This is a genomic window from Proteiniphilum sp., from assembly GCF_034331125.1.
Classification (GTDB): Bacteria; Bacteroidota; Bacteroidia; order Bacteroidales; family Dysgonomonadaceae; genus Proteiniphilum; species Proteiniphilum saccharofermentans.
On record NZ_JAXQGC010000006.1, the window covers coordinates 156762 to 209321 of the forward strand.

The window sequence follows — 52560 nt, forward strand, 5'->3', positions numbered from 1 at the left end:
CGGTAGGGGACGGATAGCGTCCGTTATCCAGGCCGAATACATTCTGGCTGGCGGTACTTGCCCCGATTTCGGGATCATAGCCACTGTAGCCGGTAATCGTCCATAGATTTTGAATATTGGCATATACACGCAAATTCTGCAATCCCCAATTCTTTATGGTTTCGGTCGGGAATGTATAGCCCAAAGCGATATTCTTAAAGCGGATATACGACCCGTCCTCGATGTAACGGTCACTGATGCGGTCATTATCGTTGGGATCCTGGATGGAAGCCCGCGGAATAGATGTTTCAGGATTTGCCACCTTTACATTAGCCACATCGTCATACCAGTTAGTACCTTCAGCATAAACCTTATCGGGATCAACAGGCACGAGTATGGCACGATCGGCAATCGAGTTCAACTGGTTGGTCCATGCGGAGTTCATGCGCGTAAGTTTCATCCCGAGATAGTTGAACACTTTATTCCCATACGAACCGTTGATAAAGACGGAAAGGTCAAAATTCTTATAGCGGAACGTATTTGTCCATCCGAATGTAAACTTAGGCATGGGGGAACCGATATTGGTTTTGTCATGCTCGTCGATCACACCGTCGGGAACCCCTTCCGGACCGCTCAGGTCTTTGTACTTAATATCGCCTACCCACACTGTGTTGGAGCGATTGAACACGCCGTCCGCCGGATATTTTGCAGGCTTCGGAGAATTCTGTAGATCTTCCAGATCTTTGTAAACACCATCGGTCACGTAACCGTAAAAGTTGTAAAGCGACTCACCTACCGTAGACACACTGACAACATCCGTCCATTGACCGTACCCGACAATTTGCGCGTTGCTTGTACCGGCAAGCCCTTTGAGTTTATTCTTATTGAATGAGATCTGGAAATCCGAATCCCATTCAAAGCGGCCCACGATGGGACGGGTATTCAAAGAGATCTCCAACCCTTTATTCTCGATGTTGCCATAATTACCCCAGGGTGCAGCCAACGCCGAAGAAGCATTGCCCGACGTGCCCATATAGGAAGGCAGTTGCAAGGGCATCAACATGTCACTGGACTCTTTTTTGTACCAGTCGACTATCAAATTTATACGATCGCGGATGAAACCCAGGTCGAGACCGACATTCCATTGTTCCTGCGATTCCCATTTAACACCCGTATTGGGTATATTGGAAGGGCGATACCCCATCCCCAGGCCGGATGGCATACGGGTAATACTGGTACCCCACAGATAACCGCCGATATTGGAATTACCGGTCTGTCCCCATCCGACGCGTAATTTACCGTTACTGACCGCTCCTGTCAGGGGTTCAAAGAACGTTTCATTGGAGAAACGCCAGGAGGCGGCAAACGAGTGGAATCCGGCCCAACGGTTTTCGGGGCCGAAGTTGGATGAACCGTCGCGGCGGTAGGTATAGGTTCCCAGATAGCGATCGGCATAATTATAGTTCAAACGGGTAAAGACTGAAACCATGGCCGAACTCCCGAACCCTGCATTAATGGTTGGCGTTCCGGTCCCCAGGGCCGGATTGTGGACTTCATCGGAAGGAAGGCCGGTATTAAACACACTGGTAAAGTCATAGCGAGCCTCCCAGGCTTCCTGCCCGATCATCGCCGTAAAAGAATGATCCTCTATATTTCCGGCATAAGTAAGGTAGTTTTTTAACTGCCAGTATGTACTCCTGTTATTCTGAATACGACTTTCATTACTTGCACGTTTCCATGCACCCAGATCGACCATCGGTTTATAGCGCTCGGCTTTGGATGCACTGATGTCATACCCCAGCTCTGTATGCCAGGTAAGATTTTTGACGGGCGTCACATCGAAAAAGATGTTTCCTGACAGTTTCTGTCGTCCCAACAGGATTTCATCCATCATCGCCAACGCTATCGGGTTCGGATTTGTATAACCCTCCTGTACAATGGTTGCATAGCTTCCATCGATATTATAGATAGGCATATCGGGGATGGTCTGAAGGGAATAATTAATGATTCCCTCGTCACTGTCAGCCAGCTTCAGGTCTTCATCCGTCGCGGAATAGGTAGCGCTTAATCCCATTTTCAACCATTTTTTCAACTGGGCATCCAGATTGGCACGGAACGAGTAACGACTGAAATTCGATCCTATCAGTGTCCCATCCTGATCCATATACGAACCTGAAACGTAATACTGCACCCTTTCGGTTCCCCCCTGTACAGATATCTGATGCTGATGCTGCAGGGCTGTGCGGAAGATGGCATCCTGCCAGTTCGTTCCTACTCCCAACAGGGAAGGATCCGCATAATCGTTGTCCTCCTCAAGCTGTCCTGTCGAAACCAGATCGTTGTAGTAAGTCGCGAACTCACGCAAATTCATCATGTCCAACCGCCTTGTCTGGCGCTGTACCGCGGTCATACCGTCATACGTAAATCTGGCTTCTCCCGCCTTACCGCGTTTGGTAGTAACCAACACCACACCATTAGCCCCCTGCGCCCCGTAGATGGCCGTTGCCGAAGCATCTTTCAGGATTTCCATGGATACAATATCTGCGGGATTAATGGTGGATAGCGGAGAAATGGTAGAAACCGACCCGTTACCCAACGCGTCGCCCAGGCCAAAGTCGGCGCCGCTCTGGCCACCGCCCTGCACGATAACACCATCAACAACGTACAAAGGCTCAGCCCCGGCATTGATGGTCGCCTGCCCGCGTACACGAATGGAAGAAGATGACCCCGGAGCACCGGAAGTCATAACGGCCGTTACCCCGGAGGCGCGCCCCTGTAATGCCTGATCAAGGTTGGTAATGACCGATCCTTTGATGGCATCCTCCCCAACCGATACCGAAGCACCGGAAAGGTCGCTCTTTCGCATTGTTCCGTAGCCGACCACCACAACCTCGTCTAACAGTTCACTATCCTCCTCCATCTCGAGGTTCAATGAAGTTTGGGTTCCCACAGGAACTTCCATCGTTTTATATCCTATGCTCGAAACAACCAGGACGGATCCGGAAGATGCGACTGTAAGAGAAAAATTCCCATCAATATCGGTTACAGTACCGTTTGATGTCCCCTTTTCCATAATATTAGCACCAATCATCGCCATTTTATCCTTACTATCGACAATAGTTCCGGTAATCCTGCGCTGTTGTGCCATCAATGATATGCTCGTTATCAGAGCCAGACATAACATAAAAATGTTTTTCATACAATGTGGACTATTATAAAAATTAAAAAAAGCTACATTTATGTTACAAAAGTAGATATGCGGACATGTAATTTCAAGTATTATCTTATCCCATAATGATACTTTTCTTACTGCATCATAAAACTCCAATAGACTTACATATAGGAAAAGAAAAAAAGTAATGAACTGCGAAAGAAAGTATCAGATGATCATTTTCGTTTTCCGGTAACTTTCACGGAATTCTTTAGGGGAGCAGCCTTTTCTTTTTTTAAAAATACGATTAAAATTCGATAAATTGTTAAATCCGCAATCGTAACAGATCTCTGCAACGGAATTGGTGGTGCCGACCAGCATCCTTGCGGCATGGCCCAAGCGGATATCGATGATATAATCGGACACTGTTTTTCCGGATCTTAGTTTAAAAAATCGACTTAAAGCTACAGGAGTCATGCCGATAATACCTGCAAGGTCTTCGAGCCGTATCTCCTCTTTATAATGGTTATTGATATATTCATGTATCTTTCGTACGCGCCGGCTATCGGAATTATCATCGATATGGGCAAACGAAGTACTGGCCAATGTACGGTAATTATCGCATAAGGACAGTTCATACAGGATGGTCAACAACTTTATTACGGCATGAAATCCCGATTTTTCGGCGGAAAGCGTATCGAGCATGGGATAGATCTTCATAATGGTTTCCATCGGAAAGTTAACCCCTTTCTGAGCGCTGTTGAGCATCTTGCGGATACTGTCGAACTGGTTCTTATGGATGAAATTGCCGAAAAAAAGATCTTTGGAGAATTGAATGGTTATCTCCCGGATATGCTTGGAAGTACATTGGTGCTGTTCCCAGACATGCTCGAGATCCTCACCGGCGATAAGTGTAAGGTCGTACTTGCCGATAATTTCGACAGAATCTCCCACAATACGCCTTACTCCCTCGGCATTTTCAATATAATTGATCTCGAACTCACTATGGGAATGCAAAGGATAGGTGAACTCCGATTTCCTCCGGTCAGCAATATAAAAGCAATCCTTATCCGATAAAGGAGTGATTTCATGTATGATATATCTGCTATCCGGAGTGGCCATCGACACCTAACCATTAAGATCCCATAATAATTTTATAAAGATAATACTAATCGAACATTCTTTTGAATTTATCGAACACTTTTCTCCGTTCCGTCTTAGATGGGATAAAGTTTTCCGACTTATCCATTTCCTGCAGCCACTTCCGTTCCTTGTCGCTCAGGTTCTCCGGTACATAAACGTTTACATTGACCAGCTCGTCACCTTTGCCGAATCCATTTACTGAAGGAAGTCCCTTATTACGTAAACGTAATACTTTACCCGGTTGCGTACCCGGTTCGATTTTTACTTTTGCGACTCCGTCGATAGTGGGCACCTCCACCGTACCTCCAAGGGCAGCCATGGGAAAACTGAGAAACAGATTATATATCACATCATTTTCGTCACGGATAAGATCGGGATCCTGTTCTTCTTCCACAACAATCAGCAGGTCGCCATTAATTCCACCCCGGCGTGCAGCATTCCCTTTTCCTGACATGGACAGTTGCATTCCTTCGGCAACACCTGCAGGTATCCTGATTGAGAGTATCTCTTCATCACGCACAATTCCTTCACCATTGCAATAAGAACATTTTTTTGTAATAGTCGTACCTTCACCGTTACAGGTAGGACAGGTGGAAGAAGTCTGCATCTGTCCCAGAATGGTATTTGTCACCCGTGTCACCACTCCCGAACCATTACAGGTACTACACGTAGAGGTAGAATTGCCGTTTTCAGACCCGTTACCATTACAATGGGAACAGGAGACATATTTCTTTACCTTGATCTTCTTCTCCACGCCATTAAGGATCTCTTTCAGATTCAATTTCACCTTAACACGAAGATCCGACCCTCTGTTCACCCTTCTTCCCCGCTGGGAACCGCCGAAGCCGCCAAAACCTCCGAAGCCGCCAAAATGGCCGCCAAAGATATCTCCGAATTGGGAGAAAATATCTTCCATCGACATACCTCCACCGCCGAAGCCGCCCGAAGCAGCGCCACCTACACCGGCATGTCCGAACTGGTCATACCTGACACGCTTCTGCTCATCGCTCAACACCTCATATGCTTCTGCAGCCTCTTTAAATTTTTCTTCCGCCTCTTTATCACCCGGATTTTTATCGGGGTGATACTGAATGGCTTTTTTACGGTAGGCTTTCTTTATCTCGTCGGCAGTAGCAGTCTTGGATACTCCCAATACTTCATAATAATCTCTTTTTGCCGCCATCTTATTCTCCCACAATTACTTTCGGAAATCGGATAATCTTATCGTTCAGCCGGTATCCTTTCTGGATACAATCCACCACTATTCCCTTCTGTGACGCTTCCGGCGCCGGAATAGTAGTTATCGCCTCAAAACTGTCGGCATCGAAAGGCTGTCCGATGGCTTCGATCTCATTCACTCCGTGTTGCTTCAGGAAAGCGACAAATTTCATATAGATAAGATCCATCCCTTCCAACATGGCTTCTCTGTCTTCCGTCTTATGTAATGATTCAAGTGCACGATCAAAATCGTCCACCAGAGTTATAATATCAAGCAAGACGCGCTCCCCGCCGCTTTTGATCAGGTCAGCCTTCTCCTTCAGCGTACGTTTCCGGAAATTGTCGAATTCGGCATTCAGACGAAGATAGCTGTCGTTCAGTTCATCATATTTATGCTGAAGATCATTCTCGTCCGTTTCCGGTTGTTCTACCGTATCTTCTGCCGCATTTACCTCTTCGGCTTCATCTGACATTTTGTCTCCGCCTTCACCGTTGACAGACTCGCCCCGGTCGTAGAACTCCTTTTCGTTGAACTCTTCGGGATCTTTATTCGATTGATTGTTATTACCCATATAGTTGTTTTATTTGATTTCGTTCATATAATTAAAAGTGACAACTTAAGTACCCGGACACTTAGGCACCCAGGTACCCAGACACTTTCTCACCTTTCCACTTCTAACACTGCAAATAGTTTGCCAAAAATAAAAAAATGAAGTATTTACCGATCTCAAAGAAAAAGTTCACACCATTCATCAAATACTTCCACGTCATGCGAATCGTGATTGGCAAGGCTCTGCCTGATCTTTTTCAACGGCTTCTCCTTCCCCAACTGTGATTTCGAAAAAAACTTATCGGCAAAGCAAATAATTTTCTCCTCCAGGCTCTGCGGGCGCATATCCCTGTAAGGAACCGGTAATTTCCGGTTGATAATGGTCTCCAGACTTAATCCGGTACCAGTATGCCTTTCACACACCAATCCGTGTTTGGGATAACCTTCTTCTGTAAGCAATTCACGTCCCAGATAACCGTGGCAAATATAGGGATAACCGCCTTCACAGGCAATATGTGGCGCTTTTGTCAGGAAAATACCGATATCATGAAGCATACCCGCCTCCTCAATAAACCGGACATCTACTGCCAATTCCGGATGCTTTTGGACAATCGAAAGGGACTTATTTGTCACATCCGTCACATGGGACATATAAATATCATAGAGTTTTGTTCCCTTTTTATAATATTTGTCGATAATTGTCTGTATATCCATAAATAAGCCAACAAATTTCCGATTCAATTCTTTTTTGAAAAATCGGAATCGGAATATGCATACTTCTATTACAAAAGTAATATAAAAAATAGATGAGATGATAAGAGATCATAACATTTATCCGGGTTCCTCCCGGTAAAAGGGAGAAAAACCCGGATAAAACAGATATATTCCCGACAAATAGCCGGGAGTATGATAAGCCTACAAATTCCCGAACCGGAAACCAACGTTGATGGTACGCGGCTGGGAAGGGCCGTAGATATACGCGGCATCGCGGTAAACACCTCTGTCGTAATCATTCTGTATCTGGTTGAAGATATTCTTCACGCCGGCAAAGAACTCCAACGTCGTTTCTTTACCCAAGTGGAAATCATAGGAGAGTAACAGATCCGCCACGAGAAAACTGCGGGTTCTCTCTAACCTCTCGCCTTCGATGATGTAACCATTGTTGATAGCAGTCTCGACTCTCTCCCGTTCAGCGCCCTCAAAATCATCGGCAGAAAGGCCGAAATGGGGCACATCCATTGGGCCGGTATAGTTGAGTGAGAAGGATGCATTGAGGTGATGTGTCGGTTTCCAGATAAAAGTCGCGTAACCATACTGGTTGGGAGTTCTCATAAAATTTCGTGAGACACTTTCGTCCTCTTCACCCCAGGCTTGTGCTGTTTTATAGCGGCTGGCCTGGAAAGTAAATCCGAGTTGCGTTTCTATCTGGGTGGAAAAAAGCGACTTCAATTCGAGATTGATCCCGGAAACATAAGCACCATCTTCGGCATTCACCCGCTCGTAGTAAAAACCACGCGACTCATCATCCTCGTCAATCAGCGCATACTCATTGGCGAACGGGTCATTCAACAGTGTATAAAACCCTTCTGCCAGAAAATCGTGATAGGTCCCTCCCCAATCGAATACCGAGTTGAAAGAGGCAGTAAAAGCATTGGAGGTCTCTTGTTTCAGATCGGGAGAATTACGGGTTTCCACCCGTGTGGCATTTACCAGGTCGATATGAAGGTCTTCATTGAATATCTGTGGGGCACGATAACCTCTGGCGTACCCTACCCGGAAACGCAAATCGGGTGTCAGCTTATAGAGCAAGCCCACACGAGGTACCCAAACTCCACCCTTGGGGTCATCGCTTACGCTTTCCGTATCTTTGATCCGATAGTAGTCATAACGAAGACCCAGAGAAAGGTTTACCTTGTCCGATTTCCAATCCTGCTGCACGAAAGTTCCCAACGTATTCACGGTCTGGTCGGCGAGTTTGGTGTTCTCCTCTCCTTCTGCACCCAGCTTCACGTCATGCAGATTGTCGTTGGTATTATCAATCCCGAAGACAGTAGTAGAGGGTGCAAACAAAAACCAGTCGCTATTAAGGTTGTACTGAGCCCCTACCGAAGAAGTCAGCCCTTTCGTATCTCCATAAGCGTTAGGATCCTGCTCTGCTCCATAATAGGAGGCACGGGCAACATGGTGTATATATAGCCTCCCGTTTTCCGGTCGTCGCTGATTACAGATGCGTTGACGTTCAACTGCGCGTCTGCCTTCGTATTAGAGCCTTCACGCCCACCCACGTTGATCGCTCCGAGTCGGCTTTCAACACTGAATGAGTTCCTGGCCGGTTCCCTCGTGATGATGTTGACCGTTCCGGCAATAGCATTCCCCCCGAAGAGGGCCGATCCGCCGCCGCGCACCACTTCCATCCGCTCCACCATATTGGTAGGGATCAGTTCCAGCCCATATACACCGGACAGCCCGCTGAATACCGGGCGGCTGTTCAATAGTATCTGGGTGTAGAGACCCTCCAACCCGTTCATCCTCAGCTGGGTGAAACCGCAATTCTGACAGTTGGTCTCCGTACGAAGCCCCGGTGTAAAAGAGAGTCCCTCGGCTATATTCACCGACTGGGTACGCACCATTAACTCCGGAGAGATAGACGAGACAACAACCGGCGCCTCGGCACGGTTGGTCTGGTTACGGTCGGCGGTAACCACAACAGTTTCCAATTGCAAGCGATCCTCCTCAATCACAAATTTGATCTCCTCGGTAGTGTTGGCTTTGGTAGTTACTTTCCTGGTTACGCTCTTGTAGCCGATTCCGCTGACGCGTACGGTCAATTCCCCTATCGGCAGGTCTATTAACTGGAAGTGTCCGGTAGCATCGGTCGAAGTACCGATGGTCGTTCCATCTATCGATACAGTCACATAGGGAACATGTTCCCCCCCGCACTGTACATCACCTACGATATTGGCATCTGTGCCTGCATGTGCTTGCGCCTTTCCCGCAACCACAGTAATAAAAAGGATTATTGTAATTAATATAATTTTTTTCATATGATTATTTTATTGTTTTATTTCGGTATATGGAACCTTTGATGTTCAAAATAATCATTCCCTTCGGGTGTTTAATGAATATTTCCGTTAAGCTAAATGAACAGAAGACAAACAAGTTTGTCTTCTGCCATAGCGAGGAAATATCTACTTCAGTGAATATTTTAAACATGTCGGTTTCATATGATTATTAAAACTTATTGTATGTTGTCTTTTAAAATAAAGTGTAAACCTGTCCGCATTATGCCATAGAGAGAACTAATAATCGAGTAGCAAGTGACTCAAATAGTCCCAACTATGGAAATAGCAGAATAAATTAAGAAAGTCTGAAAGAAATAGTCTAATTTTAATGAACCACGTCGACTGATAACCGAAAATCAACATAGTTAAATATAAAGAACCAAAGATAAGGGATGTTTGAGTTTCATCGCAAATGATAAACACAAAGCCATATCATGTGTGTAGTGCAAAACAAGCCTTTCCCGTAGCTTAGAAAACACAAGCCTGACACGGCCAATAACCGTTTCTGATGAAAAAAAGAAAATTTACAAAGGCTGTAAATCCATCCCAAATAGAGTGGGTGGGGAACGTCCTCTTGATTTTGCAAAGTATTTAAGATGTAGTGACGGGTAAATAGAAGAGAAAACCCTTTTGTAGCCAATTCTGAGGACAGTAGCGGACAGCGTAATTAAAACAAAGAACAGAAACTGAAGTTGAGCCAAAACAAACAGTTCCGCTGCCGTATGATGGTGTGTTTTAATAGGGGCAGGATCCTGGCTCTTTTTATACGGGTGAGCATGTAAGATGACTTGTCCGTCGGGCAACCGGTGGGCATGCAAAAAAACAGCATTATTCAGGATAAACAGACCGAGCACCACAATTAACAACCGGGCGATCTGTTTGGATATGCTATTTCTGAATGTCAATTTCATCTTGTTTCACCACTCATGAATCACAAAAGTACAAATTTAGGCTAATCTAACAAATTTTTCCGTCCGAGAAGAACATTTCTTTTTTGTTTCGTTATAGCGAGTGGGCATTACAACGGCACGACGTATTTCTTCATTGCCGAATCCTGGAAGGATTTGGGTACTGCCGATTTCACTTCGTCGGTAATGATACCGATCATTCGTTCGCGCAGGAACTCCTGGCGGGTGATCAGGCTGATCTCACGTACCGGAGTGGAATTTTTGAAAGGACGTACATTCTTTTTCTGCCTCTCACTCATATTGGCAAGTGCCATCTCCGGAATAACCGTAAGCCCTTCATTCTGATCCACAATATTGATTAATGTATCAATACTGCCGGCTTCATAGGAAAAGATGGAATTGTTGGAGCCACGTTTTTTCTTCAGATTGCACAAATGCAATATCTGGGTTCTGAAACAGTGTACTTCATCCAATAACCAGAGTGCGGAGGAATTCAGGTCGCTTTCATCGAGTGCCGTTTTGGCAAACAACGCTTTCTCCAACGGAGAAACATAAGCGAAAAACCGCTCATAATAGATCGGATATTCCTTGATGGAAGGTTCTTTCAGGGGTGTAGCCAGAATACCTCCATCCAGTGAATCGTTTGAAAGTCCTTTCAGTATCTGGTCAGTGGTCAATTCGGAAACAACGATACGTACATCGTGTCGGTTTTCGCGGTGAACCTGCATCAGCTTCGGCAACAGGTAGGGCGACACGGTAGGAATAATACCCAAACGGAAGACACCCTTCACAATTCCCCTTTCCTCCTGGATAATCTCCTTGATCTGACTTACCTGGGCTACCGCAATACGAGCCTGGTTAATAATCCGTGCACCTATATCGGTCGGCTGTACCGGAAGTTGGGAGCGATCGAATATTTTCACTCCCAATTCCTCCTCCAGTTTCTGGATCATCATGCTCAATGTAGGCTGAGTCACAAAAGAGGCTTCAGCAGCTTTGGAAAAATGGCGGTAATTATCTACCGCGATGATATATTCTAATTGTTGGATGTTCATCTTCTTATATTACTTGTAACTGGAGAAATATTTCATGAATTGTACCCGTTCGTAGAGGGCGGAATCCTTGATGTTGGCATAGTTCAACTTACCCTTAAAATCATCTATGCGTTCATAGTTGCTCTGGAGCATCCACTCTTCCATACACATAAGAGTATCTTCTATCACGTCGAGACCCTGCTCGTAAAGCAGGCTGCAGAGTTGAATAGCTCCTGCTCCCGCCAGAATTCCCTTGACAGAATCTTCCCATGAGTGCACTCCATAGGAACAGGCTATGTCGAAATCCGGCACCCGACCCGAAACAATGGCTGTCCAGCGAAGAGTATCACTGAAGTCGGAAGGATTGCTGAATACCGGCCCGGAGGTGATTTCCAGATTTTTAATATCAATATCGAGTTGATAAAAACGGTTAAAGAGTACTACTCCGCCCGCACCCAACGCTTTCAGTTTCCCTACGAGTCCTGGCAGATTGCTGATATTCTTGGCCATCTTTATTACAACAGGAATACGGATAATCTTCCTCAATTCTCTTACAATATTCACATAAGAGTCCTCCAGATAAGTATCTCCCAATTCTCCTGCGTTCAATACAAACAGGTTAAGTTCAATCGCATCGGCTCCGGCATCCTGAATGGTCTTGGCAAATTCAACCCAACGGCTTAATTTATAGCAGTTGATGCTGGCTACGATGGGAATGTCACACTCTTTTTTGGCTGAACGGATCAGATCAAGGTACTTCTCCATATGATTCATCTCAATATATGTATTGATATAATCAGCCGCTTCAGGATAATCAGCGATCTGGGAAAGTTTTTCGGAGTGATTCTCGATCTGCTCCTCGAATAGTGATTTCAACACAATAGCCCCTATACCGGCATTTTCCAACTCTTTAATTTTTTTTACTGAATTAGTAAGACCGCTACTCGCTGCTACTAACGGATTCTTTAACCGTAACCCTGCAAAGGTTGTTTCTAAATTGACCATGAATATACTATGTTTTTCAAAAAAATTATAATCAACAAAAATAGGCATTTTATCGATAAAATCAATAACTTATATCGGAAATATATTGGAATTTGGTTGTGGAGGGATTTAGCGGTCACCAAAGATCAGGGTTCCTATCCGTATCATGGTGCTTCCTTCTTCAATAGCGACCGGATAATCGCCTGTCATTCCCATGGAGATTTCTTTGAAAGCGGTGTCGTGTCGGAAAAAACCGGTTTTAAATTCGTCGAACAATAATTTCAATTGCCGGAACTCGTCGCGCACTTGATCCACATCATCGGTAAAAGTAGCCATACCCATTACTCCGGCAATCCGTACATGAGGGCATGCTTTCCATTTACCCTCTTCAAGGAATTGGCGGCATTCTCCGGGCGAGAAACCGGCCTTGGTCTCCTCTTCGGCAATATGGATTTGCAATAGGCAGGAAATAATCCTTCTGTTGGCCGCTCCCTGCTTTTCGATCTCCAGCATCAACCGCTCATTGTCGAGGCTATGGATAAGGGAGATAAAAGGTGCGATCTGCTTCACTTTGTTCCGTTGCAGATTACCGATAAAATGCCACTCTATATCTCCGGGGAGTTGCTCTTTCTTGGCTACCAACTCCTGCACCCTACTCTCTCCAAAGACCCGAAGCCCGGCATCATAGGCTTCCCTAACCGTCTCAGCAGGATGGAATTTGGAAACCGCAACCAGTGTCACATCTGGTGGGACGGTTTCCCGTAAATCATCGATATGGGATCGTATAGACACTACTCTTGATTTTGATTTTTCTCTTCGCCATAAGGGAAAACATCCATGATAGCCGTCTCGGTTACCGAGGCAATGGCATAATCGATCATGGTCTTTTTCATTTCCCCCTCCACAATTTCCACAGCTTCTTTCAACGTGGAAGCCTGCACCAGCATATTGACGGCTGTTTTCTTTTCCGAGCCGCTCTTTTCATCGAGCGTTATAAAATAAAGTTTTGCCTTATAGTAACGGTCGCCCGTTTCATTGAAGAACGATTCAGTATATTTCACCCGTTTAATATCGGACACCGAAAACTCACCCGAAATAAAAGGTTTGATTTCTTCTATAATCCTTGCTTCCGCTTCGGTGAACGACAACGCGTCTACCAGATAGGGTTCAGTTACTGTTTTCTGCATGCCGGTCTCCAGCATCTTGTCATATCTTATCTTGCACTCAAACCAATTGTACATATATTTTTTATTTATCAGTTGCATCCTTTCGCAACGCAGTGCAAAGTTATGATTTTCCACCATTGATTTCAACCCTCACGGATACTAATTATCTCAAAAAAAATGATACTTTTGCAGATTATCGGTTAAAAAATGATTGGAACCCTCGTAAATACAGCAGCAGTAGCGGGTGGAGGCATGATCGGCCTGCTATTGAAAAAACGGATGCCGGAACGTGTCACCACCATCTATTTCCAGGCGATCGGACTCTTCACTCTGGCCATTGGTGCATCCATGGCCATTGAGATGGAAAAGATATTGATTGTAGTCAGCAGCCTTGCCATCGGCTCCCTGCTGGGAGAATGGGCCGATCTCGAAAAAGGTACCGAAAGGATGAGCGATTATCTGAAACACCGTTTTCGCATTGGCAGTGAAAAATTCTCGGAAGGACTGGTTACTGCATTTCTTCTTTTCTGCGTGGGATCCCTTACCATCATCGGCACAATCCAGGAAGGGACAGGCGGTTCACCCGACCTGCTTTTCACCAAGTCATTGATGGATTTTTTCTCGGCCATTCTTCTGGCTTCCGCTTTTGGCACGGGTGTCGTAATATCTGCTATTCCGCTTTTTATCTTCCAGGCTTCCCTCACCTTGCTGGCCAAATATGCCGCAACTCTCTTTACCGACGACATTATCCTCGGCCTTACCTCCACCGGTGGCATAATGTTGATCGGACTGGGGATAAATATACTGGGGATAAAAAAACTCCGTATTATGAATATGCTACCATCACTGATCATCGTCGTACTCCTGATCTGGATATTTGGTTAATCAGTATAAGTAAAAGAAATCCCAAACGCACAGCCTCCCTTTGAAGAGATTGGAGAGATTGATGAGATTGAAGGGATTGAAGGGATTGAAGGGATATATTAATGAAGAAAAAAGATGAAAAGTTAGGCCTATGGCTGCTGGTATTCGTGGCACTCGGGTCCATGATCGGGTCAGGGATCTTCAATTCACCGAAAGACCTCATCCAGGTAGCCAATCCACAGGGAACCATGCTCACCTGGGTCATCGGGGGGATCGGAGCTTTGATGCTGGCACTGGTATTCGTCTATCTGGCGGGGCGAAAACCCGAACTCAAGAGCGGAGTCTATGCCTATGCCCGCGATGGGTTTGGTGATTATATGGGTTTCAATTCCGCCTGGGGGTACTGGTCGGTAGGCTGGTTAGGAAACATCAGCTATCTGGCCCTCTTCTTTAAAACATTAAACGATTTGTTGGGCAAACAGGCCCTTTCTCCCATACAATCCTTCTTCATCGGATCGGCTATCCTCTGGTTTTATTATGCTATCCTGAGGGCAGGAGTAAAGGAAGGCGCCATCCTCAACTTCATCGTAACAGTTGCCAAGTTGATCCCTATTATATTAATCATTCTGCTGGCTCCGGCTCTCTTCGATTGGGAACTCTTTCATATCACAGACTGGCAATGGGAACTCGCTGCTAACGGAGCTGCGACAACCCCCATACAACAGGTGGGAAACGCAATGGCCATCGTTCTTTGGTGCTTTGTGGGAGTAGAAGCAGCCTCAGTACTGTCGGGGAGAGCCAGGAAGCAGAAAGCCGTGCGTACTGCCACCATTCTCTCTACCCTGATTGTGCTGGCCATATATATGCTTATTACGCTGATAGCAATGGCAAGTATTCCTGCAGGGGAACTGGCTTCTTCGGAGACACCCCTTGCCCTGGTGCTGGAACGTACCATTATAGGTGTTGCAGGCGGGATCATTATCAAGTTAGGAATTATGGTGTCGGTATTGGGAGCCAGCCTTTCGTGGATACTGCTCTCGGTAGAGACGATGTATGCCGCTGCCAGAGACAGTGTAATGCCCCGCCGCCTTGCCAAAGTGAACAGTAGAGGTACACCGGTGAACGCACTGCTACTGACACAATGCTTCACACAAGTCTTTCTGCTTGCCATCCTGTCGCCCAGATTGAACGAGACTTACCTTGCCGCCATCACCATTGCCACCACACTGGTACTGATACCCTACCTCCTCTCGTCTCTTTATGCGGTAAAGACCGCACTGCGTTACAGGAAAGAGGAGAAAACAGCAAGGAATGTGATCATTGCCCTGCTCGGCACACTGTATTCCACTTATGTGATCTATGCGGTAGGGATCAAATACCTGTTTCTTTCAGTACTTTTTTACGGTATCGGCTCCCTTTTATTTATCAAGGCTAAAAAAGAAAAAAAAGAACAGCCCAAACAGTGGGAATGGGCGGTCATTATCCTGTTACTTACCGGTACACTGCTGATTGTCGTACAAATCCTGACCGGGAAGATCGATCTTTAATGGGACTAAAAAAGGAGACCGCCTTGGGCAACCTCCTCTCTGTACATTTAATTGATTACGGAATTACCTGTTAAAGGTATAACGCAACGTAGCCCCGAAGCGGGTGGGATATCCACGCTGCACAAAGATATTCGTTTCATCGGTCGTCACATCATCCTGTTCAAATAGGAACGAGTTGTACTTTGTATTGAAAAGATTTTCCACCCAGCATTCCAATCCAAAGGCGCCTTTTTCTACAGCTATACTGGCATTGGTTATTCCGTAAAAAGGCTGGTAGAGATCTTCCGTGTCGGCATCATTCTTATTCGATTCCGTCCAGTAGATCTTTCCTACTCCCTGGTATTGTGCATTTCCAATCACACGGTCGATAAATGATCCGTAAGGTAGATGGTGTATATAGCTGGCTCCCAGACTCAATGTATGCTGAGGCGCAAAAGGCACATGGTTTCCCGAATAGTCTATCTGATCATCCCCCTCTTCCCCAATCTCATACTTTACAAAACGGGCATCGGCAAATCCGTACTCGGCAAAGAGAGAGAGATTATCCATCGGCACATATTTCAGGCTTAACTCAAAACCTTTACTTTCCGATTTACCCGCATTGGCAATAGTGCGTCCCGATGTACCTTGTTTGGCCAACTGGGTAATCTGCAAGTTATTGACATGGGTATAAAAAAGGGCATAGGTCAGTGAAAATCTCCTGTCCAGCATCTCATAACGGCCGCCCAACTCGTAGGTCCAACTGGTTTCGGGATCGTAGGAGAGTTGACCTTCTATGGGCGCCATGGGAGGCATTTCAGGAAGTTGAACGTTGCCAGGCACATACGGTTTAATGTTTCTAATCAATGATTCCATAAGAGCACCCTGTAACACATCCGAGAAGACCTGTTCATTATACCCACCTGTCTTATACCCTTTTGAAGCGGAAAGATAAACTTGTGAAGTAGGAGACATCTGGTATTTCAGTGCAAACTTAGGCAGTATTTTCCAAAAATCTTTACGGAAAGAACCTTCCAATAAAGTATCTCCCTCCACAAATATGGGTGGAATAGGCATAGGAGTCTGAAACACCATATTAATATCTCCCCCGTCACTCTCTGTGAAGTAATCGAGACCGGTATGTTCGTAATCGAACCGGATACCGGCTGTAGCAGAGAATCCCTCCACACCAAAAAGATTATTGAAGGTGGACTGGTGAAACAAAGCTGCGCCTCTCGATGGTTTTGTATATATACCGGGCAGATCAATCCGGTCATTGGCATACTCTAGACGAAGAGGTGCCCCAATACTCTCCATAAGCCTGTCCAAAGGCTGCTGCAACACCGCCACCATATCTTCTTTAAGTGCTACCGGCGTATCTATCTCCCGATTATCGACAAAACCGAAAGCACCCACCACCCAACGGTAGTTTCCCCGTCTGTCCGATTTCACGGTCACCTCCTGGCTTACGGAGTGCTGCTTCTGTTTCTGGTTGATAGAGAACACGGACTTAGGAGAGTAATCCTGGTCCATTTTCATATCATCTTTCAGATATTGAAAACCGGTAGTAGAATGGATTGTGAAACCGTTCCCGGTATAATCCAACGACAATCCGTTGGTAAACAGGTGGCGGTCATACGACGACGGCTCATTAAAACTGGACGCAGTAGAATCCTCATGCATATAGGGAAAAGCGCCACCGGACACATAGTCATAATTTCCAAAAAGCATCGCTTTGAATGAGGGAGAAGCCTGCCACTCCAGTTTGAACCTGCCTCCTGCATTTTCAGAAGCATCGACTTTCTTTCCGGTATAGCTGTCCATGAAATAACCATCGTCACGTTTGTAATAACCTGCAAGAGAAAGTCCAAAACGGTCGGAAAGCTTCCTGTAATCTGATCCTTTCGCAGAGAATTGTCCATAATTCCCTCCGCTCACCATTAGTTTAGTACCCTGGAAGGATAGAGGGGAAAGAGTATACATATTTACGATACCGCCAATGGCATTTCGTCCGTACAGGGTTCCCTGTGCCCCACGAAGCACCTCAATCCGTTGGATATCCTGAAACTCGAAATCGAATGCTGAAGGGTTAAAGCTGGGGACATTGTCCACGTAAAGGCTTACAGTCTGTGACCCGAGACGGGCACCCACACCCCGGATATAAATCGGAGTGGAGACTTTCGACCCGTAAGAAGGGATAAAAAAGTTAGGAATAAAAGCGCTCAATCGCGGCAACGATTCAATCCGGGCATCCTGCAACTGTTTTGGGGATACTACCGATATGGCTGTAGGCAGACTCTTCAATGCATTGGTCTCTTTCACGGAACTACTTATAACCACCTCATTCAGGTAATACACTTTTAACGTATCATCGGGGCTGGTCTCCTTAGCTGGTTCGTTATCTCCGGCAACCACACAAAAAGTGCTGCAGAAAACAAATATCACTAAAAACAAATTTCTCATTCTATGGATCGTTTTAACAGATTACATTTTATCTTCTAAGCCAAAATACAAAAGTTCATTAAAATTAGCCGTTTTCTCGCTATGGCAAAGTTCAAACAAGTTTGACTGTGCCCATTTAGCTTAACGAAAACGTTCGGATGCAAAGAAACAGCAAAATGGGACATCTGTCAATCACCACAATTAGTGATTTTTTTCTCTAAAAAAACAATTGTAAAAAAATATTGCTTTTGGTGCAACGTTTTTCCCTTTTTTTCATCTATATTATTATAATAACTCTAATTTTGTGTGAGTCTCAATGGATAACCTATGAAGAAATTTGTCTTAAGAACCTATGGGAAAATTATCGCTTGGGTCTTGACTGCATTAGGCCTATACACCTCCTGCGATATAATAGAGCCTCGTGTGGAGTACGGCAGTCCCTCCGCAGATTTCGTAGTCAAGGGAAATGTCAGTGATATGCAGAACCTGCAACCAATTGAGGATATGGCAGTCATCCGAAAATCCCGGACAGCACCTCACTGGAATGACACCGTAAGAACCGATGCCAATGGAAATTACGAACTGGAATTCACGGAAGTTGCTTTCGGCGCGGAAGATATATGGGTTTATACTTCGGATATTGACAAAGGAGAATACCGATCCGACACAATACGGATAAAAGCATCTGAACTGAGGCAAATTGGCAAGAGAAGAAAAAACTGGTACAACGGCAAGTTCGAAGGAAAAGCTGATTTTAAACTTGTCAGACATCCTGGTCCAATGCCCATGTATGGGGTAATTCCCGCAAAATACAAAGAAATAGAAGGAGAATAAGAAAATCAAACAAGGTTTTATGGATCCGAAGAAGAAACTCATACTTTCTCTCTACCAACAACACAAGGCTACACAGACCAAACTACACAAACTATCCTATCTCTTCTGGGAATGCACTTTGCGATGCAATTTCCACTGTGTACATTGCGGAAGCGATTGTACAAGACAAACAGCCGTGCCCGATATGCCAAAGGAGGATTTTCTGAAAGTTCTTGCGGATATCCGTCCGTACGTAAACCCACACAAAACCATGATCGTGCTCACAGGCGGTGAACCGTTGCTACGCAGAGATCTCGAAGAGTGCGGCCAGGCGATGTACAATATGGGTTATCCGTGGGGATTCGTAACCAATGGTTGGGGGTTGGACGAAAAAAGATTACAGTCCCTCCTTGATGCAGGATTACGCTCCGTGACGGTCAGCCTGGATGGCTACACGGAAGCGTCACACGACTGGTTCAGAGGAAAAAAGGGTTCCTGGTTGCGAGCCGTCAATGCTATTTCCAGAGTAGCTTCAACACCAGGTCTGGTATACGATGTGGTAACCTGTGTCAATAAAAAAAATATAGCTGATCTGTCTAAGCTTCGCGATTTACTCATTTCCATAGATGTAACACACTGGCGGTTATTTACCGTTTTCCCGAAAGGCCGCGCTAAAGACAATCCGCTTTTAAAACTCTCCACAGTGGAATTCCGGCAGATGATGGATTTCATTCGTGATACCCGACGTGAAGGAAAAATTAATGCCTCTTACGGTTGCGAAGGATATCTGAAGGACTATGAAATGGAGGTACGCGACACCCCTTTCCATTGTCAGGCAGGGATCAATATTGCGTCAGTGCTTGCCAACGGCGATATCAGTGCCTGTCCGAGCCTTAGGGGTGATTACGTGCAAGGCAATATCTATCAGGATGATTTCTGGACGGTCTGGAACAGCCGTTACCAGATTATGCGGGATCGTTCATGGACTAAAACCGGGAAATGTGCATCCTGTAAGTCTTATAAATATTGTCAAGGGAATGGTCTCCACCTACGTGACGAGAAGACGGGCGAACTATTGCATTGCCATCTCGAAATGATGGGAAAAGAGACACAAGCCGAACCAAAATTCGAAAATGTATTAACTGCAGCATTCCGCTTTTTAACGTAATAGCAGTTCTTTAAAATATTATTAGTCCTTATAGGCAACTGTGACCATGAAGATTAAACTCATTCTCTTTTTATTTATTTGCATGGGGACACTCTCCTATGCCCAGCAGACACAAAATTCCCCATCCAATAACCGGGAGAAAAAATGGCTCATTGATGTAACGGCAGGAACAAATATCGACCTGATCCACTCCAGTTCCAATCCTGAATCTAAACTACTTGGATCCAGGCCGGACGTAGTACCGGTATTCGGATCCCGGGTGACCTGGCTTTTTTCGAACCAGACAGGTGTGTACGCGAAACTACGTTTCAATCTATACAAAAGTAAAAGATCTGAATACAATCAGCAGGGTATTATAGAAGAAGTACTGGAAACTATCTTCCTCGACCATATCTTTTTTCCCGTTTCAAGATTGTATCCGTCTTTGGATGCGGGGATTATCTATCGTTTTGAACAAGACAGATGGAAAATCCATCCGGGAATAGGATTTGGAGTCATGAGTTATTTACCTGATAGTGAATCATCAAGAACCCGGAAAGAAAACAATTCTGAATTGAGTGTATCCTATAAGCAACACGCCCTACCTATCTTTCTGAATATGGGCCTATCCACTCGTTATTCAATTTCCCGAATAAGTTCTCTGATATTGGATATAAACTTTCAACAGCCCCTCCAAAAATCCTATGCAGAATTAATTACCCATACAGACGGAGTGGAGACCGACAGAAAATCATACCGGACATCCACCGCAGGAAGAAACCTAAATATTAGTATCGGCTACGGAATAACATTCTGAAAAGGATATCCGTTTTCCACCCTTGATCGAACCTCAAACACTGTTTCCTTGTTATTACAATAAAACAGGCAACAGATGAAACGAGCATTATTAATTGTTGACGTTCAGAACGATTTCTGTCCGGGAGGTACCTTGGCAGTAAAAGATGGTGACAAAGTGGTTCCGGTGATCAACGGAATTATGGACAATTTCGATCTGGTGATCTCGTCGCAGGACTGGCATCCGGAGGAAACGGTGCATTTCAGGAAATGGCCGGTACATTGTGTCGCCGGAACACAAGGTGCAGAATTCCATCCCGGCCTGGAGGCTGATAAAATAGATTTGGAGCTGTTAAAAGGCACGGATAACAAAGATGATGGCTATTCCGCTTTTGAAGCAACCAATGCATCGCTTACCGATTTCCTCCAGGAAAACAACATTCAACACCTTTACGTATGCGGTCTCGCCACTGATTATTGTGTCAAGGCCTCTGCCATTGATGCGGTAACGCAGGGTTTTCATACCTATGTGATCACTGATGCCATAGCGGCAGTCAACGTACAACCCGGTGACGATGAAAAATCCTTACAGGAAATGTACCAGAAAGGTTGCATCCTGATAGAATCGGCAGAAATTCAATGAGATTATCGTATCTTTGCTCCCGATGGGAAAAGATATATCATTACGCACCGTAAAAGTTGTCCGTTACATCCTGCCTTTACGTGAAGGCGGATCACTTCCGGCATTAGCAGAAGCCGACGACGGATTCAAATATGTACTGAAATTCCGTGGCGCGGGGCATGGCACTAAAATGCTGGTCTCGGAATTGCTGGGCGGAAAAATTGCCTCTGTCCTGGGTTTGCAAATTCCCGAATTGGTTTTTGCCACACTCGATGATGATTTCGGACGAAGTGAAGGTGATGAGGAAATACAGGATTTGCTGAAAGGAAGTGAAGGACTCAACCTGGGGTTACATTATCTCTCGGGAGCCATTGCCTACGACCCAACCGTGAAAATCGACCCTTTCCTGGCATCAAAGATTGTCTGGCTCGATGCTTTTATAACCAATATCGACCGCACATTTAACAATACGAACCTGCTGTGGTGGCATCGCGAGTTATGGGTGATCGACAACGGCGCATCGTTTTACTTCCATCACTCGTGGAACGACTTCGAGAGGCATGCCCTCAACCCGTTCCCCCATATCAAGGATCATGTATTGCTACCCCAGGCATCAATGCTCGACGAAGCAGACCAATTTGCGCGTGAGGTTCTTTCAGACGATTTACTGGGAGAAATCACTAAACTTATTCCTGGCGAGTGGCTGGTATGGAACCACACGCAAGAGACACCCGAAGAGATCAGAGGAGTTTATCTGAATCTTTTGAAAACACGATTACACCATTCTCAAAACTTTCTAAACACTGCCAAAGATGCAAGGGGATAAACTGTATCATTATGCTGTTATTCGACTGGTACCGAGGATTGAGCGGGAAGAGTTCTTCAATGTGGGACTTATCCTTTTCTGCAAGCAGGAAAGATATATACGGTTTGAGTATCATCTCTGTCCTGACAAATTCAGGCTGATGCACTCGGAAGCGGATTATGATGATGTGATAGAAAACCTTGAAACACATAAACAGATTGCGGAAGGCAATCCCCAATGCGGCCCCATAGCGCAATTAGACATTCCCGAACGTTTCCGCTGGCTGACGGCCGTCCGCAGTTCCATTATCCAGTCGTCACGTCCCCATCCCGGGAAAACCGGCGATCTGGATAAAACATTTGAGCGTTTGTTTGAAGAGTTGGTGAAGTGAAAATAAATATATTCATGAATTAAGATAGATTATCATTAGTGTCCACTAAAAATGATAAAATATAAAAATAACACATGCACAGAGTAATCTCCAATGTATCTAATTTGCCAATTGAGAAAACAATGAAACCAATATACCCATAAACGATAGTAAATATCGAACACGAAGGGTTTTGTTTTATTGTCTCCCATACCGGCCCGTTACCCCTTAAAAATAAAATAGACCGCGAGTACCAGAAAGACGAATCCAAGAAAGTGGTTCCATTTCAATTGGGTACCGAAAGCGAGGAATGAAAAAATGACGAAGACGACCAAAGTAATTACTTCCTGTATGACTTTCAGTTGCAGGAGAGAGAAACTGCCTCCGTTTCCTTCAAACCCGATACGGTTTGCCGGAACCTGAAAGCAGTATTCGAAAAAGGCAACCAGCCAACTGAAAACGATCACTCCGATAAGCGGTAATTTACTGAACCATGCATTTTCTGCCAATTTTAAATGTCCGTACCATGCAAAAGTCATAAAGACATTTGAACAGATCAAAAGTCCGATAGTGAGAAGATAATTCATTCCAATAACCTGAAAAAGAAGTGAAAAAATCGCGCAAATGTACGAACAAGATTTTTATCTTCCAAAGGTCAACTCTTTTACCGGTTTTACACCGATACCGGGCTGGTCGTTAGGTATAATCTTTCCATTTTCAAGTTTTGCACCATCGAAACAATCATTCCCTATCAGGAGTGCACCATCGAGATCGGCAAAGTCCATTCCTGAATAGAGCTGGGCCGCGGCCGATATAGCACAAGAGGTTTCGGTCATACACCCTATCATTACCTTCATTCCCAATGAGGAAGCCAACTCCCGCATTTTCCACGCTTCATGCATACCGGTACACTTCATCAGCTTAATATTAATCCCGGAAAAGACTCCTTTTATACGCTCCACATCAGCAAGACGTTGTATCGACTCATCGGCAAAAATTGGAAGGGGGCTTTCTTCGGTGAGGCGGGCAATATTATCCAGATCCTGTTTCGGCATAGGTTGCTCTACCATCACTACCCCTTTCTCCTTCAGCCAGAAGATCATATCGAGTGCCTGTTGGCGGTCTTTCCACCCCTGATTGGCATCCACGGCCAACGGCAGATCGGTTTCTGAACGTATGGCTTCAATCATTCTCTTATCGTCAGGGCAACCTACCTTTACCTTCAGGATGTTGAATCGTCCAAGTGCCTCGCGTGTCTTTTCGCGCACCACTTCATCGCTGTCGATACCGATAGTAAAGGTAGTATCCGGCACATTGTATTTGTCCAATTTCCGTATCTTGTACCACGGCATACCTGCGATCTTCCCCACCAGATCATGCAGGGCAATATCAACAGCCGCCTTTGCCGCCGTGTTTTTCCCGGCAATGCTGTCAACATAAGCCATTATCCCTTCAATATGATCAGGCCCCGTAAAACCTGACAGATCCACTTTCCTGAGGAATTCGATCACCGAAGCCTGTGTTTCTCCAAGATAAGGAGGCAGGGACGCTTCGCCGTAACCTTCCAGCCCATCGTAATCTATTTTAATCAGAACCACTGGTGTGGTCGTACGTGAAAACTCGGAGATAGTGAAAGTATGGTTCAACTGCAGGTCGTAAGGAGTCCAGGATAGTTTCATTGTGCTGTTTGGTTGTCTGTTTCTTTTGGGAGAGCAAGCAGGCAGAATTGACGTTGCAGCCAGAGATGCGGCAGCCATGGCTGATATCTTTAGAAAGTGACGACGATCCTCTTTCATACTCTCATTGCTTATAAAATTCATTTTCGAAGATAGTCTCGATTCCTGATGTACCTACCATGCCGACAATACGTTTGGTTCGAAGATAACGGTTCCTGTTATACCCATCATACAACGGATCAGCCGGATCAAGACTACTGACATGGATATAATCGGAAGCGTGGATAAAACGGTTATTACCGATGTATATCCCTACATGTACCACCTTTTCTTCCGGATTGTCATCAGTGGCTTTTGAACCGAAAAAGAGCAGGTCTCCCGGCAAGGCATTACTGAAATCACCCTGATCATCTGTCAGTTTACCGCTATGAACCTGCTGGGAAGCATCACGGGCCAAAATGACACCGTGCATAAAATAAACGGTTTTGGTAAACCCGCTGCAATCCAATCCCCTGGAAGAAGTGCCTCCCCAAAGGTAAGGTATTCCCATAAACCGGTATGCGGTATTCACAATACTTTCACCGGTCAACTTAATACCCTTCAACCATTCTGTAGTTTCGACAGCATCCGATTTACTGACATATCCTTCACGACCGTCGGGATATTCCACATGATAGAATTCGCCATTAGCGCCTTTTATCATTAACATATTGCCCGTGACCAGATCAGAAACAGGCAAGGAATCTCTTTCCGGCTTCTCCAGTGAATGGGCAAAAACAGATGTAACAATAATCTTTGGTTTTTGCAGGTATTGCTGTAACTCCGGCTTTGTCATTGCTTTTACCGATCCGTTCATCCAACCAATATATTTATCCGGAGTCTGTATACGCCACCATCCACCGCGTTTCTCCAGTATCATTACCGGCATTCCCAACAATCCCTGGGATACCAATTCAGAACCGTAACGGGGTTCAGCACGAAGAGTCCCTGCCGAATTATAAATCACGCCCCATACTGTATCGCCCAGCTCCCGGTCAGGTAAAAGGCGAATACTGTCTCTCACAATTCCTGATATTGCTTTCGCCTGTAAAATCAGATCATCATAAGCCAACCTACTGTTCGTTTCACCTTTAAGGATAAGCTGGCCCCCTTGCTCCACAGCCTCCACATTGAATACCCCTACACGGCTGTCAGGTGCATATTTCTCCTTTAACAACTTAATCACAAAGTCCATATCACTATTCTGAGACATAACAGATAACGTTGAAAAGAACAAGACAAATAAAAAAAATATTTTTTGCATTTCAATTACCGCTATGAAAATTATGCGAAATATACGACTTTTTATTGAACTGAAAATAATATAATGAAAAATTCATATAAGACACAGAATATCATTATCTTTGCTTTTATCACACTAGAAACCGCATATTATGAGAAGAGGAAAGCAGCATCCCATTACGGTGTTCATTATTGCCCTTTTCTGTATAGGGCTGATCACCTGCGCATCGAACAGTACTAGAAACCAGCAAAAGAAATCAGATATCCACATGACAGATCTTCCCCGGCGACACGACGAAGCAAAAAAACTAGCCAAAGAATTAAAGAAAAAAGGCATTTCCGACAAGCGTGTTTTAACGGCTATCGGCAATATCCCGAGACATTCCTTTATCGACGCGCAACTCTCCGCATACGCTTATGAGGATCGCCCACTACCGATCGAAAGCGGACAAACCATCTCTCAACCTTTCACAGTAGCCTGGCAGACCCAGCTATTGCAATTGAAACCGGGTGAAAAAGTACTGGAGATAGGAACCGGCAGCGGATACCAAGCGGCGGTACTATGCGAAATGGAGGCAGAGGTTTACAGCATAGAGAGGTACTACAACCTGTATGAAAGCGCCAAAGAGACCCTGAACAAATTGGGATATTATCCGAATCTCTTTTTTGGTGATGGCTTCGAAGGACTGCCCGAACATGCTCCTTTCGACAAGATACTGATCACCGCTGCACCGGAGAAGATCCCTGAAAAGCTATTACAGCAACTACGCATAGGTGGATGGATGGTTGCACCTGTGGGAGGAAGGGCAGGACAAAAAATGACCGTTATCCGGAGGATAAGTGAGAATGAATTCAAGGAATCGGAGCACGGGGATTTTATCTTTGTTCCCATGCAGGAAGGAACAGTAAAATAGAGATACCCCAAGGGATCCGATAAAAAAAGCTGCCGCTGTATTTCTACAACGACAGCAGGAAATTGAGCAAACAGGGAAGTTTCATTTACCGATCGGTAAACGGCTCAACCGCCTTATACTTTTCACATCGGTATAGTCGTACTGGTATATCCCGTCTTCTGCAATCATCATCAGCACATTATTGAAGGGGATCACATCAAACCCGTCAATATCTTTGAAATGCGCAAGTATATTGTCCTTATACATAATGGCGCTCGGATTTTCAGCGTTGAATACCCGCAGACCGTCATCACAGACGAAAAGTGTACCATTATCGATCCCCAGCCCTTTCGGGTTTTTCATGTTGTAGGTGACAATGTGTTGGGGTTTCTTTACATCGCTCACATCCACAACGATCAGTTCATTGGCGTCTTGACCGCAAAAGGTACCGGAACGAACGGTTACATAGGCGATGTCGTTTTCCACCACCACCGGATCACAACCGAACACATGGGTAATCATGGACTGACGCTCGGGTTTTAACGGATCTTCCAACGAATAAATGATCATCCCCGTGGGGGTTCCCATGAACATACAGTTCTTGTAGCTGAAAATGGTTTCTACACTGAAGCCCACATATATATCTTCACCGGTTTTTACGGGTGTCTCTCCTGATAAATCGAAGATCCCGAGCATATTGTTCATTACAGTATAAAGATTGTCCTGATAAATAGCAAAGCGCGACATGGAGCCGACTACCCCTACGCTTCCTCCGTCAGCCTTGGCGGAAAAGTTGTACATCGCATCTTCTGTCACACCGCCCCAACTCCACCAACGGGGTTTGTAATTACGAACCAGCTCTTTTTTCTCCACGGTTTTCCATCCCACAACGACCTTGTTGCCCCGATCCGCAAATTTATCATAATCGATACCGAATCCATTTTCCGTTAATGGTAATGCCTCTGGAAAAACCTCTTCTTTCCGCCCTTTGAACACCGGTTTAGCGGGATCATTGATATCGAACCAAACCAAATCGACATATGAATCGGCATATAGCATATTATTACGCACATGCATATCTGCATTTCCCAATAATTCGATAAAAGCAATATTGCGCGGATCCGACGGATTGCGATTGTCGATGATATGGATTCCTTTCTCCGGTTGGGAAATATAGAGGTATTCGTCATAAAAAACAATTTTCCCCTGTTTTTCAATAGGCTTAGGCCCTTCCACATCGACCGCGCTCCTGAATTCAGAAGCCGACATAAACACAGGCTCATTCACAGTGTAGGTAACATATTCATCTACATAATCCTTGCACCCCGGTAAAACGAATAATCCGGTAATCAATAATAAGAAAGTCAGTTTTTTCATGATCAAACTATTTTTTAAATTAAAAATGAAAACTAAAAACCAGGAAATTATTCACTCTTAATTATTCATTATTCATTATTCACTCTTAACTATTCATTATTCACTTAAACTGTAGTCTTATCCCCATATTTAATCCGAATATCAACGGATTTTCCGTGCGGGCGCTCATTGGTTGGTTATTCCTGAAATAGTAGACAATCCGAGGCTCACCGAACAGACTTAGGTTCCCCTGCAACTGATAGCTGAATCCGGCTCCGCCCTGTGCAGAAAACTGTAACCCTTTGATCCTGCTATAGAGATTAGTGTGATATACCACGCCGCCATTTTGCTCGATCTCCTGTTTGTAAATTGAGCGAAGTCCCTTCTCGACGCTCCCGCCACCCAGCAAATACACGTTCCATACATCATTTTGCCACACGGTATATCTCAGGTTTACCGGTATACCTAAATAGTGTTGCCGTAATGTACCCCGGTAAATGAAATTATCATTGCGCCTGTAACGAGAAGAAAGGTAAGTGTAGGACAATCCGGTTTCCAGGGTCATGTCCTCAGCAATTGGAAAATCAGCCGTCAGGCTGAATGAGACGGGAAGACGATGAATGACCTCGGTATAATCATCCGGACCAAGTAAATTGGACTCTCCTCCGGAACCCACTCCACTTCCGTCATGAAGGCCACCCCCCGGAAAATAACCATCATAGATTTTTTCATCAGTATCATAAATACCTAATGAAAAATCCAAAGGGGCACCACCGCTCCCCAAAGCCGCCATCAACGACCGAAGTCCGCGTTGCTCCTGACGGGGGGAAGAATTGCCTCTCTCAGCCAATAGCCCTCCCACCGGAAGTTCTTCCACCTCATACCTTATAACTTCTTCCTGATTGGGCATCTTCTCCGGCACTGGGATCCCACCTGATATTTCATTTTCTGACAACTCAGCAACTTCAATCGGATCCAGAACATCAACCAACTCTACAATTTCTTCTGCCGGTTTTACATCCTCAGTTGGCATAGCACTCTGCGACGGTTTTGGAGATCCTGTCTGATCCGTAGTTGCTGCTACCTGTATCCTGCTTTCCGGCTTTAGAACTTTTTCCTTTCTTATTTGTTCGAGGGATTGCGAGTCCTCTGTAAGTAAAAGTTCGTTCTCAAAAGGGTTCAATAAAAACAATACCGAGAGCAATACCACAGCTACGCCTGCTACCCCCCACGACCAATAGGTGAAAACAGGCTTCCTGCATGGCCGGAGTCTGTCCGTTAACGAATCCCACACCTCTGGGTCTACAGGTATCCGATGCTCGCGCAGCTTATTGCCGACTTTCCTCGCAAAGTCATCCGGTTTATCTATATATTTATCATCTGACCGCATTTTTGCTACCTGTTTATCTGTGATCCATTAATTCTGTGACCTTCTTTTGCAATAACTGCCTCGCCCTGAAAAAGAAAGACCGTGACGTACTTTCGGGTATATTCAGCAATGCGGCAATTTCCCGATGGCTAAAACCCTCCACTGCAAAGAGATTAAAAACCGTTCGGTGGGTATCGGGAAGTTCGTCGATACAACGGATTAAATCGTCAGCTGTGATATCTGCCATATCGGGAATACTTCCGGATACTTCTATCTCTATACCTGTTAACAGTTCTTTCTGCTTCAGGCGATTCTTCTTCCGCATATAATCGAGTGAGGTATTCACAAAAATTTTCCTTATCCATCCCCCAAAAGAACCTTTTCCCGAATATTGTCCTATTTCAACAAAAATTTTCAGGAAGCCTTCCTGTAACACGTCTTTGGCATCTTCCATATCGGAGACATAGCGCCTGCATAGAGCCATCATGGCAGGAGCGTACTGGTCGTACACTTCTTTCCTCGCCCACAATTTTCCCTGCTTGCAAGCAAGTATTAATCGTTGTTCCGACATAAAATTTCCCTGTTTATTATAATGACGTTCGTTGAAAGCAAAACGTTGCAGAGATACAACAAATTTTTGGTTATTTTTTTAAATCTGGGTGTAATTCGAAAAGTGTATGCATTTAAGGAGAAGAAAAGGTCAATATGCCAATGGGGAATTCAATAATTATTAATCAGCAGATTTATCAATCTACCAATCAGTAAATCAACAAATCTGCTAATCAACATGTATGCTAATAACTACACCCGGAGAGGTCACTCACTCCCCTTACTGTAATTGGGCGCTTCACGCGTGATCATCACTCCGTGGGGATGACTTTCAACATATCCGGCAGAAGAAATACGGGTGAATTTTGCCTCATGCAGTTTCTTAATATTCGCCGCTCCGCAATACCCCATACCGGAACGAAGTCCACCCACCATCTGATAGACCACCTCCTGCAGCGTTCCTTTAAACGGTACACGGGCTTCGATCCCTTCCGGAACAAGCTTCTTGATATCATCCTCCACATCCTGGAAATAACGGTCTTTCGATCCTTGTTGCATGGCAGAGAGTGAACCCATTCCACGATACGATTTGAATTTACGGCCGTTGAAGATAATTGTCTCGCCCGGCGACTCTTCCGTGCCGGCAAGCAATGAACCCATCATCACCGATGAGCCTCCTGCCGCCAACGCTTTTACAATATCTCCCGAATAGCGCAATCCACCGTCAGCGATCACAGGAACACCCGTACCTTTCAGTGCGGTAGCCACTTCATAGATAGCCGACAACTGGGGTACCCCTACTCCGGCAATTACACGGGTGGTACATATCGATCCGGGGCCTATTCCCACCTTTACGGCATCGGCACCGGCATCGACCAAAAACCTGGCGGCATCTCCGGTAGCAATATTACCCACCACCACATCGATTTCGGGGAAGGTCTTCTTTACCAGTCTAAGCATATCTGCCACCCCTTTAGAATGGCCATGCGCAGTATCGATCACGATCGCATCCACACCCGCCTCAATAAGGGCTGTCGCCCTTTCGACAGAGTCGTGCGTCACACCAATCCCGGCTGCCACACGTAACCGTCCCTGCTCATCTTTGCAGGCAAACGGCTTATCCTTCGCTTTTGTGATATCTTTATAGGTGATCAGACCAACCAGCTTATTATTGGAGTCAACCACGGGCAGTTTTTCGATTTTATATTGCTGAAGAATCTCCGCGGCATCCTCGAGGTTAGTCGTCTGGCGGGTAGTGACCAAATTCTCCTTTGTCATCACTTCACTGATCTGCTTCTCCATCGACTTCTCAAAACGGAGATCCCGGTTAGTAACGATACCCACTAGTTTATTATCCCTGTCCACTACAGGAATCCCGCCGATCTTGAACTCTGCCATCATGGCCAGTGCATCGGATACTTTCCTATCAGGAGTGATACTGATCGGATTCAGGATCATGCCGTTTTCGGCGCGTTTCACAGCACGGATCTGTTTGGCCTGCTCCGCAATGCTCATATTCTTATGGATCACACCGATCCCTCCTTCGCGGGCAATCGCGATGGCCATTGTGGTTTCGGTCACTGTATCCATAGCAGCCGACACCATAGGAATATTAAGTGATATATTTCTGGAAAACTGCGTAGAGAGATCTACATTTTTGGGGAGTACCTCCGAATAAGCGGGGACTAACAGAAGGTCGTCGAAAGTCAACCCTTCCATGATGATTTTATCTGCAATAAATGACATAAGTTTTCACTTTAAATTTTTATTGCATACAAAAGTAGGTATTTTTTCGCGAACTAATCTGATCTCTGATGTTAATTTTAATGATAGACTTTCCTAATGTTGTTTTATCCTGCTATGGCAAGATATTTAGATTTTTAAATACTTTGGTAATATGCTCCAGAGAGTAATCTATCTGCTCTTTGGTATGTGTCGCCATCAACGAATAGCGAATGAGCGTATCGCCCGGGGAAACTGCCGGAGATACGACCGGATTGACAAAGATACCTTCCTCAAACAGAAGCTTGGTAACGAGGAAAGTCTTGTCATTGTCACGCACATAGAGAGGCATAATGGGTGTTGCGGTCGGGCCCAGTTCAAAACCTCTTTCTTTGAACTGGTTGATGGCATAATGGGTAAGTTCCCACAAATTCTTCACCCGTTCGGGTTCCGCCTTCAATATATCCAGGGCGGCTGATGCAGCAGCAGTGGCAGCAGGGGTAATACTTGCACTGAATATATTTGTCCGGGCATTGTGACGCAGGTAATTGATAACAGGGTAATCGCCCGCCACAAACCCCCCGATTGACGCCAGAGATTTACTGAAAGTACCCATCACCAGATCCACATCATTAAGCAGGCCAAAATGATCGCACACTCCACGTCCACTGTATTTTCGACCGAGAACACCCAGGCTATGGGCTTCATCAACCATAATATTGGCATTATATTTCTTTGCCAATTTCACAATCTCGGGCAGATTGGCCAGATCTCCCTCCATGCTGAATACACCATCTACAACAATTAATTTCACCTTTCCCTGATGGCAGCGTTTTAATTGTTTCTCCAAATGCGCCACATCGTTATGACGAAATTTAAACTTTGTAGAATAGGAAGTACGAAGTCCCTCTATAATGGAAGCATGATCCCTTTCATCCCAGATAATAAAATCATCCCTTCCCGTGAGACATCCCAGTACCCCCTCATTGACGGTGAAGCCGGTAGAAAATACAATGGCCTCATCCTTATTCATGAAATTAGCAAGTTTCCGTTCCAACTCCAGGTGAATATCGAGTGTACCGTTCAGGAAGCGGGAACCGGCCATCCCGGTACCATATTTTTTTGTTGCAGCAATAGCCGCCTCTTTCACTTTCGGATGATTGGTCAACCCCAAATATGCATTGGAACCGAACATCAACACTTTTTTTCCGTTGATGACTACCTCGGTATCCTGGTCACTCTCAATAGCCCGGAAATAGGGGTAGATACCCGCCGCCTTTGCACGTTGCGGAGCATCATATTTCATCATTTTTTCCCTTAAAAGATTCATCTGAAAAAAATTTAAAGAATAAGCCCCCACTTAAAAAAGTACCGGAAGCATCTTTTTAACCATGAACGCAATCAATTTGCAAAGATAGTAATTAATTTAAATTTCCGAAGTAGGGTTAATTTTTGAAATATGGGGAATTTTGTTGAAACTATGTACTTATAAACATTTTAACCCGAAAAGCGTTTTAACTTCAATAGACATTAAACATGATAAACAGACAGAATTATGGTAAGTAAAGAATTAGAAATTGCAATTAATAAACAGATCAATGCCGAACTTTGGTCGGCTTATCTCTATCTTTCCATGTCGGTACATTTTGCGCACAAAGGTCTTCCCGGCTTCGCGAACTGGTTCAAAGTACAGTTTAAGGAAGAACAGGATCATGCCCACAAGTTGATGAATTATCTTATTTCCAAAGGGAACAGGGTAGAGCTGCAACCCATTGACAAAGTAGACACATCGTGGGATTCGTTACTGCATGCATTTGAAGTAACATTAGAACACGAGAGGGTTGTTACCTCCCTTATCAACAATCTGGTAGCCATGTCACGCAAAGAGAATGACTTTGCTTCAGAGAATATGCTGCAATGGTTCGTAAGCGAACAGGTAGAAGAGGAAGAAACCGCACAGAGTCTGATTGACGGGTTAAGGCTGATCGGCGATAATGGTTTTGGTATTTATACGATGGACAAGGAGTTGTCCAAGAGGAGTTATACTCCACTCGACACAACTACGGACAGCGAATAATTTTTACACCGTTAATAATAATCAGAAAGATTTATAAAAAGATATTGCTTATTTTCTTCCCGGTAATCCTTTTTATATTTACTTTTACCGCCTGAAGTGTAAAATATCAATATGGATAATAAATACAGGAAACTGATCAAGTGTGTGTTGTTGGATACTGTTGGCATGGCCTCTTTGGCCATCCCTGTTATCGGCCCGTTTCTGGACGTCGTCTGGGCTCCCATAGCCGCCTCCATCAGTTATAAGATGTTCGGGGAGAGAAAAGGGAAGTATACCTCACTGATCACCTTCCTTGAAGAATTGTTACCGGCTACCGACGTGATACCCTCTTTCACGATTTTCTGGTTCCTGTTCGATTTCCTGGGCATAGGGAAAGAAAAAAGTCATTTAGGGAAAACTCCCGATGCCGGTTTCGCAAAAGTACGGCAATAAATATAAGTTTCACTAAATAGCAAATAATTCCATACCCACAAAGAAAAAATAAAATAATCAAATGCATTATAAAAAGGTCTTCATCGCTGTAACAGCGATATTTTTATTGCTTTCCTGTTCTTCCGGAGCTTCAAACAAGACAGAGAGTTCCCTCTTGTGGAAAATATCAGGAAATGGATTACAGAAACCATCCTATATTTTCGGGACACATCACCTTGTCCCTATCTCCTTTCTGGATAGTATACCCGGAATTGAGGCTGCTTTCGAAGAAACAGAGCAGACCGTAGGTGAACTCGACATGAGTAATATGTCTGAAATGCAGATGAAGATCATGGGTGAAGGCATGCTGCCACCGGATATTGCCTACGCGACTTTACTTTCTCCTGAAGATACAGCGGTGCTGGACAGTATGCTCCGTGCCGTAGTGGGAGTTGGTCTCGACCAATTGGGACAACTAAAACCGGCCATGCTCTCAAACCTGATCTCCATCTCACTCTACCAACGATATTATCCTTCTGTAGCTTCGGCGCAAAACATCGATTATTACTTCCAGGAAGAAGCACTGAAACGGTCACGTCCGGTAGTAGGACTTGAGACTGCAGAAGATCAGATCTATGTATTATTGAATTCGCAATCATTGGAACGCCAGGCTGAGATGTTGATCTGCATGGTGAAACATCCGGAAATGCTGAAAGAGCAGATGGATGAAATGCAGGCGGCCTATCATGCTCAGGATATTGAAGTCTTGCGCCAATTGTACGAAAAAGAAATACCTGACGATCCCTGCCCTTCTACGGAAGAGGAGAAAAATGTGCTGAACGGCGACCGTAATAGGAAATGGCTGGACCAACTCCCATCCATCATGGAAGATAAATCCTCATTTATTGCCGTTGGCTGCCTGCACCTGCCGGGTGATGACGGGCTGATCGAAGGATTACGGGAGTTAGGATATAACGTTGAAGCAGTAAAATAGTAAGAGTTTATTGTTTTATAAAAAGTCGGTATTTTCCGGATATCAGAACAAGTATTATAAAATAGTAAAGCCCGGCATTGTACCGGGCTCTACTATTTCAGGATCAATACAATATTGAATCCTCATTATTTACAACTTCTTTAACCCTTTGGTTTGCACTTTGTCGGTTACCGGAAACAGGCTGATGGCAAAACCGCCTCCCGGGACGGAAGCCTGGGTCAATTTGGATGTATGGGTTACCACTACCTTCCGAATGGTATATGCCTGAGGATTGGTTTTATAGTGGGCATTCTTTGCATCGGCGTAGATCGTAGCCACATACTGTTTACCGGGATCCAGAAAATCGAATGAGATTTTAGAAATAAACGCATTATTCCCCGTAGTATTGCCGACAAACCAGTTATCGGTGCCTTTGGCTTTGCGGGCAACGGTAATATACTCTCCCGGTTCGGCTTCGAGATATATGCTTTCATCCCAATCCAATGCCACATCCTTGATGAACCGGAATGCATCGGGGAACCGTTCGTAATTCTCCGGCAGGTCGGCCGCCATTTGCAGTGGACTGCTCATGGTGACATACAGCGCCAGCTGGTTGGCAATCGTCGAGTTGCAATGCGACTGGTTGTTGGGATTCAATTTAGAGATATCCATCTCAAAAATACCCGGGGTATAATCCATCGGACCGCCGATAATCCGTGTGAAAGGAAGTACCGTTACATGATTCGGCTTACTGCCGCCGAAAGCCTGATACTCCGTTCCGCGTGCCGACTCGTTGGCGATCAGGTTAGGCCATGTACGTGAAAGACCGGTGGGACGTACCGCTTCATGCGCATTGACCATGACCTTATATTCCGCCGCTTTTTCAATCGCATACTGGTAATGGTTGTTGATCCATTGGCTGTAATGGTTTTCCCCGCGGGGGATGATATCGCCCACATAACCGCTTTTTACGGCCGGATAATCGTACTTGTTCATCAATTGGTACGCCTTATCTAGATGGCGTTCATAATTCCGCACCGAGGAAGATGTCTCGTGATGCATGATCATCTGTACACCTTTACTTTTGGCATAGCGGTGTATCTCATCGATATCAAAATCGGGATAGGGTGTTTGAAAATCAAACACAAAATCTTTCGAATTGCCGAACCAATCCTCCCATCCGATATTCCAGCCTTCCACCAGTACGCCGTCGATGCCATGTTCTGCGGCGAAGTCAATATATCTTTTCACATTTTCCGTAGTAGCACCATGGCGACCATGTGGTTTCACCTTGGAGTAATCCGTCACACCGATATGGACACTTGGCAGATCATAGGTGTATGACCATTCGCTCTTTCCGGTAATCATTTCCCACCATACGCCGACATATTTCATTGGTTTGATCCATGAAGTATCCTCAATTTTAGACGGTTCATTGAGATTCAACGTGATATCGGATGCAAGGATATCGCGGGCGTCATCGCTTACGATAATGGTACGCCAGGGAATTGTACAAGGGGATTGCAGATATCCTTTTGCTCCGTTGGCATCGGGCGTAATCCACGACTGGAAAATAAAGTTCCGGTCATCCAGGTTCAGGTGCATGGCGCCATAATTGATCAATGCCGCTTCATGCAGGTTGATATAGATACCATCGGCTGTTTTCAGTTGCAATGCGGTCTGCACACCTGTATCCGAAAATCCGGTCTGGGACAGGTTCTCTTGCCTTCCTCCTTTATTGATGCCTCTGATCTCTGATAATTTGGAAATAGTATAGTCATACTCCTGTGTATCGTAATCGCCGGGGATCCAGTAAGCCGTATGGTCTCCCGTCATTGCGAACTGGGTCAATTCTTCTTTCACGACAAAATAGACCAGATTCTTTTGTTGGGGAAATTCATAACGAAAACCCAACCCGTCGTCAAACAAACGAAACCGGATAATCATATTACGGTCGGTAGCTTTCTGAGTGAGCGTTACCGCCATCTCATTATAGTGGTTTCGGATCTCTTTGGTTTCGCCCCATACCGGCTCCCATGTCTCGTCGAAAGTACTATTCTGTACATCGGACACACTGAATCCGTCATACAGTGATGTTTGAGGATCTTTCTCCCTGTTTATTTCAGCGCCGAATTCCACCTTATCGCTCCCGATCAATTCGAGTCCCAATTTACTTGGGTTTATCACCGTTTTCCCTTTATATCTCAGGGTATAAACCGGCGTTCCCTGCTGATCGACTGAAAAATTCATCTCCAGATCACCATTCGGCGATCTCAAATCCTGTGCAGTCATGATTCCCGCGATCAGGCAGAAGTGCAATAGAATATATATTTTCTTCATACAATTTAAAATTTAGACGCAAGAGCCAAGAATCAAGACACAAGACATTTTAACCATGTTCTTGTGTGAGCGTTTGTCTCTTATAGTTCTTTGATTCGATTGATTCTTTATTCGCAAGTTTATCAACGAGAAGTAAGCAGCTAAATATGAAACATGTGAATGGTTTGTGGGGAACCCATTCGATGAAACAGGCGTAATCTGATAAGTTGTTTGAGCGCAGCAAGTTATTTATCAGATAGTCTGTGAATCGTGAATGGGTCGCAAACCATTCTTCGTGAAAGATTTAGCTGCGATCGCAACACCTGCGAAAGTTTAGTTAGTTAATAGTACAGTTACTTGTTTTCTTTGATCGGGAACTTTCACCAGACACACATTTGACTGATCGTTCCACGACCATTCGATCGAATTAATATCGGTTTCCGCTTTCCCGGCAATGGATGCTTCATCCGTTTTTTTGGCCGTTTTGCCATTTACTGTGACCGAAGCCGGCATTTCATCGAGATGATAGGTCAGGATCATGTTCCTTTTGTCCGATTGCCTGAATCCGTTGTCTGAGGGTTCCACCACCGTACGGTATCCATCGGAAAGCGTGGTACAGGTGAACCGGGTTCTGGAAGCGATGTCTTTGAGATAATCGAGATTCTCTCCATCGTCTTCATAAAGCTCGAACTCGGCTACTTCATCTTCATAATTGGGGAAAATATGGATAAATAACGGATAGTCTTTCTTTTCGTGGATATATTGCATCACAGGCATCATTGGGATAATAGACCCTTTCTTTACGAACAGGGGAATTACGTTCAAAGGTGCACGATAGGCAATTTGCTGTCCGCCAAGGTAAACGGTTTTCTTATCATTAAAGTCAATCCATTCTCCTTCGGGCAGATAGAGCCGTTTTACACGTTCTCCCTTTCTCAGCACAGGTGCCACCAACAGTTCTTCACCAAAGAGAAACTGGTCTTCAACCTTTACCGCTTGTTCATCGTAGGGATATTCCATAAATAGTCCCCTCATAATAGGTAATCCGGTATCATGCGCCTTACGGGCATAGGAGTACAGATAAGGGAAAAGCCGGTATTTCAGCTCGATAGCTGCCTTACTGTTCTTCTCGGCCACCTCACCGAACATCCATGGTTCTACGGCATTATCTCCTTCATGATGCGCACGGCTCAATGGATTAAAAATACCGAATTGCATCCACCGGGTATACAATTCTGCCATTGCCGGATAATCGGTGATATCACCGCAATAACCGGAGATATCGGTTGTCCAGAACGGGATTCCTCCCAATCCGGCAGAAATACCCACGGCCACCTGGTTTTGTAATTGTCCCCATCCTTCGAGAACGTCGTTAGCATTCCCGCTATCGCCGCTCCAGCCGAAAGTATAGCGCTGAAGTCCGGCATAGGCCGCACGGGTCATCTGGAATACCCGTTTGCCGGGATTCCTTTTTTCGAACTGTTCTTTCACTACTTTATCCCAGGTCAGGCCGTATACATTATGGATTTCGTCGTGCATCCCGATATGGTGCCGCATATGGAGACGGTCGAGGTCTTCCTCGTTGCTCCATGCCGGCTCACCCATATCTGTCCAAAATCCATGTGCTCCGTCGTCCAGCGGTTTCTGTTGGTACTCACCCCACCAGTCGGCCACTTCGGGAATGGTAAAATCGACCACCCCGCAGTTGCCGCCCCATGGCCAGGGCATATCATACGATTTACCGGTACGGGCATCCTTTACGAAATAACCGAGCCTGTCGGCTTCTTCCCACTGCTTCTTATTGGCTTGAGAGATCACCGGATCCTGTGAAAGGATCACTTTGAAACCCTGTTGACTTAGTATAGAGAGCATTTGCTTCGGGTTGGTGTAATTCCCTTCACGCCATTCAAAATCCTGCAAATATTGCGTCCAGCCGATATCCTGATAAATGATATCGATCGGTATCTCCCGTTTACGGAATTCGGCAGCCACTTCCAGCGCCTGTGCCTCCCTGGTGTAAAGGCCGCGGCTTTGTGCAAAGCCAAGTGCCCACTTCGGCGGCATGATCGGCTGTCCTGTCAGCGTGATATACTGGCCCAGGATATCCTTATAATCTTTCCCGAAGATAAAGTAATAGACAAATGCTCCATCAGGCGCCTCGAACGAATAATATTCTTCGGATTCCGTACCGAATTTGAATTCGGTCTTATAGGTATTATCCAGAAAAATACCGTACTGGTAACTGCTCATAAAGAACGGGATGCTCTTGTAAAGCGGATCTTCGGTCGTACTGTAACAAGGACGGTCGCTGTTCCACATTTTATATTCCCGTCCGCGGCGGTTGAGTGGCCCGGCCTTTTCACCCAGACCGAAAAACTGCTCATCACGGCGCAGCATTTTATAGGCTTTTTTCGTGTTTGAATCCGAGACGTGGCCGATCTCCTTAAAATCACTGAACAGCAATTTTTGCCATTTGTCGAAGATTTGTAGCTGCATCGGATTTTTATTCAGCCGGATGCGAAGTTTGGATGTATAGATCTCGTAGCATGATGGTTCATCGTTCACGTTTATCTCCCCTATATCTTCGAGGTCTTCATTGACAACAGCAAACGATTCGTTGTTACGAATGAATGTCCCGGCAGGGTCAAACCACACTTTTACGACAGAACTGCTAAGAACCTCCAGCAAAAGCTTCGATCCGTCATCCGCATTAAATACGATCCTGTTCCCCTCTTTCGTATAGGAGGCCGTCTCTTTCGCTTTGCCGCTTTGTTGCGCGGACAGGGCGAAAGGGGCAAAAAGGATCAGTAATAAGATAAATTGTAAATACTTCATCAACTTGTTTTATTGGATTATTAACTAAACTTTCGCATGTGTCTATTAAAGTGTATACATACAAAAGTTGAATGTCTAATACTCGAGGACGATCATGTCCCAATATTTCAATGACGGAAGCGTGAGCGTGATTTCGTTGCCTACTTGCGTGAAGTCAAGCGTACTGGATACTCCTCCGTTCAGATCGGGGGAAGCGAACCAGGCATTTTTCACCTGATTGTCCACGGTGATTATAATCTCTGCATCGGTGATGGTCGCAGGTTCTTTCTGGGTGCCGTTGGTATCTCTCCAATCCATGGAATTGGCATCGGAAAAATTAATAAGATGGACTACATCCTTTCCGCCAATTTTTTTGCCGGAAACTGCTACTGCTCCCTGCGATGCCGGCCAGTTCTCTACCCGGATATTTTCGTCGGCTGATTTCACTTCAAATGAAGCAAATGTACCACCGTCACGCAAAAGGTTCTGGTAAGCCGTAAGAAAATCGTAATAACGAATCAAGTCCTGCCTCAAGTCGCTCTTCATCTGCAGGTTCGAATTCGGGAAGTATTCGTTTGCCAGGTAATGTTCACCCAATTCAAGATGTGCGCCTCCGAAAGAGAATATCACCGCGTTCGCCAGCAACACACCCGGTGCATTTACATATCCGGAACTGTTCGACCGGGCATAGTTGATATAAGCGGCAAGTACCGTTTGTTTCCGGTTATCCGAGTAGGCGTTGTTGTCAAGGATCACCTGCGCCAGCTGTTCGAAAGTCTTGCTTTCATCCCACACTTCGGTATAGAGGAAATCAACATCGGCCCGGGCAATATGGTTTTGCCCGTATTGGCTGACCGCGTTCATCACCAACCGTTTGCCGGGATCGGCCTGTTTCATGGCAGCAATGAAGGGAGCATACGTTTCATTCAGTCTCACCTCGTTGCCGTCATAATCATATACCGTTCCCCTGTTACCCAATTGATCTATATGATAGCCATCAAAAGCGAATACACTGTACACATCTTTGTGGCGTGCGGCTAGATAAGCCTGCCATTCAGGGTTGGCGGGATTGGTCAGGTAAATGCTGCTGCGGAAAGGTGGATCGAGGTGGTGGTTGTCCTTTTCAGAACGATTGGTATCCCTGAAAATATACCACTCTTCTTTTACCCCATCCGATGCGGCATTGCTCAAGGCGCCAAACGCCAGATTATAAAACATCGCTTTCATTCCCCTGCCATGTGCGGCATCGATATATCCTTTCACTGTGGAGAGATAATTGGGCCGCCCGATAAGGTCGGGCCACGACACCAGCGGATTCTCCGCAGTGCCGGCCAATGGCCGGTGATGATCATACATCCAGTCGTAGAATTGGATCCCGTTGATACGGTAACGGCTCAATGTCTCAATATTCCTTGTAATCTGATCTGTGGATATATTTCCGTAAGAAGAGAGAAAACCGTAACGGGGAAATTTCGTCCAGTCGGAAGAGACATCCACAGCTATGCTCTGATAGATCTTTTCACCGTCTCCCTCAGTTTCGTAAATATCGACCAGATATCCTCTGAAATCTTCGGACGGTGCTGTCCACGACCATGATGTTCCCGACAGATTTTCCTCCTTTATCACTTCTCCCAGATGCGAATAACGTACTTTCAGGTTACCGGAAGGTCTTTCTTTCAGGGTGAAATGGACAGTTTCCCCGGGTTTATATACCGCTTTATCGGTAGTGACACCGATATTCAGATAAGTATCACCGTAGGTGATCGGGTTGTTTTTCGTGTCGTAATAATCCTCGCATGAAGCGAATATCAGTGAACAAGCAACAAATATATAAGTAATTTTTTTGATCATAATCTTTTTTAGGGATCCGCCATACCGGATTCAAAGTATGGCAGATCCTTCGGTTTGTTTATTGTTTCTTAATAGTAACTGTTTCTTTTAACTGATCGAGTTCGATCTGATATGTTCCGGCTTCCGTTATCCTCCATTTGTAATCGACTCCGGCTCCCGGATAATTATACAGCATTTGTTCTTCCTGCCCGGTCGGCGTTTTATCCGCTTCGCTTGCAATGAACCATGCACCGTTCCAGTCGTCTTGTTTATCGCAGGTAAACTTCAACTCTCCTCCCTTCAAGGCTCCGGTCCATGTGAACTTGTACGGATCAGCGGTGGCCGTCATTGCGGTGGCATTACCGATATCCCAGCCGTTGGGCGTTGCATCACCCACAAGGTATATCATTGTGAACGGCGTGAACGGAACGATATCGATCTTCATATCACGTGTATCCAGCTTGATTTTATATACGCCTCCCGTAATATTCCATTTATAATCAGGATCGCCGGCCCATTTATCCACATCGAGGTCTGTACCTTCAGGTGTCTGGTCGACAGCGGGACGGAAAAAGATCGCATCCCAGTTTCCTGCCGCGGTACCGATCTTGAATTCACCGCCAGCCGAAAGGTCGGCATTGTAATGAAACACGAACGGGTCGAGCGGGCTCACGGTCATCGGTTCAAAATTCCATCCGGTAGGATTTCCCACAAACCACAGTTCACTGTATTCCGGCCCTTCTCCCCTCACGATGCTGGCGGCCAATGTGATCAGGTTCACCGTTACAGTGTAGGTTCCGGGCTCAGTTATTTCGAACTGCTCATCATAAGGGTCATCGTCGCTTTCACGCAAGTAAAGCTTGCTATCGCTCTCCCCTTTGTTATACGAGGGAACAAAGTCGCCCAAGGTGGTGATGAATTTGAATTTACCCGACGAAAGCGACCCGGTCCATGTAAAGCCTTTGGCCACATTGTTGACAGGACGCATTTCAGTGGCATCGTCGGCACTCCATCCGTTGGGTGTGGCGTCACCTATCAGATAGAGTGTTTTGGTGATGGGTTTGTGCGTCTTCACTGAGATACGCTGCACGTTAGAAGTCTCGGGTTCGACACCCTCTGCTGCAGTTGTTGCGATAACACGGGCTTCCAGAACGGTTTCCTCATTTACGGCAATCCCGAAATCGTTAAGCAGGATATCATTCAGTTCTTCATTTCTGTATGTTTTTTCGTATACTTCCCTTCCCAGGTCGAGGGATATGCCGTCGGCAAAGTTATTGCCCTGCACATCCATTTGAAACGTGTAGCTGATGGCTGCATGGGTTCCCTGATTGGACCCGGTCGTCCACGTTAATTTCAAGGCTTCCGTTGCCGGATTGGTGGCATCGAGTTCGATTTCAGTATTTGACGCGGTGACTTCCAACGGAGTATCCCCTTTATCCAGTTCCATATAATTATCGTCGGTGCACCGGATAAGAAGTGCGGACAGCAACGATAGGATGAATAATAATCGATATGTTTTCATAATTCAGCTCGTTTTCGATATTAGTACCCTTGATTCTGCGTTAAATTAGGATTGGCATCCCTTTCCCTTTGTGGGATAGGAAACAGAAGGTGCTTCCGCGCCGCATTGATTTTCCCGATAGAGTGCAGGAAATCCAGCGCGTATTGGCCGTTATCCCAGCGGATCAAGTCGAACCAGCGGTGTCCTTCGAATGCCAACTCGATACGGCGTTCATGCCTTATCTTCTCCCTCATCTGTTCAGCCGACAGATTTTCCACATCGCTCCGGTCGGTCAGGCCGGCCCTCCTGCGTACCTGATACAAAGGCTCTTCGGCTTCTTCGGTCCTTCCCAACTCATTCAATGCTTCGGCTTTCATCAGCAACACATCGGCAAAACGCAACACCACGATATTTGCCGAATTCGTATTGTAATCGGGAGAAACGGACAGTGGCACAAGGAATTTACGGACATTGTATCCGGTATTCGACATGGTGGCTTTATAGGATTTGCCGTCGAACGCGGGCCCTCCCTCGTACAAAATGGTTTTGTCTTTACGCAGATCGCCCACTTCGTACTGGTCCACAAACTCTTGGGTCGGTTGGTTCCAGCCGTATGCGCCGCCTACCCATCCGGTATTGCGCGGTCCCATATAGGTGCTTAGCCAGTTCGCTTGGTTTTCATCATCCCAGAACCCGGCCTTGGTCAGTCCGTAATATTGCACTTCAAACAGAGACTCGGCCGTATTTTTATGCCTTTCCTCGCCACCGAAGCAATCGCTGTAATCGGGGTTGAGGGTATACCCGAGGCTCTCTACCAATTCACTCATTTGCAGTGATTCTTCATACATCCCCAGGGTGAGATACACCTTGGCCAGCATTCCGGCGGCAGCTCCCCTGGATGCGCGACCGACGTCGCTCCCGGAGTATTCCTCCCTGACAGGCAACAGCTCGATGGCATCCTTCAGGTCGGGAATAATCACTTCGTTATAAATGGTCATCTTGTCGGTACGTGCCGGCAACAAGTCGTCTCCGGGCTTCGGTGTGGAAACCGTCATCGGGACATCCCCGAATAGCTGTACCAAGATGAAATAATAGTGTGCCCGAAGGAATTTGGCTTCCCCGATGGACCGGTTCTTCAACGATTCGTCGATATCCATTTCCGGCACGTTTTCCAATACCGTGTTGCAATACAATATCCCGGGATTGGGGCCCCGCCAGATATCGAGCGCCGCCGCGTTATCCGCGGTAGCCACGAAGTTCGCCAGGGTCACCGTTTCTATGCCATCGGTTCCACCGCCGGCACCCACTTCACTGTTCCCAGCGATAATATCGAGTGTCCACATTCTCATGTTATATAACTTTGGGCGCTGTAGCGGTTGATACGCCCCGTTTACCAACGCTATCGCCGATGCCTCGTCTGTAAGCGCTTCGGCACTGGGATCTTCATAAGGGACCTTGTCCAGAAAATCGGAACAGGCTCCGAACAATGTCAACAGGGATATAAGTCCTATATAGTATATTTTCTTCATAATGTTTAAAATTGAATGTTTAACCCCAAACTGACGGTACGTGTCACCGGATAAGTGCCGAGATCGACACCTCCCGCTCCTACTTCGGGATCGAAGCCCGAATATTTAGTAAGCGTGAACAGGTTCTGGCATGAAAGATAAATACGCGCCATACTCAATTGGGCTTTTCCTGCAACCGACTGCGGCAACCTGTAACCCAACGTGAGATTCTTCAAGCGAAGGTACGACCCGTCTTCAATAAACCGGTTGGAGTGACGCGCGTTTTGGTTGGGATCGCTATACACCGCGCGGGGGATGCTATTACTTGTTCCTTCACCGGTCCAGCGATCCAGCACTTTCCTCGTTTGGTTCTGGGGAACCGACATGCTTTCTTGCCATATCCTGTTGGCATTGTAAATCTCGTTCCCGGCCACGCCTTGGAAAAACAGTTGCAAATCGAAGTTCTTATAGGCGAAACTGTTGTTTAGCGAGAACGCCCAATCAGGGAAAGGGTTGCCGATAAAGGTGCGGTCATCGGCATTGATCACGCCGTTATTGTCCAGGTCGCGAAATTTAATATCGCCGGGCGCTGTTCCGCCGGCTACCTGCACCGCGTAATTATCCACTTCCTGTTGATTCTGGAAGATACCGTTGGTCACGTAGCCGTAGAAAGCATTCACCGGCCTTCCCTCGGCGCTGACCTGCACTTTGGTCATGTTTATATCGCCGCCGGTAAACAGGGCAATCCCGTCATTCATTTTCACCACTTTGTTCTTGTTGTAAGAAATATTGAAATCGGTGTCCCACTCGAACTCGCCGGTAAGGTTCCGTGACGAGATGGTCAATTCAACCCCTTTGTTCCGCACCTGTCCGGCATTGATGCTCGGCACGTAAATGTCGGAATAACCGGTGGTAATGGGTACGGACATCGGCACCAACATATCGCTCGTATTTTTCAGGTAGGCATCCAATGTCAGGTTAACGCGCTGATTGACCAGCGCGAGATCTACCCCGGCGTTGAATTGCTTCACAGTCTCCCATTTCACATCCGGATTGGGCATTACCAGCGGATACAATGTGGAAACCGGTGTGCCGTTGAACACGTACTGCCCCGTTCTCAGGCGGGTGTAGTAGGCATAGTTGTCGATGCCGTCTTGGTTTCCCGTTTCACCGTAACCCGCACGCACTTTGACATCATTCACCCATTTACCGGTATTGAAAAAAGGCTCTTCCGATAACCGCCACGCGGCCGAGAAAGAGGGGAATGTCCCCCACCTGTTCTCTTTGGAAAACCGTGAAGAACCGTCGCGACGGATGGTCGCGGTGAAAAGGTATTTATTGTCGTAATTGTAATTGGCCCGCCCCATGAACGAAAGGACCGCCCAGTCATTTTTCGATCCGCCCACTGTCGGGTCGGTAAGCCCGTTATTCAACTGATTGTTACTGTCGCTCAAAAAACCCTGCACACTGGCGCTCATCCAGTTGAACACATTGTTCTGGGCGCTGGAACCGATCATCACGTTAAGATTGTGCTTGTCCTCAAATGTATCGATGTAGGTAAGCGTATTATCCCACAAATAGGTAAGGCTTTTGTTTGACGATTCGTATAACGACGACTGCGGCTGCGGAATGGGCTTCCAATCGTATTTGGGACTGAAACTGTTGTTGTCCCAGAACTTGAAGTCGATGCCGCCCAACGACTTAAACGTGAGTTTATCAACCGGCTTTATTTCGGCGAATATATTCCCGAGCACATTGTATCCGTTGGTCCTGTTCCGGCTCAGCGACGCCGTACCGATCGGATTACGGATGTCGCCATACTGGTGGGCCGGATCCCCAGGTCCGGAATACGAACCATCCTCGTTATAAATAGGCTGGGTAGGCAACGAAGCCATTGTTGAGCGAATATCGTAAGAGCCTTGTTTTTTTATGTCATGGCTCAACGTGACGTTGTTCCCGAATTTTATCCACGAACGCACATTCGATTCACTGTTGAACTGCACCGTATAACGGCGGTACGAAGTATTAAGCACGATACCGTCCTGATCGAGCACTCCGCCCGACACATAGTAATTACTCTTATCGCTCCCTCCTGAATAGGAAACGGTGTAGTTCTTCATCCATGCCGAACGGAACAGTGCTCCCAGCCAGTCGGTACCTTCCCCCCACACTGTCGGGTCCGCAAAATCGGGACGTTGGGCAAGCGGTGAGGAAGCAAACCGGTTATAATTGGCAATCATCTCGTTATGCAACGAGGCAAATTGTGTGGCATTGAGCATTTGAGGCATATTGGTCGCGGTTTGCACTCCCCAATTCGCGCTGAACGAGATGGAGCCATCCCCTGATTTTCCCTTCTTGGTGGTAATCAATATCACGCCGTTCGCCCCGCGGGAGCCGTAAATTGCCGTTGCCGAGGCATCCTTGAGCACGTCCACCGTTTCCACGTCCTCCATGTTCAGGGCGTTGATCCCCAAATCGGTGGGCACACCATCGATAACCAGCAGCGGCTCGCTGTTATTGATCGTGCTGATTCCCCGGATACGGAAGGACACGTTATCGCCCGGTTTACCGGAGGAAATAACCTGCACGCCGGCTGCTCGTCCTTGAAGGGCTTCCCCGATGCTGGCCACCGGCTTGTCCCTCATTGACTCACCGGAGACCGACGCCACGGCACCCGTGAGGTCCCTCTTTCGCATCACGCCATACCCTACCACCACCACTTCATCCAGCAGTTGGGTATCTTCTTGCAACAGAATAGAAAAATCGGTTCTTCCTTCCACCGGAATATCCTGTGATTGGTAACCGATATAAGAAACAGTTATCACCGCGGATTCAGGCACCTCCAGAGAGAAATTACCATCAATATCGCTTACCGTACCGACCGTGGTTCCCTTGACTAAAACAGAAGCCCCGATCACGGATTCACCCTGTTTATCGGTGATTTTTCCAGAAATAATTTTCCGATCTTGAGCCGACAGGTTAATACTGAATAGCGCGCACAATACCCATAAAAGTACCTTGCATGCCATCGGCCCGTTGAATAATTTTTGTTTTTCCCACATGTTAAAAAATTTAGAAATAAAAAAATACAAAAGGTTATAGTCACATTTATACCTCACTTACATTAGCCGTTTTTCACATCCGACCAATTAAATTTTCATTGCTCTCATTTAACTTTAACGAAATAGTGGCATCAAGATAATGAACAATAACATTGGCAAATGTAAAAGATGAAGTAGCGAAAAAAAAATCAGGATAGTTAACATATAGATGAAGGAACAAGAATATCAACTGTATATCAAGTCAATACTTAAATATAGAGGTGTAAAAAAGTAGATGATATATATTCAGATTTTCTGTATAACACCAATTTTCATCACTAAATTTTCGAATTGATCACGGGGTACGGCTGCTTTATTTCGTACTCTCGTACGATAATTATAGATGGTGTTTGCCGAATAATGCAAGAAGTTGGCAATACGCGAACTGTCTGTTATACCCAACCGGATCAGCGCGAATATACGCAATTCAACGTTCAACAATTCATTCGGCTTCAGATTGAATCGCTCTTCCTCAAGCAACAGGGAATTGAATTCCTCCACAAAATTAGGATAAAGATGAAGAAAGATGTTATCAAACAATTTATAGAGCTCTCTCAACTCCTGATCGATCATATCGTGCGATTTCAGCATCCTGAAAAGTTCATCGAGTTTTCGTTCGACCGCTTTGTTATTGAGCGTATTCTGGTATTTCTCCAATTTATTGATATAAGTTGAACAAAGGTCCAGAAAATGGCCGATATAGGTTTCCTTGATCTCGTTGGATTCGGACAATTCATCGTTTACATCCGACAATTTTCTATTCGTTCTGTTCAATTGATCGACAGTATGTTGCAAATCATTATTCAGGTCATTCAGCTTCAGATTCGTTTGATACAGTTCCTTTCTTATCCGGGCGATCTTTTTCATCTGGCGATAGACATAGATAACAGCGATGATGAGGAACAGTGACAAGAGACTCACCAAAACAAGGAAGAGTTGCAGTTCTGACTGCTGATTCCTGACTTTTTCCTGATATGCTGAGTCGATGATCGGAAGTATTTGTGAGATTTCATACGTCCGTAAGCGGGCATTGCAAAACATGGCATCTTCCATCGACGATCTGATGCAATCATAAGCCCTTTCGATATTGCCGGTTTCAAATAGTGTAACGGCCAACGCCTGCATCGATGCGTTTTCCTTGATCGCATTCTTGATATCGCAGATAGCTGATATTGCATAATAAGTGATTTGATTATGAATATCCCCTTCTTTCCGGTATATACTTGCCAGGGCATACGTCAAAACAGCTTTTTCATGCGTTTCTTCTTCCGATTGATCGATAAGATCCTGTAAAATTTGTTTTGACTCAGCCAACCGGTTCTCATCAGACAGTTTTTCGGCATAGACGATCTTGTAATGGTTGGATTCTTTATCCAGCACACTCAATAATGAGTCCCGATACAGGCTGCTCTTTCCGGTATGTATATCAGCATTGGGATTGTTGTAAGAATAACTCCGGTACAACTGTTTATAGTTGTCATAATATTTTATCAGGAGTTCACCGGAAAGTCCGTTTTTATCTATATTTTTCAGGATATCCAATGCTTCGATGTATATTCCCGCGATAATGTACAAAGAGGTCAGGTCGAGCTTCGATTCATTGATCCTTTCCGGATCATCCATTCTCCCGGATATTATTACATTCTGCTTTGCATAATAAATAGCCGAATCGGATATATATGTTTTGTATTCGTTGAACAATTGCAGGTTGATTTCATACCGCTGTACATCACTTATATTGGGCGTTTGCAACATCTTTTTTACTGATGATATCCGGTCCTCTTTCTCCGACATAAATATCTCTTTATTCTCCATCAGGCCGTATAACGTCCTGAGCACCTCCCCCTGTTGTGGTTTCCCCCCAAAAGCAATCCTGACAGGAAAAACAAGGAAAGCAGCCCAAAACAGTATAACGATTGATCTACGAGTATTCATAAAATTAAATTTTAGAATCAAGAACCAAGATACGAGAACCAAGACAATTAAATTAATAATTAAAAGTGAATTTTCTTAGAAACGAGGGCAGAGACAAGTTTACTTGCGCTATGCCGAGTGACGACAGAAAATCTACATAGTGAAGAGTGAAAAATTAAAAATGATTATCTTTTCTCCAACAGCACCACATTCTCCACATGATGCGTGTGGGGAAACATGTCGACAGGTTGCACACGGGTAACCCTATAGTGGCTGTCGATCAGGCTCAGGTCGCGCGCCTGTGTGGCGGGGTTACAGCTTACATATACAATCCGTTCCGGGGCTGCCAGAAGGATCGCATCAATCACATCATTATGCATCCCGGCACGGGGCGGATCGGTGATAATCACATCCGGGCGTCCATGCTCAGATATAAAATCGGCAGTAAGCACATCTTTCATATCACCGGCATAAAAGAGGGTGTTATCAATTCCGTTCAAACGTGAATTCTCATGTGCATCATGAATAGCTTCAGGAACATATTCTATCCCCACCACCTTTTTGGCATTCCGCGCCACGAAATTGGCAATGCTGCCGGTACCGGTGTAAAGGTCGTAGACCGTCTCCTTTCCTGACAATTGTGCAAAATCACGCGCTACTTTATAAAGATTATACGCCTGTTCGCTATTGGTCTGGAAAAACGATTTGGAACCGATTTTGAATTTAAGCCCTTCCATCTCTTCGTAAATATGATCACGTCCGCGCCATACAATCACTTCCTGATCAGTGATCGTATCGTTGGCTTTTTGGTTGACGATATAGAGCAATGAAGTGATTTGCGGAAATTCTCCAGCAATAAAATTCATCAGTTTCTCTCTTTTCTCCGGATCATCTTCATAAAATACCACAATCACCATCCATTCTCCAATGGAACTGTTGCGGATGATGAGCGTACGCATCAGTCCCACCTGGTTGCGAAGGTCGAAAAAGGTGTAACCGTTCTCCAGGCAAAACTCCCGGACTGCATTCCTGATCTGGTTGGAGAGATCATCCTGCAGCCAGCATTTATCGATATCCAACACCTTATCGAACATGCCGGGGATATGAAAACCCAGCGCATTCATATTGTCAAACGTCTCATTGCTTACGATTTGCGCCTCAGTCAGCCACTTTTTATTGGAAAAAGTGAATTCCAGCTTATTCCGGTAAAAGGTCGTAGCGGGTGCACCCAAGATAGGGTTAATGCCGGGCAGGTCGATTTTCCCTATCCGCTCAAGGTTATCCGTCACCTGCCGGTGCTTCTGCTTCAACTGCTCGTCATAAGGCAACATCTGCCACTTACAACCGCCACAGACTCCAAAATGACTACAAAATGGCACCGTTCTGTTTTCTGCATATTTTTCAATGCGTACCACCCTACCCTCTGCAAAACTGTTCTTTTTCCGTGTCAACTGAATATCCACCACATCTCCGGGCACTGCAAAAGGTACGAAGACAGCCATGCCGTCTACCCTGGCAATCGCCTTACCCTCGGCAGCCACATCAGTAATCAGTATATTTTCCAGAAGGGGTAGTTGTTTTTTCTTTCTTACCATCTTGTCCATTGTTTTGAGGCACAAAGATAGTGAAAGCCGAGAGCAGTGCCAAACTTGTTTGAGCAGTGCCGAACCGCATCCTATGTTCTCTAAAGATAAAAAGTTATTTGTCGGTTTTTTTATAACTGGTTAAATTCTCAATGGTGCGTTGCTGTGAATCGATAATATTGATTAATTGCCGGTTGATATCAGTTTCATAATGAGCCTCCGGTTCTGTGATCACTTGATTGCTTTTATCATGTCCCTTTCTCATTTCTCCTCTGCCGGTGATCAACCAATCCGGATTTAACCAATCAATTGATTGGATGATTTTTAATAATATCTCATATCCGGGATAGCTTCTTCTATTTACAACAATATTCCTGACAGTTTGATCTTTTGATCCGATTTTTTTCGCAAATTGTGCAGGTACCCCATTACACTCAATTTCAATAATTTGAGCAATTCTGTCAAAAATAGTTTCATTTTCCATAGAAAAAGCAATCATTTTATTTGCTTATATCAATAATATTATTGATATTTGCAAAATGAAATAAATTACTACAAAGTAAACGTTTTTATTTCACTTTTGAAATAGCAGGAAAACGCTATTTCCTTAACTAATACATAAAAAATGGAAAGAAATTCGTTTCAGAAAGGACTCGGGCAAGTACGGGTAAAAGATTTGGCTGAAGTTAAGGCTAAATTAATGCAGGCGCTTGGTATTCGCACACCGCAGGGACTCGGGTATCGTATCCGGGGCGTGTATTCCCTGAAGGTACACGAAAAGGAGCTAATAGAATCTATCTTCGCTGAATATGGAATTAAGGATATTTGGGGTTCGTAGAACATGTCTTGCAAGTATAAGGAAACCACACGCTTCAATCCGCCATTCAGATAAACAGAAGAAAATACATATATCGCTCCTTTAAAGGAACAGGATCATTATAACTTCCATACACTGATAAAAAATCAATAAAGTATGGATGAGAAAGGTAAACTAATCACATGAAAAAGAAGAATCAAGCCAGTGAAAAGTGGCTCGAGATTATTATTTATGGCTCTATAACAAATAGAGTGGGTAATCAAATTTCAGTTTAGCTGTCAGGAAAT

The 52560-nt window shown here is 45.4% G+C and carries 43 protein-coding genes (1 of these 43 cut by a window edge); 13 read left to right on the top strand and 30 right to left on the bottom strand.

All coding sequences use genetic code 11. The annotated features are described in order from the left end of the window. The 12 genes from U2P89_RS02030 to U2P89_RS02085 form a co-directional block, all read right to left on the bottom strand. On the bottom strand, positions 1 to 3163 hold the 5' portion of the coding sequence (locus U2P89_RS02030; RefSeq protein ID WP_416188604.1) for a SusC/RagA family TonB-linked outer membrane protein. The gene continues 32 nt to the left of window position 1, outside the view; only the first 3163 of its 3195 coding nucleotides appear in the window; it begins with the start codon at positions 3161 to 3163; the stop codon falls past the left edge of the window. Positions 3164 to 3358: 195 nt separating this feature from the next. Continuing rightward, positions 3359 to 4252 (bottom strand): AraC family transcriptional regulator, encoded by an 894-nt coding sequence (locus U2P89_RS02035; protein ID WP_322190483.1) that lies wholly within the window; start codon positions 4250 to 4252, stop codon positions 3359 to 3361. Between the two features lie 46 nt (positions 4253 to 4298). Next, entirely contained in the window at positions 4299 to 5456 is a 1158-nt protein-coding gene (gene dnaJ, locus U2P89_RS02040; protein ID WP_322190484.1) for a molecular chaperone DnaJ, read from the bottom strand. 1 nt (position 5457) lies between these two features. Then, on the bottom strand, positions 5458 to 6063 hold the full coding sequence (locus tag U2P89_RS02045; protein ID WP_322190485.1) for a nucleotide exchange factor GrpE: 606 nt from the start codon (positions 6061 to 6063) through the stop codon (positions 5458 to 5460). Positions 6064 to 6218: 155 nt separating this feature from the next. Next, on the bottom strand, positions 6219 to 6755 hold the full coding sequence (locus tag U2P89_RS02050; RefSeq protein WP_322190486.1) for an HD domain-containing protein: 537 nt from the start codon (positions 6753 to 6755) through the stop codon (positions 6219 to 6221). A gap of 201 nt (positions 6756 to 6956) precedes the next feature. Further along, the gene (locus U2P89_RS02055) at positions 6957 to 8270 is read right to left on the bottom strand and encodes a TonB-dependent receptor (protein ID WP_322190508.1); all 1314 of its coding nucleotides are present in this window, start codon (positions 8268 to 8270) and stop codon (positions 6957 to 6959) included. Further along, the gene (locus U2P89_RS02060) at positions 8156 to 9085 is read right to left on the bottom strand and encodes a TonB-dependent receptor (RefSeq protein WP_322190487.1); all 930 of its coding nucleotides are present in this window, start codon (positions 9083 to 9085) and stop codon (positions 8156 to 8158) included. Before U2P89_RS02060 ends, U2P89_RS02055 begins: the two co-directional genes overlap by 115 nt. A gap of 542 nt (positions 9086 to 9627) precedes the next feature. After that, complete coding sequence (locus U2P89_RS02065) at positions 9628 to 10014, bottom strand: hypothetical protein (RefSeq protein WP_091907546.1); 387 nt, start codon at positions 10012 to 10014, stop codon at positions 9628 to 9630. Between the two features lie 107 nt (positions 10015 to 10121). Next, positions 10122 to 11066, bottom strand: coding sequence for a hydrogen peroxide-inducible genes activator (locus U2P89_RS02070; RefSeq protein WP_091907544.1), 945 nt, complete (start codon positions 11064 to 11066; stop codon positions 10122 to 10124). A 9-nt stretch (positions 11067 to 11075) separates the two neighbouring features. Then, the gene (locus U2P89_RS02075) at positions 11076 to 12050 is read right to left on the bottom strand and encodes a dihydroorotate dehydrogenase-like protein (protein WP_092024666.1); all 975 of its coding nucleotides are present in this window, start codon (positions 12048 to 12050) and stop codon (positions 11076 to 11078) included. A gap of 108 nt (positions 12051 to 12158) precedes the next feature. Further along, positions 12159 to 12821, bottom strand: coding sequence for a YggS family pyridoxal phosphate-dependent enzyme (locus tag U2P89_RS02080; protein ID WP_322190488.1), 663 nt, complete (start codon positions 12819 to 12821; stop codon positions 12159 to 12161). After that, on the bottom strand, positions 12821 to 13270 hold the full coding sequence (locus tag U2P89_RS02085) for a DUF4494 domain-containing protein (RefSeq protein ID WP_076932317.1): 450 nt from the start codon (positions 13268 to 13270) through the stop codon (positions 12821 to 12823). Before U2P89_RS02085 ends, U2P89_RS02080 begins: the two co-directional genes overlap by 1 nt. A 132-nt stretch (positions 13271 to 13402) precedes the next feature. Here U2P89_RS02085 and U2P89_RS02090 point away from each other — a divergent pair, with 132 nt between their 5' ends. Next, a complete protein-coding gene (locus U2P89_RS02090) occupies positions 13403 to 14080 on the top strand; it encodes a DUF554 domain-containing protein (protein WP_092024579.1) in 678 nt (225 codons plus the stop codon). A gap of 101 nt (positions 14081 to 14181) precedes the next feature. Next, positions 14182 to 15606, top strand: coding sequence for a basic amino acid/polyamine antiporter (locus U2P89_RS02095; protein ID WP_322190489.1), 1425 nt, complete (start codon positions 14182 to 14184; stop codon positions 15604 to 15606). Between the two features lie 63 nt (positions 15607 to 15669). On the opposite strand, the gene U2P89_RS02100 is transcribed toward U2P89_RS02095, so the two are convergent. Beyond that, a complete protein-coding gene (locus U2P89_RS02100; protein WP_091907538.1) occupies positions 15670 to 18048 on the bottom strand; it encodes a TonB-dependent receptor in 2379 nt (792 codons plus the stop codon). 306 nt (positions 18049 to 18354) lie between these two features. Between U2P89_RS02100 and U2P89_RS02105 the strand changes: the two genes are divergently transcribed. From U2P89_RS02105 to U2P89_RS02130, 6 genes are all read left to right on the top strand, one after another. Then, positions 18355 to 18861, top strand: coding sequence for a radical SAM-associated putative lipoprotein (locus U2P89_RS02105; RefSeq protein ID WP_091907537.1), 507 nt, complete (start codon positions 18355 to 18357; stop codon positions 18859 to 18861). 19 nt (positions 18862 to 18880) lie between these two features. Beyond that, entirely contained in the window at positions 18881 to 20008 is a 1128-nt protein-coding gene (locus tag U2P89_RS02110) for a TIGR04133 family radical SAM/SPASM protein (protein WP_322190490.1), read from the top strand. Positions 20009 to 20054: 46 nt separating this feature from the next. Next, positions 20055 to 20804, top strand: a complete 750-nt coding sequence (locus U2P89_RS02115; RefSeq protein ID WP_076931656.1) for a hypothetical protein — start codon at positions 20055 to 20057, stop codon at positions 20802 to 20804. Between the two features lie 75 nt (positions 20805 to 20879). Further along, entirely contained in the window at positions 20880 to 21425 is a 546-nt protein-coding gene (locus U2P89_RS02120; RefSeq protein WP_322190491.1) for a nicotinamidase, read from the top strand. 34 nt (positions 21426 to 21459) lie between these two features. Further along, positions 21460 to 22230 carry a HipA family kinase gene (locus U2P89_RS02125; protein ID WP_313380004.1) on the top strand — a complete coding sequence of 257 codons (771 nt, stop codon included), beginning with the start codon at positions 21460 to 21462 and terminating at the stop codon, positions 22228 to 22230. Continuing rightward, positions 22217 to 22600, top strand: coding sequence for a DUF3037 domain-containing protein (locus U2P89_RS02130; protein ID WP_313379883.1), 384 nt, complete (start codon positions 22217 to 22219; stop codon positions 22598 to 22600). The genes U2P89_RS02125 and U2P89_RS02130 overlap by 14 nt, the downstream gene beginning before the upstream one ends. 200 nt (positions 22601 to 22800) lie before the next feature. On the opposite strand, the gene U2P89_RS02135 is transcribed toward U2P89_RS02130, so the two are convergent. Genes U2P89_RS02135 through U2P89_RS02145 form a run of 3 tightly spaced genes read right to left on the bottom strand, consistent with a single transcriptional unit; the run spans position 22801 to position 25507 of the window. After that, the gene (locus tag U2P89_RS02135; RefSeq protein WP_076931660.1) at positions 22801 to 23166 is read right to left on the bottom strand and encodes a DMT family protein; all 366 of its coding nucleotides are present in this window, start codon (positions 23164 to 23166) and stop codon (positions 22801 to 22803) included. A gap of 54 nt (positions 23167 to 23220) precedes the next feature. Then, positions 23221 to 24375: a dipeptide epimerase gene (locus tag U2P89_RS02140; RefSeq protein WP_322190509.1), complete on the bottom strand. Its 1155-nt coding sequence runs from the start codon at positions 24373 to 24375 to the stop codon at positions 23221 to 23223. 4 nt (positions 24376 to 24379) lie between these two features. Next, positions 24380 to 25507: a C40 family peptidase gene (locus U2P89_RS02145; RefSeq protein WP_322190492.1), complete on the bottom strand. Its 1128-nt coding sequence runs from the start codon at positions 25505 to 25507 to the stop codon at positions 24380 to 24382. A 181-nt stretch (positions 25508 to 25688) separates the two neighbouring features. Between U2P89_RS02145 and U2P89_RS02150 the strand changes: the two genes are divergently transcribed. Beyond that, positions 25689 to 26450, top strand: a complete 762-nt coding sequence (locus U2P89_RS02150) for a protein-L-isoaspartate(D-aspartate) O-methyltransferase (RefSeq protein WP_232001470.1) — start codon at positions 25689 to 25691, stop codon at positions 26448 to 26450. An 81-nt stretch (positions 26451 to 26531) separates the two neighbouring features. Here U2P89_RS02150 and U2P89_RS02155 read toward each other — a convergent pair whose 3' ends face one another. The 5 genes from U2P89_RS02155 to spt form a co-directional block, all read right to left on the bottom strand. Then, entirely contained in the window at positions 26532 to 27806 is a 1275-nt protein-coding gene (locus tag U2P89_RS02155; protein ID WP_322190493.1) for a hypothetical protein, read from the bottom strand. A 100-nt stretch (positions 27807 to 27906) separates the two neighbouring features. Then, positions 27907 to 29175, bottom strand: a complete 1269-nt coding sequence (locus U2P89_RS02160) for an outer membrane beta-barrel protein (protein ID WP_313379878.1) — start codon at positions 29173 to 29175, stop codon at positions 27907 to 27909. A 13-nt stretch (positions 29176 to 29188) separates the two neighbouring features. Next, a complete protein-coding gene (locus tag U2P89_RS02165; RefSeq protein ID WP_091907520.1) occupies positions 29189 to 29725 on the bottom strand; it encodes an RNA polymerase sigma factor in 537 nt (178 codons plus the stop codon). Positions 29726 to 29970: 245 nt separating this feature from the next. After that, the gene (gene guaB, locus U2P89_RS02170) at positions 29971 to 31449 is read right to left on the bottom strand and encodes an IMP dehydrogenase (protein WP_092024561.1); all 1479 of its coding nucleotides are present in this window, start codon (positions 31447 to 31449) and stop codon (positions 29971 to 29973) included. Positions 31450 to 31561: 112 nt separating this feature from the next. Further along, the gene (gene spt / locus U2P89_RS02175) at positions 31562 to 32755 is read right to left on the bottom strand and encodes a serine palmitoyltransferase (RefSeq protein WP_091907593.1); all 1194 of its coding nucleotides are present in this window, start codon (positions 32753 to 32755) and stop codon (positions 31562 to 31564) included. Positions 32756 to 32980: 225 nt separating this feature from the next. On the opposite strand from spt, the gene U2P89_RS02180 reads away from it, so the two are divergent. The 3 genes from U2P89_RS02180 to U2P89_RS02190 all read left to right on the top strand — a co-directional run bounded on the left by U2P89_RS02180 (position 32981) and on the right by U2P89_RS02190 (position 34907). Further along, positions 32981 to 33502 carry a ferritin gene (locus tag U2P89_RS02180; RefSeq protein WP_091907505.1) on the top strand — a complete coding sequence of 174 codons (522 nt, stop codon included), beginning with the start codon at positions 32981 to 32983 and terminating at the stop codon, positions 33500 to 33502. Positions 33503 to 33613: 111 nt separating this feature from the next. After that, entirely contained in the window at positions 33614 to 33934 is a 321-nt protein-coding gene (locus U2P89_RS02185) for a hypothetical protein (RefSeq protein WP_322190494.1), read from the top strand. A gap of 61 nt (positions 33935 to 33995) precedes the next feature. Continuing rightward, a complete protein-coding gene (locus tag U2P89_RS02190; protein WP_322190495.1) occupies positions 33996 to 34907 on the top strand; it encodes a TraB/GumN family protein in 912 nt (303 codons plus the stop codon). Between the two features lie 129 nt (positions 34908 to 35036). On the opposite strand, the gene U2P89_RS02195 is transcribed toward U2P89_RS02190, so the two are convergent. The 9 genes from U2P89_RS02195 to U2P89_RS02235 all read right to left on the bottom strand — a co-directional run bounded on the left by U2P89_RS02195 (position 35037) and on the right by U2P89_RS02235 (position 51955). Further along, entirely contained in the window at positions 35037 to 37226 is a 2190-nt protein-coding gene (locus U2P89_RS02195; RefSeq protein WP_313379871.1) for a glycoside hydrolase family 97 protein, read from the bottom strand. Between the two features lie 312 nt (positions 37227 to 37538). Continuing rightward, a complete protein-coding gene (locus tag U2P89_RS02200) occupies positions 37539 to 40040 on the bottom strand; it encodes a glycoside hydrolase family 31 protein (RefSeq protein ID WP_313379870.1) in 2502 nt (833 codons plus the stop codon). Positions 40041 to 40115: 75 nt separating this feature from the next. Next, on the bottom strand, positions 40116 to 41870 hold the full coding sequence (locus U2P89_RS02205; RefSeq protein ID WP_322190496.1) for a glycoside hydrolase family 66 protein: 1755 nt from the start codon (positions 41868 to 41870) through the stop codon (positions 40116 to 40118). A 58-nt stretch (positions 41871 to 41928) separates the two neighbouring features. Next, the gene (locus U2P89_RS02210; RefSeq protein WP_322190497.1) at positions 41929 to 43371 is read right to left on the bottom strand and encodes a SusF/SusE family outer membrane protein; all 1443 of its coding nucleotides are present in this window, start codon (positions 43369 to 43371) and stop codon (positions 41929 to 41931) included. A gap of 20 nt (positions 43372 to 43391) precedes the next feature. Continuing rightward, positions 43392 to 44879, bottom strand: coding sequence for a RagB/SusD family nutrient uptake outer membrane protein (locus U2P89_RS02215; RefSeq protein ID WP_322190498.1), 1488 nt, complete (start codon positions 44877 to 44879; stop codon positions 43392 to 43394). Between the two features lie 5 nt (positions 44880 to 44884). Further along, positions 44885 to 47920, bottom strand: a complete 3036-nt coding sequence (locus U2P89_RS02220) for a TonB-dependent receptor (RefSeq protein WP_322190499.1) — start codon at positions 47918 to 47920, stop codon at positions 44885 to 44887. A gap of 285 nt (positions 47921 to 48205) precedes the next feature. Next, a complete protein-coding gene (locus U2P89_RS02225; protein ID WP_322190500.1) occupies positions 48206 to 49894 on the bottom strand; it encodes a DUF6377 domain-containing protein in 1689 nt (562 codons plus the stop codon). A gap of 164 nt (positions 49895 to 50058) precedes the next feature. Further along, positions 50059 to 51468, bottom strand: a complete 1410-nt coding sequence (gene rlmD, locus U2P89_RS02230; RefSeq protein WP_322190501.1) for a 23S rRNA (uracil(1939)-C(5))-methyltransferase RlmD — start codon at positions 51466 to 51468, stop codon at positions 50059 to 50061. 103 nt (positions 51469 to 51571) lie between these two features. Further along, complete coding sequence (locus U2P89_RS02235; protein ID WP_091909925.1) at positions 51572 to 51955, bottom strand: hypothetical protein; 384 nt, start codon at positions 51953 to 51955, stop codon at positions 51572 to 51574. 126 nt (positions 51956 to 52081) lie between these two features. Between U2P89_RS02235 and U2P89_RS02240 the strand changes: the two genes are divergently transcribed. Then, entirely contained in the window at positions 52082 to 52294 is a 213-nt protein-coding gene (locus tag U2P89_RS02240; protein ID WP_076931684.1) for a hypothetical protein, read from the top strand. The last annotated feature ends 266 nt before the right edge of the window (positions 52295 to 52560 follow it).

Bases quoted from the DNA above. Each gene is read 5' to 3' on its own strand.
- U2P89_RS02035 (WP_322190483.1), bottom strand. From the start codon at position 4,252: ATGGCCACTCCGGATAGCAGATATATCATACATGAAATCACTCCTTTA.
- dnaJ (WP_322190484.1), bottom strand. From the start codon at position 5,456: ATGGCGGCAAAAAGAGATTATTATGAAGTATTGGGAGTATCCAAGACT.
- U2P89_RS02045 (WP_322190485.1), bottom strand. From the start codon at position 6,063: ATGGGTAATAACAATCAATCGAATAAAGATCCCGAAGAGTTCAACGAA.
- U2P89_RS02050 (WP_322190486.1), bottom strand. From the start codon at position 6,755: ATGGATATACAGACAATTATCGACAAATATTATAAAAAGGGAACAAAA.
- U2P89_RS02060 (WP_322190487.1), bottom strand. From the start codon at position 9,085: ATGAAAAAAATTATATTAATTACAATAATCCTTTTTATTACTGTGGTT.
- U2P89_RS02065 (WP_091907546.1), bottom strand. From the start codon at position 10,014: ATGAAATTGACATTCAGAAATAGCATATCCAAACAGATCGCCCGGTTG.
- U2P89_RS02070 (WP_091907544.1), bottom strand. From the start codon at position 11,066: ATGAACATCCAACAATTAGAATATATCATCGCGGTAGATAATTACCGC.
- U2P89_RS02075 (WP_092024666.1), bottom strand. From the start codon at position 12,050: ATGGTCAATTTAGAAACAACCTTTGCAGGGTTACGGTTAAAGAATCCG.
- U2P89_RS02085 (WP_076932317.1), bottom strand. From the start codon at position 13,270: ATGTACAATTGGTTTGAGTGCAAGATAAGATATGACAAGATGCTGGAG.
- U2P89_RS02090 (WP_092024579.1), top strand. From the start codon at position 13,403: ATGATTGGAACCCTCGTAAATACAGCAGCAGTAGCGGGTGGAGGCATG.
- U2P89_RS02095 (WP_322190489.1), top strand. From the start codon at position 14,182: ATGAAGAAAAAAGATGAAAAGTTAGGCCTATGGCTGCTGGTATTCGTG.
- U2P89_RS02100 (WP_091907538.1), bottom strand. From the start codon at position 18,048: ATGAGAAATTTGTTTTTAGTGATATTTGTTTTCTGCAGCACTTTTTGT.
- U2P89_RS02105 (WP_091907537.1), top strand. From the start codon at position 18,355: ATGAAGAAATTTGTCTTAAGAACCTATGGGAAAATTATCGCTTGGGTC.
- U2P89_RS02110 (WP_322190490.1), top strand. From the start codon at position 18,881: ATGGATCCGAAGAAGAAACTCATACTTTCTCTCTACCAACAACACAAG.
- U2P89_RS02115 (WP_076931656.1), top strand. From the start codon at position 20,055: ATGAAGATTAAACTCATTCTCTTTTTATTTATTTGCATGGGGACACTC.
- U2P89_RS02120 (WP_322190491.1), top strand. From the start codon at position 20,880: ATGAAACGAGCATTATTAATTGTTGACGTTCAGAACGATTTCTGTCCG.
- U2P89_RS02130 (WP_313379883.1), top strand. From the start codon at position 22,217: ATGCAAGGGGATAAACTGTATCATTATGCTGTTATTCGACTGGTACCG.
- U2P89_RS02135 (WP_076931660.1), bottom strand. From the start codon at position 23,166: ATGAATTATCTTCTCACTATCGGACTTTTGATCTGTTCAAATGTCTTT.
- U2P89_RS02140 (WP_322190509.1), bottom strand. From the start codon at position 24,375: ATGAAAGAGGATCGTCGTCACTTTCTAAAGATATCAGCCATGGCTGCC.
- U2P89_RS02145 (WP_322190492.1), bottom strand. From the start codon at position 25,507: ATGTCTCAGAATAGTGATATGGACTTTGTGATTAAGTTGTTAAAGGAG.
- U2P89_RS02150 (WP_232001470.1), top strand. From the start codon at position 25,689: ATGAGAAGAGGAAAGCAGCATCCCATTACGGTGTTCATTATTGCCCTT.
- U2P89_RS02155 (WP_322190493.1), bottom strand. From the start codon at position 27,806: ATGAAAAAACTGACTTTCTTATTATTGATTACCGGATTATTCGTTTTA.
- U2P89_RS02160 (WP_313379878.1), bottom strand. From the start codon at position 29,175: ATGCGGTCAGATGATAAATATATAGATAAACCGGATGACTTTGCGAGG.
- U2P89_RS02165 (WP_091907520.1), bottom strand. From the start codon at position 29,725: ATGTCGGAACAACGATTAATACTTGCTTGCAAGCAGGGAAAATTGTGG.
- guaB (WP_092024561.1), bottom strand. From the start codon at position 31,449: ATGTCATTTATTGCAGATAAAATCATCATGGAAGGGTTGACTTTCGAC.
- spt (WP_091907593.1), bottom strand. From the start codon at position 32,755: ATGAATCTTTTAAGGGAAAAAATGATGAAATATGATGCTCCGCAACGT.
- U2P89_RS02180 (WP_091907505.1), top strand. From the start codon at position 32,981: ATGGTAAGTAAAGAATTAGAAATTGCAATTAATAAACAGATCAATGCC.
- U2P89_RS02185 (WP_322190494.1), top strand. From the start codon at position 33,614: ATGGATAATAAATACAGGAAACTGATCAAGTGTGTGTTGTTGGATACT.
- U2P89_RS02190 (WP_322190495.1), top strand. From the start codon at position 33,996: ATGCATTATAAAAAGGTCTTCATCGCTGTAACAGCGATATTTTTATTG.
- U2P89_RS02195 (WP_313379871.1), bottom strand. From the start codon at position 37,226: ATGAAGAAAATATATATTCTATTGCACTTCTGCCTGATCGCGGGAATC.
- U2P89_RS02200 (WP_313379870.1), bottom strand. From the start codon at position 40,040: ATGAAGTATTTACAATTTATCTTATTACTGATCCTTTTTGCCCCTTTC.
- U2P89_RS02205 (WP_322190496.1), bottom strand. From the start codon at position 41,870: ATGATCAAAAAAATTACTTATATATTTGTTGCTTGTTCACTGATATTC.
- U2P89_RS02210 (WP_322190497.1), bottom strand. From the start codon at position 43,371: ATGAAAACATATCGATTATTATTCATCCTATCGTTGCTGTCCGCACTT.
- U2P89_RS02215 (WP_322190498.1), bottom strand. From the start codon at position 44,879: ATGAAGAAAATATACTATATAGGACTTATATCCCTGTTGACATTGTTC.
- U2P89_RS02220 (WP_322190499.1), bottom strand. From the start codon at position 47,920: ATGTGGGAAAAACAAAAATTATTCAACGGGCCGATGGCATGCAAGGTA.
- U2P89_RS02225 (WP_322190500.1), bottom strand. From the start codon at position 49,894: ATGAATACTCGTAGATCAATCGTTATACTGTTTTGGGCTGCTTTCCTT.
- rlmD (WP_322190501.1), bottom strand. From the start codon at position 51,468: ATGGTAAGAAAGAAAAAACAACTACCCCTTCTGGAAAATATACTGATT.
- U2P89_RS02235 (WP_091909925.1), bottom strand. From the start codon at position 51,955: ATGATTGCTTTTTCTATGGAAAATGAAACTATTTTTGACAGAATTGCT.
- U2P89_RS02240 (WP_076931684.1), top strand. From the start codon at position 52,082: ATGGAAAGAAATTCGTTTCAGAAAGGACTCGGGCAAGTACGGGTAAAA.